Source organism: Acinetobacter sp. YH12096 (assembly GCF_013419215.1).
GTDB classification, from domain to species: domain Bacteria; phylum Pseudomonadota; class Gammaproteobacteria; order Pseudomonadales; family Moraxellaceae; genus Acinetobacter; species Acinetobacter amyesii.
On sequence record NZ_VPAM01000025.1, the window covers coordinates 1 to 57131 of the forward strand.

General features: G+C 41.6%; 56 protein-coding genes, 1 tRNA gene and 1 rRNA gene. 33 read left to right on the forward strand and 25 right to left on the reverse strand.

What is annotated here, in order from left to right; all coding sequences use genetic code 11:
• Positions 1 to 551: 551 nt before the first annotated feature.
• From FTU36_RS11340 to FTU36_RS11350, 3 genes are all read left to right on the forward strand, one after another.
• Positions 552 to 1364 carry an HNH endonuclease gene (locus tag FTU36_RS11340; protein WP_180117940.1) on the forward strand — a complete coding sequence of 271 codons (813 nt, stop codon included), beginning with the start codon at positions 552 to 554 and terminating at the stop codon, positions 1362 to 1364.
• 413 nt (positions 1365 to 1777) lie between these two features.
• Positions 1778 to 2425 carry a hypothetical protein gene (locus FTU36_RS11345; protein ID WP_180117942.1) on the forward strand — a complete coding sequence of 216 codons (648 nt, stop codon included), beginning with the start codon at positions 1778 to 1780 and terminating at the stop codon, positions 2423 to 2425.
• Between the two features lie 76 nt (positions 2426 to 2501).
• The gene (locus tag FTU36_RS11350; protein WP_180073952.1) at positions 2502 to 2771 is read left to right on the forward strand and encodes a hypothetical protein; all 270 of its coding nucleotides are present in this window, start codon (positions 2502 to 2504) and stop codon (positions 2769 to 2771) included.
• Positions 2772 to 3048: 277 nt separating this feature from the next.
• On the opposite strand, the gene FTU36_RS11355 is transcribed toward FTU36_RS11350, so the two are convergent.
• Both FTU36_RS11355 and FTU36_RS11360 read right to left on the reverse strand, forming a co-directional pair.
• Complete coding sequence (locus tag FTU36_RS11355) at positions 3049 to 4353, reverse strand: integrase arm-type DNA-binding domain-containing protein (protein ID WP_180105894.1); 1305 nt, start codon at positions 4351 to 4353, stop codon at positions 3049 to 3051.
• A gap of 192 nt (positions 4354 to 4545) precedes the next feature.
• Positions 4546 to 4632, reverse strand: a tRNA-Leu gene (locus tag FTU36_RS11360).
• 178 nt (positions 4633 to 4810) lie between these two features.
• On the opposite strand from FTU36_RS11360, the gene queA reads away from it, so the two are divergent.
• From queA to secF, 8 genes are all read left to right on the forward strand, one after another.
• Positions 4811 to 5851: a tRNA preQ1(34) S-adenosylmethionine ribosyltransferase-isomerase QueA gene (gene queA, locus FTU36_RS11365; RefSeq protein ID WP_078191326.1), complete on the forward strand. Its 1041-nt coding sequence runs from the start codon at positions 4811 to 4813 to the stop codon at positions 5849 to 5851.
• A gap of 21 nt (positions 5852 to 5872) precedes the next feature.
• Positions 5873 to 6901: a hypothetical protein gene (locus FTU36_RS11370; RefSeq protein ID WP_180117944.1), complete on the forward strand. Its 1029-nt coding sequence runs from the start codon at positions 5873 to 5875 to the stop codon at positions 6899 to 6901.
• Positions 6902 to 6955: 54 nt separating this feature from the next.
• Positions 6956 to 7522, forward strand: coding sequence for a LemA family protein (locus FTU36_RS11375; RefSeq protein WP_180110504.1), 567 nt, complete (start codon positions 6956 to 6958; stop codon positions 7520 to 7522).
• 81 nt (positions 7523 to 7603) lie between these two features.
• Complete coding sequence (locus FTU36_RS11380; protein ID WP_180117946.1) at positions 7604 to 8500, forward strand: DUF4303 domain-containing protein; 897 nt, start codon at positions 7604 to 7606, stop codon at positions 8498 to 8500.
• Positions 8501 to 8580: 80 nt separating this feature from the next.
• Entirely contained in the window at positions 8581 to 9711 is a 1131-nt protein-coding gene (tgt, locus tag FTU36_RS11385) for a tRNA guanosine(34) transglycosylase Tgt (RefSeq protein ID WP_078194179.1), read from the forward strand.
• Between the two features lie 106 nt (positions 9712 to 9817).
• Entirely contained in the window at positions 9818 to 10147 is a 330-nt protein-coding gene (gene yajC / locus FTU36_RS11390) for a preprotein translocase subunit YajC (RefSeq protein WP_078191271.1), read from the forward strand.
• Between the two features lie 54 nt (positions 10148 to 10201).
• Entirely contained in the window at positions 10202 to 12100 is a 1899-nt protein-coding gene (secD, locus tag FTU36_RS11395; protein WP_180022571.1) for a protein translocase subunit SecD, read from the forward strand.
• Between the two features lie 10 nt (positions 12101 to 12110).
• Complete coding sequence (secF, locus tag FTU36_RS11400) at positions 12111 to 13073, forward strand: protein translocase subunit SecF (protein WP_180004599.1); 963 nt, start codon at positions 12111 to 12113, stop codon at positions 13071 to 13073.
• Positions 13074 to 13135: 62 nt separating this feature from the next.
• Here secF and FTU36_RS11405 read toward each other — a convergent pair whose 3' ends face one another.
• From FTU36_RS11405 to cysM, 5 genes are all read right to left on the reverse strand, one after another.
• Entirely contained in the window at positions 13136 to 13786 is a 651-nt protein-coding gene (locus tag FTU36_RS11405; RefSeq protein WP_180117948.1) for a hypothetical protein, read from the reverse strand.
• A gap of 79 nt (positions 13787 to 13865) precedes the next feature.
• Entirely contained in the window at positions 13866 to 16172 is a 2307-nt protein-coding gene (locus FTU36_RS11410) for a bifunctional (p)ppGpp synthetase/guanosine-3',5'-bis(diphosphate) 3'-pyrophosphohydrolase (protein WP_180117951.1), read from the reverse strand.
• 24 nt (positions 16173 to 16196) lie between these two features.
• Positions 16197 to 17594, reverse strand: a complete 1398-nt coding sequence (gene rlmD, locus FTU36_RS11415; RefSeq protein WP_180117953.1) for a 23S rRNA (uracil(1939)-C(5))-methyltransferase RlmD — start codon at positions 17592 to 17594, stop codon at positions 16197 to 16199.
• A 6-nt stretch (positions 17595 to 17600) separates the two neighbouring features.
• A complete protein-coding gene (locus FTU36_RS11420) occupies positions 17601 to 18419 on the reverse strand; it encodes a 3'-5' exonuclease (RefSeq protein WP_180009011.1) in 819 nt (272 codons plus the stop codon).
• A 32-nt stretch (positions 18420 to 18451) separates the two neighbouring features.
• Positions 18452 to 19372, reverse strand: a complete 921-nt coding sequence (cysM, locus tag FTU36_RS11425) for a cysteine synthase CysM (protein ID WP_180055878.1) — start codon at positions 19370 to 19372, stop codon at positions 18452 to 18454.
• A gap of 153 nt (positions 19373 to 19525) precedes the next feature.
• Here cysM and FTU36_RS11430 point away from each other — a divergent pair, with 153 nt between their 5' ends.
• The 5 genes from FTU36_RS11430 to rsfS all read left to right on the forward strand — a co-directional run bounded on the left by FTU36_RS11430 (position 19526) and on the right by rsfS (position 25450).
• Positions 19526 to 22333: an ATP-binding protein gene (locus tag FTU36_RS11430; protein WP_180117955.1), complete on the forward strand. Its 2808-nt coding sequence runs from the start codon at positions 19526 to 19528 to the stop codon at positions 22331 to 22333.
• A 111-nt stretch (positions 22334 to 22444) separates the two neighbouring features.
• Positions 22445 to 23233 carry a crotonase/enoyl-CoA hydratase family protein gene (locus FTU36_RS11435; RefSeq protein ID WP_180004603.1) on the forward strand — a complete coding sequence of 263 codons (789 nt, stop codon included), beginning with the start codon at positions 22445 to 22447 and terminating at the stop codon, positions 23231 to 23233.
• 32 nt (positions 23234 to 23265) lie between these two features.
• On the forward strand, positions 23266 to 24135 hold the full coding sequence (locus FTU36_RS11440) for an NAD(P)-dependent oxidoreductase (protein WP_180117957.1): 870 nt from the start codon (positions 23266 to 23268) through the stop codon (positions 24133 to 24135).
• A gap of 42 nt (positions 24136 to 24177) precedes the next feature.
• Positions 24178 to 24975, forward strand: coding sequence for a hydroxypyruvate isomerase family protein (locus FTU36_RS11445; RefSeq protein WP_078191282.1), 798 nt, complete (start codon positions 24178 to 24180; stop codon positions 24973 to 24975).
• A 73-nt stretch (positions 24976 to 25048) separates the two neighbouring features.
• Positions 25049 to 25450 carry a ribosome silencing factor gene (gene rsfS / locus FTU36_RS11450; protein ID WP_078191283.1) on the forward strand — a complete coding sequence of 134 codons (402 nt, stop codon included), beginning with the start codon at positions 25049 to 25051 and terminating at the stop codon, positions 25448 to 25450.
• A 94-nt stretch (positions 25451 to 25544) separates the two neighbouring features.
• On the opposite strand, the gene FTU36_RS11455 is transcribed toward rsfS, so the two are convergent.
• The 5 genes from FTU36_RS11455 to FTU36_RS11475 form a co-directional block, all read right to left on the reverse strand.
• Positions 25545 to 26162, reverse strand: coding sequence for a hypothetical protein (locus FTU36_RS11455; RefSeq protein WP_180089752.1), 618 nt, complete (start codon positions 26160 to 26162; stop codon positions 25545 to 25547).
• Positions 26163 to 26175: 13 nt separating this feature from the next.
• Complete coding sequence (locus FTU36_RS11460; protein ID WP_180022576.1) at positions 26176 to 27507, reverse strand: ammonium transporter; 1332 nt, start codon at positions 27505 to 27507, stop codon at positions 26176 to 26178.
• A 346-nt stretch (positions 27508 to 27853) separates the two neighbouring features.
• Entirely contained in the window at positions 27854 to 29308 is a 1455-nt protein-coding gene (locus FTU36_RS11465; RefSeq protein WP_180010925.1) for an NAD(P)(+) transhydrogenase (Re/Si-specific) subunit beta, read from the reverse strand.
• 3 nt (positions 29309 to 29311) lie between these two features.
• Positions 29312 to 29632 (reverse strand): proton-translocating transhydrogenase family protein, encoded by a 321-nt coding sequence (locus FTU36_RS11470; protein WP_078191287.1) that lies wholly within the window; start codon positions 29630 to 29632, stop codon positions 29312 to 29314.
• 11 nt (positions 29633 to 29643) lie between these two features.
• Positions 29644 to 30771 carry a Re/Si-specific NAD(P)(+) transhydrogenase subunit alpha gene (locus FTU36_RS11475; protein WP_078191288.1) on the reverse strand — a complete coding sequence of 376 codons (1128 nt, stop codon included), beginning with the start codon at positions 30769 to 30771 and terminating at the stop codon, positions 29644 to 29646.
• A gap of 942 nt (positions 30772 to 31713) precedes the next feature.
• On the opposite strand from FTU36_RS11475, the gene FTU36_RS11480 reads away from it, so the two are divergent.
• Entirely contained in the window at positions 31714 to 32628 is a 915-nt protein-coding gene (locus FTU36_RS11480) for a DMT family transporter (RefSeq protein WP_180117959.1), read from the forward strand.
• A gap of 131 nt (positions 32629 to 32759) precedes the next feature.
• Here FTU36_RS11480 and soxR read toward each other — a convergent pair whose 3' ends face one another.
• Positions 32760 to 33275, reverse strand: coding sequence for a redox-sensitive transcriptional activator SoxR (gene soxR, locus FTU36_RS11485; protein WP_168378720.1), 516 nt, complete (start codon positions 33273 to 33275; stop codon positions 32760 to 32762).
• A 104-nt stretch (positions 33276 to 33379) separates the two neighbouring features.
• On the opposite strand from soxR, the gene FTU36_RS11490 reads away from it, so the two are divergent.
• Both FTU36_RS11490 and FTU36_RS11495 read left to right on the forward strand, forming a co-directional pair.
• Positions 33380 to 33793 (forward strand): Rid family hydrolase, encoded by a 414-nt coding sequence (locus FTU36_RS11490; RefSeq protein ID WP_257224842.1) that lies wholly within the window; start codon positions 33380 to 33382, stop codon positions 33791 to 33793.
• A 1-nt stretch (position 33794) separates the two neighbouring features.
• Positions 33795 to 34991, forward strand: coding sequence for an MFS transporter (locus FTU36_RS11495; protein WP_180117961.1), 1197 nt, complete (start codon positions 33795 to 33797; stop codon positions 34989 to 34991).
• 55 nt (positions 34992 to 35046) lie between these two features.
• Here FTU36_RS11495 and FTU36_RS11500 read toward each other — a convergent pair whose 3' ends face one another.
• The 3 genes from FTU36_RS11500 to FTU36_RS11510 form a co-directional block, all read right to left on the reverse strand.
• Positions 35047 to 35691 (reverse strand): HEPN domain-containing protein, encoded by a 645-nt coding sequence (locus FTU36_RS11500; RefSeq protein WP_180022580.1) that lies wholly within the window; start codon positions 35689 to 35691, stop codon positions 35047 to 35049.
• 97 nt (positions 35692 to 35788) lie between these two features.
• Positions 35789 to 36160, reverse strand: coding sequence for a hypothetical protein (locus FTU36_RS11505; protein ID WP_180117963.1), 372 nt, complete (start codon positions 36158 to 36160; stop codon positions 35789 to 35791).
• Positions 36161 to 36387: 227 nt separating this feature from the next.
• Positions 36388 to 37803, reverse strand: coding sequence for a methylenetetrahydrofolate reductase C-terminal domain-containing protein (locus tag FTU36_RS11510; protein ID WP_180117965.1), 1416 nt, complete (start codon positions 37801 to 37803; stop codon positions 36388 to 36390).
• Between the two features lie 284 nt (positions 37804 to 38087).
• On the opposite strand from FTU36_RS11510, the gene dusA reads away from it, so the two are divergent.
• The gene (gene dusA / locus FTU36_RS11515) at positions 38088 to 39119 is read left to right on the forward strand and encodes a tRNA dihydrouridine(20/20a) synthase DusA (RefSeq protein ID WP_180022582.1); all 1032 of its coding nucleotides are present in this window, start codon (positions 38088 to 38090) and stop codon (positions 39117 to 39119) included.
• Positions 39120 to 39238: 119 nt separating this feature from the next.
• Here the strand turns inward: dusA and FTU36_RS11520 are convergent, their stop codons facing one another.
• Both FTU36_RS11520 and coaBC read right to left on the reverse strand, forming a co-directional pair.
• Positions 39239 to 39757, reverse strand: a complete 519-nt coding sequence (locus tag FTU36_RS11520) for an Asp-tRNA(Asn)/Glu-tRNA(Gln) amidotransferase subunit GatC (protein WP_180022583.1) — start codon at positions 39755 to 39757, stop codon at positions 39239 to 39241.
• Positions 39758 to 40146: 389 nt separating this feature from the next.
• The gene (coaBC, locus tag FTU36_RS11525) at positions 40147 to 41418 is read right to left on the reverse strand and encodes a bifunctional phosphopantothenoylcysteine decarboxylase/phosphopantothenate--cysteine ligase CoaBC (RefSeq protein WP_180117967.1); all 1272 of its coding nucleotides are present in this window, start codon (positions 41416 to 41418) and stop codon (positions 40147 to 40149) included.
• A gap of 112 nt (positions 41419 to 41530) precedes the next feature.
• Between coaBC and radC the strand changes: the two genes are divergently transcribed.
• From radC to FTU36_RS11540, 3 genes are all read left to right on the forward strand, one after another.
• Complete coding sequence (radC, locus tag FTU36_RS11530) at positions 41531 to 42232, forward strand: DNA repair protein RadC (protein WP_180117969.1); 702 nt, start codon at positions 41531 to 41533, stop codon at positions 42230 to 42232.
• A 75-nt stretch (positions 42233 to 42307) separates the two neighbouring features.
• A complete protein-coding gene (locus FTU36_RS11535) occupies positions 42308 to 43219 on the forward strand; it encodes a bestrophin family protein (RefSeq protein WP_078191309.1) in 912 nt (303 codons plus the stop codon).
• Positions 43220 to 43296: 77 nt separating this feature from the next.
• Complete coding sequence (locus FTU36_RS11540; protein ID WP_111885438.1) at positions 43297 to 44346, forward strand: hypothetical protein; 1050 nt, start codon at positions 43297 to 43299, stop codon at positions 44344 to 44346.
• On the opposite strand, the gene FTU36_RS11545 is transcribed toward FTU36_RS11540, so the two are convergent.
• Entirely contained in the window at positions 44333 to 45190 is an 858-nt protein-coding gene (locus tag FTU36_RS11545) for a PHP domain-containing protein (protein ID WP_180117971.1), read from the reverse strand. The two genes, FTU36_RS11540 and FTU36_RS11545, sit on opposite strands and share 14 nt — an antisense overlap.
• A gap of 44 nt (positions 45191 to 45234) precedes the next feature.
• Between FTU36_RS11545 and FTU36_RS11550 the strand changes: the two genes are divergently transcribed.
• From FTU36_RS11550 to mnmC, 4 genes are read left to right on the forward strand one after another with little or no spacing between them, the layout of a single operon-like run.
• Positions 45235 to 45846 carry an inner membrane-spanning protein YciB gene (locus FTU36_RS11550; protein WP_078191311.1) on the forward strand — a complete coding sequence of 204 codons (612 nt, stop codon included), beginning with the start codon at positions 45235 to 45237 and terminating at the stop codon, positions 45844 to 45846.
• Between the two features lie 28 nt (positions 45847 to 45874).
• Positions 45875 to 46177: a YciI family protein gene (locus FTU36_RS11555; protein WP_078191312.1), complete on the forward strand. Its 303-nt coding sequence runs from the start codon at positions 45875 to 45877 to the stop codon at positions 46175 to 46177.
• Between the two features lie 5 nt (positions 46178 to 46182).
• Complete coding sequence (locus FTU36_RS11560) at positions 46183 to 46698, forward strand: hypothetical protein (protein ID WP_180024579.1); 516 nt, start codon at positions 46183 to 46185, stop codon at positions 46696 to 46698.
• 37 nt (positions 46699 to 46735) lie between these two features.
• Positions 46736 to 48682 carry an FAD-dependent 5-carboxymethylaminomethyl-2-thiouridine(34) oxidoreductase MnmC gene (gene mnmC / locus FTU36_RS11565; RefSeq protein WP_180117973.1) on the forward strand — a complete coding sequence of 649 codons (1947 nt, stop codon included), beginning with the start codon at positions 46736 to 46738 and terminating at the stop codon, positions 48680 to 48682.
• A gap of 44 nt (positions 48683 to 48726) precedes the next feature.
• Here mnmC and FTU36_RS11570 read toward each other — a convergent pair whose 3' ends face one another.
• Complete coding sequence (locus FTU36_RS11570) at positions 48727 to 49041, reverse strand: rhodanese-like domain-containing protein (RefSeq protein WP_078194202.1); 315 nt, start codon at positions 49039 to 49041, stop codon at positions 48727 to 48729.
• Between the two features lie 92 nt (positions 49042 to 49133).
• On the opposite strand from FTU36_RS11570, the gene FTU36_RS11575 reads away from it, so the two are divergent.
• From FTU36_RS11575 to FTU36_RS11585, 3 genes are all read left to right on the forward strand, one after another.
• The gene (locus FTU36_RS11575; RefSeq protein ID WP_078194203.1) at positions 49134 to 49622 is read left to right on the forward strand and encodes a YajQ family cyclic di-GMP-binding protein; all 489 of its coding nucleotides are present in this window, start codon (positions 49134 to 49136) and stop codon (positions 49620 to 49622) included.
• A 27-nt stretch (positions 49623 to 49649) separates the two neighbouring features.
• On the forward strand, positions 49650 to 50153 hold the full coding sequence (locus FTU36_RS11580; RefSeq protein WP_168378711.1) for a DUF4442 domain-containing protein: 504 nt from the start codon (positions 49650 to 49652) through the stop codon (positions 50151 to 50153).
• Positions 50154 to 50285: 132 nt separating this feature from the next.
• Positions 50286 to 50786: an ester cyclase gene (locus tag FTU36_RS11585; RefSeq protein ID WP_180110002.1), complete on the forward strand. Its 501-nt coding sequence runs from the start codon at positions 50286 to 50288 to the stop codon at positions 50784 to 50786.
• A 66-nt stretch (positions 50787 to 50852) separates the two neighbouring features.
• Here the strand turns inward: FTU36_RS11585 and FTU36_RS11590 are convergent, their stop codons facing one another.
• From FTU36_RS11590 to FTU36_RS11600, 3 genes are read right to left on the reverse strand one after another with little or no spacing between them, the layout of a single operon-like run.
• Positions 50853 to 51272 (reverse strand): acyl-CoA thioesterase, encoded by a 420-nt coding sequence (locus tag FTU36_RS11590; RefSeq protein WP_078191328.1) that lies wholly within the window; start codon positions 51270 to 51272, stop codon positions 50853 to 50855.
• A 21-nt stretch (positions 51273 to 51293) separates the two neighbouring features.
• On the reverse strand, positions 51294 to 51725 hold the full coding sequence (trxC, locus tag FTU36_RS11595; RefSeq protein WP_078191319.1) for a thioredoxin TrxC: 432 nt from the start codon (positions 51723 to 51725) through the stop codon (positions 51294 to 51296).
• A complete protein-coding gene (locus FTU36_RS11600) occupies positions 51726 to 52622 on the reverse strand; it encodes an alpha/beta hydrolase (protein WP_180117975.1) in 897 nt (298 codons plus the stop codon).
• A 124-nt stretch (positions 52623 to 52746) separates the two neighbouring features.
• Between FTU36_RS11600 and FTU36_RS11605 the strand changes: the two genes are divergently transcribed.
• On the forward strand, positions 52747 to 53082 hold the full coding sequence (locus FTU36_RS11605; RefSeq protein ID WP_180065608.1) for a TIGR01244 family sulfur transferase: 336 nt from the start codon (positions 52747 to 52749) through the stop codon (positions 53080 to 53082).
• Entirely contained in the window at positions 53075 to 53497 is a 423-nt protein-coding gene (locus FTU36_RS11610; protein ID WP_180105862.1) for a beta-lactamase hydrolase domain-containing protein, read from the forward strand. The genes FTU36_RS11605 and FTU36_RS11610 overlap by 8 nt, the downstream gene beginning before the upstream one ends.
• 159 nt (positions 53498 to 53656) lie before the next feature.
• Here FTU36_RS11610 and FTU36_RS11615 read toward each other — a convergent pair whose 3' ends face one another.
• Positions 53657 to 55333, reverse strand: a complete 1677-nt coding sequence (locus tag FTU36_RS11615) for a hypothetical protein (RefSeq protein WP_180117977.1) — start codon at positions 55331 to 55333, stop codon at positions 53657 to 53659.
• 160 nt (positions 55334 to 55493) lie between these two features.
• On the opposite strand from FTU36_RS11615, the gene FTU36_RS11620 reads away from it, so the two are divergent.
• Positions 55494 to 56867: a dihydrolipoyl dehydrogenase gene (locus FTU36_RS11620; protein ID WP_180117979.1), complete on the forward strand. Its 1374-nt coding sequence runs from the start codon at positions 55494 to 55496 to the stop codon at positions 56865 to 56867.
• A gap of 138 nt (positions 56868 to 57005) precedes the next feature.
• On the opposite strand, the gene rrf is transcribed toward FTU36_RS11620, so the two are convergent.
• Positions 57006 to 57120: ribosomal RNA gene (rrf, locus tag FTU36_RS11625) — 5S ribosomal RNA — on the reverse strand.
• Positions 57121 to 57131: the final 11 nt, after the last annotated feature.

Below are 57131 nucleotides of genomic sequence, written 5' to 3' on the forward strand. Positions count from 1 at the left end.
TCGCAAGAGATGCGATGGATGTCTGATGATTTGTAGTCATAAATTTAAGTCCCCACTTGTTTCTAAGTGGGGACTAAATTAAGGCTTATAGGATGAATTCAGAAGGTGTGTTCAGCGGACGCTTACAATTCATCTTGTGTTTTCTACCCTAAAGAATCCTTTTCTGAATAGAGGTATGGGGGGGTAGATGGGGGTATGGGGTGTTCAAATGTAAGAACCCTACCCTCGTAGTAATGTGAGCATTTTTCTCAAAACTTTTGTATTGAAAATTCTCTATAAAATACTTGCGTCGCCTACAAACGGGCTCTAATCTTAGCTTGACCTTTTCAGTCAGCATGCTGAGCTGTACGTTTCGAGCCAAAGCTTTCTCATTAGTAAGCTTAGGGTTACAGCACTAGCAGAGAGAAAGCGGGGGAATTTCTTCCCCCGCTTTTTTTTTAAGAATTGAATAAAGCATGAACATTCAAACAAAAAATTCCTTATTTCCCTAAAAAAGCCTACAAACAGCTTTCATACTTCTTCTCAGTCTTTTCAATACTGATAAACACATAATGTTAAATGCAGATTCAATACTTAATCACCTTTTAGTTAATTACTCCATGGAGCAATGGCCAACCCCCATAAACAAGGTTTATCGATTGCATCATCCTAAAATACATCCTTACCTCCACATTAATCGTAAAGTTCAAACCAAACAATTAGCGGTCTCCCTCAGATACGACACATTCAAAGAAGAGATCAAACAAATAGAGGGTGTCATATGTGGAACTGTTAGCCACCATGCTAATTACATTGCTTACTCTAAGCCTGAAAATATTGGAGAAAGTTCATACATTCCAACAAAACAACAAGAAACTCCTGCTGCACAACATTATGGTTTTGAAAATACAAAAGCATTAGATCGGTTTATGGAAGTATGTTTTGATCTCAAACCTACTATGAAAGTCATTTCAGAAGATTTTTCAGTGCCTCTTATACCTACTGAAAAAGATGCACTAATCAAGGCTCGTATTGGACAAAGCACTTACAGAAACGCTTTGTGTGATTATTGGAATGGTTGTGCTGTAACAGGTTGCACGCTTAACGACTTACTCATAGCTTCACATATCAAGCCATGGAGTGCCTCTAACAACAAGGAACGACTAGATCAATTTAATGGTTTGTTATTATCCCCCACATTAGATAAAGCATTTGATAAGGGACTGATCAGCTTCGATGCTGCAGGCTCAATCATGATTAGCCCTAAACTTAGCAAGGATACATTAGATCAACTAGGTATCTCACCCAATATGAAGCTAAGCAAGATTGATCCTCGCCATAATGCATATTTACAATGGCATCGAAATAATCTGTTTAACAGATAATGTAGATGTAATCCAAGTTTAGTACGACCAATCAATCACCCCAATAGCCCATTTACTCCCACATAAATAGACTAATCGGGTGATTGATAGATCATTCTGGTTTTACAAGGAAAACTCTCATTACTATTCTTATCAACTTTAATGAAAGTCGCATAAGGCACCGGAGGTGCCAAATACTAAACCCAACAACATAGACCAAACACTCATCCAACCTTCCCCCTCTTTTAAATAAGCCTCAGCCATATAATGTTTAAATCTCATTATTCTAAACAATTACAACACCTTAATAAATGCGTACGCAAGTACGTACTTACGCAAGTGCGTACGTACTAAATCATTGTTTTAAAAGAATATTTGGAAAATACATAAAAACTATGCCATAGTTTGATTCATACAAATTTCGAGTCCGAATTATGCCAACTCTACCGATACCAACGCAGCAATATGAGCTCCCATTAGCCTACCAACTAGCTCTAACACATTTATCCCAACACACTGGCAAACCGCCTAACAGTATTCTCATAGAAGCTATTGACGCACACCTCAACGAGCTTAACTCAGCATCAAAGCTGACAATGAATCCAATAGAACCAACAAAAAGAGAGGCAACACTTCTTCACTGCTTATCTCAAATTGATGTAATTCCAATAGGTAATAAATTTGGTCTTTTAGTCAAAGAAGCCTCTGGATACTTCAAAGAAAATAAGCAATATCTGAATCTAGCCCAGGCTCTGAGTCAGGCTAAGGAATACGAGAGAAACGGACATACAATATTAGACAACTGGATTCCTATCAGTGGCGACTATCCACCACTGATCCTCCATAAAGTAGGAGGTCTAGCACACCTTTGGTTTGGTCAAAACACTGCATGCAATCTCACCAATAACAAAGTTGTTAAACTAGAAGATTACACAATAAGCAAGGACTACCCAGCAGTGGAAATTTGCAAGTGTTGTTTGAATAACTATAAACGCACTTTCGCCCCTAAATTCCAACTAACGTTTGACAGCAATAATCACATAGAGTTTCCTAACCTTCAAAGCTTTGACCCATTATTCTGATTACTAAATTTGGTATGAGTCTCAATATACCTATAAAATATTGACTCCACTATTTATCAACAAGGAAGTTGATTAAATGATACAAAGTAACGAAGATGAAATAATACGAGCAACTATTGCTGCCTCTATGGAAATCATTGCAAGTAATACCCCATTAAGAGCAAAGCCTGCGAAATCTACATTTATTGTTTCACCTGAAGATCATCGAATGTTAGAGATCATTTGCAGACTTACAGGTAAAACCAAGCAAGAATATTTTGCTACTGCTCTTCAGAATGCATTAAAGGAAAAGTCATACTTAAATGATATTCCAATTGAGAAGATCAAAGCATTAGCAACAGTATAGTTTCATTTTCTTAGTGCATTAAAAAAGCCCCTTCTTAAAGGGGCTTTTTTAATGCTTGGTTCAATCATGAATGTAACACTGCAATGTTACCAATTGACCTTGGAGGTTTACGATGCGTGTTCTAGCAATCATCGTTATCATTATCCTAGTATTGATTTCGCAATCAGCTTACTAAGTTAATGGTCTGGGCGGCGGCAACCGCTCAGGCTCTCCTAAGTAAATGTAATTTAATAAAGGATAAACTTCAATACTCTATTGAATTATCCATAAACGTGGCTCATGCAATATTTCGCACAAATGGGATAACTTCAGGATTAGCATAGCTATAAGGTGAAACGAATCCTTTAACTGCAATATCCTGTAGATATCGGCTCCACCAATCCATCATCCTTTTTCGTTCCAACATATACTCAGCAACGTGTGTATATGCACCAACCACATCATTGCGTTCTTGATGGCTCATCTGCTTTTCAATCGCATCTCTTTGGAACAACCCACATTCACCCAATGCCGAACGAGCCATAGCTCTGAAGCCATGAAAGCAAACCTCTTTTTGTGTATCGTAGCCCATACGTCGTAAGGCAGTATTAAAGGTGTTTTCACAGATGAATGTCGTTTTCTTAAATGAGCTTGGAAAAACCAACTCCGAACTACTACTCAATTCCTTCACTTTAACCAATAAACTTAAAGCCTGTTCGGAAAGTGGCACAATATGAGGTTCTCTCATTTTAGCTCCCCTATCAGAATGCTTAACTCCATTGACATGGTTTCGCTTCGCAGGAATTATCCATTGCTTCTTCTTAAAATCGATTTCATCCCATCTTGCAAATCTTAGTTCGGATGAACGTATGAAGATATGTAAACTTAACTCCAAACAAAGCTTTGTCATTTCATCACCTGAGTCAGCTTTGATTCGTGCTAGTAGCTCAGGGAGACGAAGAAGAGGTAAAGCTGGTCTGTGATTTTTAGGTGCAGTAAGATCGAGGCTCTCCATTTCTCGTGCATGGTTTACTTCAATGTATCCATACTGAACAGCATAACTAAAGATAAGTACTAGATCAGCCCTTATTCTCTGAGCATTATCAGCACTGGTCTCATAGATTTTGTTTAAGGTAATACGAAGATCTTTTGGCTTAACATCTTCAATCTGAAAATTACCAATATGAGGAAATAGATGGTTCTCAAATTTTCTCAATCTCTTTTTCTTGGTTTCTTCATCTAAAGGCTTCTTAACAGCATACAAATCAAGCCAAGTTCTAGTGATGCTTTCTAGCGAGTAGTTTCTGCTTTGAGTGCTCTCTAGCTTTTCCAAGTACTCCTTCGGATCAATGCCTTCAGCTTGAAGAGTCAAATACTCTCGTCTTTTTTCACGAGCAAAAGCTAATTTACATTGAGGATAATTTCCAATCGTAACAACTACACGAGATCCCTGCTTATTCTTGTATTGGAAAATCCACGTCTTTGTCCCAGACTTCCTTATCCGAAGGTACAAACCATCACCATCGCATAATGTATAGTCTTTGGAATTGGGTTGAGAAGACTCAATTTGAGTCACAGTTAAAGGCTTAACTAACCGCGCCATACTTTTAGACATCCAGCTTTGTATTCTGGATGTTTATATGGATGTTTATTATTGAAGGCAAGAGCACAAAAAGGTACTAAAAAGGCACTATGTAAAAGCATGAAATATCACGCAAAGTGCACGTAAATCATTGATTTCCTTCAGGCAATAAAAAACCCCAAGTCTTAATAAGCTTGGGGTTTTTTAGAATTTTGGTCCCGAGGGTCGGACTCGAACCGACACATCATCTCTGATAGTGGATTTTGAATCCACCGCGTCTACCAATTTCACCACCTCGGGAAGGTGTTGAAACGTATAATAAACTGTTTCAAAAACTTGTCAACGCATGATGTTCTCATTTGATTAAAAATAAACCGTATAAGAATTTTTAGATGGATAATCCATCAATTTCAGCGTTAAAACCTAAAAAAGCTTATACTAAGCCAAATTTCATTATCCCCTTTTCAGATTTCTTAACATGCAACTTTCTGACTTTAACTTCAATCTCCCCGACGAACTCATTGCCCGCTATCCGCTTGAAACACGTAGTGCATCACGCCTGCTCCATCTCGACCTCAATGGCGAATATCACGACCATCATTTCACTGACATTTTAGACTTACTCAATGAAGGTGACTTATTGGTACTGAACGATACCAAAGTGATGAAAGCCCGCTTGAAAGGCAAACGCGCTACAGGCGGTGCAGTTGAAGTCTTGGTTGAACGTATTCTTGATCCAAAAACCGCACATTGCCACATTAAAGCCAGCAATACGCCTAAAGAAGGTGCGGAATTATTTATTGGTCCAGACGAAGTTAAAGTGACCGTTCAAGGCCGTCATGAAAACTTATTTGTTGTGGAATTTTCACAGCCTATTTTACAAGTTTTAGATTTATACGGCGCATTACCGATTCCGCCTTACTTTAACCGTGAAGCAGAAGCGATTGATACCGAACGTTACCAAACTGTTTTTAACGATCCGACCAAATTGGCTTCAGTTGCAGCACCAACAGCAAGCTTACATTTTGATGAAGCGCTACTCAAAAAATTGGCGGACAAAGGTGTAAATAAAACCTTTGTTACCTTGCATGTGGGTGCAGGTACATTCTTACCCGTACGTACCAATGACATTGAAAATCACATCATGCACAGTGAGTGGTGTGACGTATCAGAAGAATCTATGGCTTTAATCCGTGAGACAAAAGCACGTGGCAATAAAGTCATTGCTGTCGGTACTACAGCGACTCGTGCGACTGAAAGTGCCGCTCAAGCCAATGGCGGCGAACTCAAGGGCTGGACAGGTGATACGCAAATCTTTATCTACCCTGGTTATGAGTTCAAAGTGGTCGATCGTTTAATTACCAACTTCCATTTACCTGAGTCTACCCTGCTCATGTTAGTGTCAGCGTTGTCTAATCGAGACAATATTTTGAATGCCTATCACCATGCCGTCGACAGCCAATATCGCTTCTTTAGTTATGGCGATGCGATGTTAATTGATAACATTAACCACAAATAATCGAACGCTGAAATCATCCCTATGCCGATAGATTCTGTAAAGCACTCCATCCATATTCGTCGAAAAAAGAATGCTGTGGTTTTTCAGAATATCGCTCGGCTCTGGGATATAGGCCGAAACGCCAAAACACACCAAGAGCTCCTCGATGGACTGCATCCATGGAATGCTCCCATTACACTCAAATTTGAAAATTTACTGCCGCTGGCTTTAGCCGCACTGGGTATCGGATTCATGCTGTTTATTGTAATTCAGCCCGATCATGGCTGGGCACAGCTCTGCTTTGCTGCGGGATTGGTCATGGTGTTCTGGGCCTATATCAGCTATGAAAAAGATGACCCGCTCGAAGATGTTATTGCGTTTTTGGAAACCGAATGCATCGCAAAAAAATACCAACTGGCTTTTAACCGACAGCCTCAATACATTTCAATGCCGCTGAATAATCTGCAATTTATTGGCAATCTTAAACGTATGTTCCCCGTGTTTAAGCAAGGCAGCCTTTCGAATGATATTCAGACCTTCGCGAGCACCGTTTGGGAAGATGAAAATCAGCAACAGCATCAAGTCATGGTCTTTCAATATCACTATGTGAGTGAACTGAAGGTACGCGACAAAGACGGCGCTGAAGTCACGGTCAAAGAAATCCATAAAGACCTGTGGGGTGTATTCGTTTTTGATATTGGCATCCATGGGCTTGCCGTATCTGCAACAGGCAAAAACTTTGGCTATCCCTATAGTTTTCCTTGGCACAGCAGCGATATTCAAACCAATCAAAAATTAAAGTTTTATGGCGATAACCAAATGGAAATCACTAAATTACTCAGCCCGAGCTTTGTCCTCCGACTGGCGGATTTTTTTCAAAACCGTGAAGGTGATCTGCTATTTCATCCGAGCCACCGAATAATGTGCTATCTTGGCTCTACAGATTTATTTAAAGTCAGTAGTAAAGCAAAACGAATTCAGGATGTTTCGGCATTGCGTGGACATCTTAGAACCTTTAAATTAAACGCTTTAGAAAATTTGAAAAACGACTTAACGCAGTTTTTAAAATAGATTTCACTCAATAATGTTTTAAATTACGACCTTTTATCTTGAGGATAAAATTTTATGGGGCTTTTGATCTTTGTTTTAATCATCATTGCATTGGTGATTGGCGCAATCATGATTCGCAACAGTATTGTCCGACATCACAATGCAACCATTCGTGCATGGTCAGATGTAGCCAGCTATGAACGTCAAAAAATCAAAATTTTAGATGGATTACAGCCTTTGGTTGAGCAATATTCCAATTTTGAACAAGGGACTTTGGCAAAAGTCACTGAACTCCGTCAAAACATTATGAATTTGAACGTAAATAGTACCGATGTCAGCCAATTACAGCGTATCGAAGCCTTAAATCAAGATCTGATGCGCAGCCTGAATGTTGTGGTTGAAAACTATCCAGAGCTCAAAGCCAATGATATTTATCTGAAAATGATGAATGAAATTGAAGAACAAAACGAAAATGTCGGTGCGGCGATTACTATTTTTAACCGCAACGTTGAGTTGTTCAACAACCACATTCAAGTGTTTCCAAACAATATTATTAATACGCTATTGCTGAGTAAAAAAGCGGTTCGCCCTTTCCGCGATCAAGCTGTCAGCCAAAATTTTGATTATCGTCCGAACTTTTAAGTTCGGGCTTTAATGCACAAAAGTAAAAAAAATAATGATGAGGTGATCAAGCACCTCCAAAACTAGAAAGAAAAATAAAATATGCAAAATCAAATTAATGCACTAAAAAATGTGCTGATTCAGGCGTTTTTCAAACTCTATGAGCAGCACCAAGACGACCATATTTACGCATGTACGTTGGTGTTCAATCCCTATTTGTCCATGGACTATATCGCAGTCTCTACGCAGCGTAGTATTTTTGCCGAAGATGAAGATTCTGCTCAATATCTTGCAGCGCATGATCGATGGAATGTGTCGAAATGGCGCTATCGTAGCCTACCGGCTTTAAGTCAAGACTTGGCGCAGTTTAAACTGACATCTGTAAATGAAGTGGGCCATTTAAACCTTGATCCATCTTCTATAAAAAGTACGATAATGTCTGAATCGGCTAACCATCTTTCAATCTTGCTCAATGCCATACAACAAACAAAAATCGACTTGGTTCAGTCCTACGGCATAGAACTGGACAATATTCTGTTTTTTATCACGGTCCAGACACAGCCCGAAATAGAGATTTATTCAGCTCAAGTTTTAAATACTCCAAATACACAACTTGATGATTTTCTCAAATCCAAACAACCGCTCAAGCTCGACAGCTTACCCAAGCGTATGAAGCTATCTCAGTATGATAAAGACCTGTTGATTGATTTGGCTCAAATCGTTGAAATACAACCCTATAACTATTTACATGTAGCCAATGAAGTCTATCTTTTAAGCTTAGAAAAAAGCTATGCAAGCACGAACCCCTATATTCAAAAACTCATTGACAGCATCGTAGCCATGACATCGGACCCGAAAGGCACATTTGCGATGGAAAAAGAAGAAATTTTGCAGCGAATTAACCAGTTCTATTTTAATGCCAAGAGTTCAGATGAAACCTTGTCACAAGATGCAATCTATAAATTTACAGACTTAACACCCGACAAAGCTAGCGTTTAACCGCAGAATCAAGGAAAATAGAGCACTTTTAGCACTCTTACCATCAGCGAACTGTTTTTTCGCCTTGATCTGGACCTTGTATGAAGTTTGAAAAATTGGCGCAATCGGGCCGTGCTCGTCGCGGCCGTTTAACCCTTGAACATGGTGTTGTTGAAACACCTATGTTCATGCCTGTTGGTACTTACGGTACTGTAAAAGGCATGCTCCCACGTGACATTAAAGAAATTAAATCCCAAGTTATTTTGGGCAATACTTTCCATTTATATCTACGCCCAGGCCTAGATGTCATTCGTGAACATGGTGGTTTACACCAATTCATGAAATGGAATAACCCGATTTTGACAGATTCAGGCGGTTTCCAAGTCTTCAGCCTTGGCGCTATGCGCAAAATTAAAGAAGAGGGCGTGACTTTCCGCTCTCCGATTGATGGCTCTAAAGTCTTTTTATCTCCTGAAATTTCGATGGATATTCAGCACACGCTGAATTCAGACATCGTGATGATTTTTGATGAATGTACGCCTTATCCTGCGACACATGAAGAAGCGCAAAAATCACTGCAGCTTTCATTGCGTTGGGCGAAACGTTGTAAGACTCAACATCATGACGTGCTGAAAAACCGTAATGCACTATTTGGTATTATCCAAGGCGGCATGTATGAAGATTTACGTGATGAATCTTTAAATGGTCTCAAAGAAATTGATTTTGATGGTTATGCCATTGGTGGCTTGTCTGTTGGCGAACCTAAAGAAGAAATGATCAAAGTATTGGATTATCTTCCAGAGAAAATGCCTGCGGATAAACCACGTTACTTGATGGGTGTCGGTAAACCAGAAGATATCGTAGAAGCAGTTCGTCGCGGTGTCGATATGTTTGACTGTGTGATGCCAACTCGAAATGCACGTAATGGTCATTATTTTGTGACTGACGGTTTAGTGCGTATTCGCAATGCCAAATATCGTCATGATCAAAGTCCGCTTGACCCACATTGCGACTGCTATACCTGTACAAATTTCACCAAATCTTATCTCTTCCATCTTGAGAAATGCGGCGAAATGCTCGGTTCGATGCTCGGTACTATTCATAACTTACGTTATTACCTGCGTCTGACTGAAGCGATGCGTGATGCTCTCGATCATGGCACTTTTGATGAGTTTGTTGAAGACTTTTATCGTCGTCGCGGCATGGAAGTGCCACCTTGTCCTCAAGATTAATTCTTTCAGCATTTGCGCTGAAGAAAAAGACAAGGTAAATTGCTGAACAAGTCCAATTTATTTATCAAAGTATTGATAACCAGTTTTTTTAGTTTAGGAAAATGAAATGAGCCTTTTTATTTCTACTGCTCACGCGGCAGGTGAAGCTGCACAGCAACCGAGCATGATGGCAAACCTGTTGATGATTGCGGTATTTGTCGCAATCTTCTACTTCTTGATCTGGCGCCCTCAATCAAAACGTGCAAAAGAACATCGTGCACTAATTGAAAGCCTAGGTGTTGGTAGTGAAGTTGTTTTTGCGGGCGGTTTAATGGGTAAAATCACAAAAATCGAAGGTGATTTTGCAGTTGTTGAACTGAACCGTGGCGTAGAAGTAAAAGTACAACGCGCAAGTGTGATTTCAGTTCTGCCTGAAGGCACTCTAAATAACCTTTAATCAAAAAATAAGTCGTGCACCCGCACGGCTTTTTTCATTTTAAGAAGAAAACGAATGCGTTACCCAGCATGGAAATATCTACTGATTCTAGTGGTACTAGTCATCAGTACATTATATGCCCTGCCAAGTTTGTATCCTGATGAACCTGCTGTTCAAATTTCAGGTGCCAAAGCCGGTACCCAGATTGATCAAAGCATCGTACAAAAAGCAGAGCAGATTTTAAAATCTGAAAATATTGCCAGCCATGACAATAGCTTCACCAATAATGCCGCTTTATTACGTGTTGATTCGAGCGAACAACAATTAAAAGCAAAAGAAGCACTGCGTCGTGGGCTCGGTGAAAATTATGTCGTCGCACTGAACCTTGCGCCTACTACGCCAGAATGGCTACAAAAAATTGGTGCTAAACCAATGAAGCTAGGTCTGGATTTACGTGGTGGTGTACATTTCCTACTTGAAGTGGATATGGATAAAGCCATTTCACAACGTATGGAAACGTCTGCGGCTGACTTACGTCGCCAACTTCGCGACAATAAATTAAAATTCAATAGCTTATCTTTGAACAACAACACCATTACGATGCAATTTGCAAATAATGATGACCGTTCTGCAGCTATGGATTTCCTTCGTCGTAACGGCAATGAATATACTCAACAAGCGGTTGCAACAACTGATGGTTCGACTCTTCGTCTAAGCTACACAGATACACGTAAACAAGAAATTCAGTCTTATGCTGTCAACCAAAACTTAACGACTTTACGTAACCGTATTAACGAGTTAGGTGTAGCGGAAGCATTGGTGCAAACTCAAGGTAGCAACCGTATTGTGGTTGAATTACCGGGTGTACAAGATACTGCTGAAGCAAAACGTGTACTTGGTCGTACTGCAAACCTTGAGTTCCGCTTAGTTTCTGACTTAAATGATCAATATATCGATCCTTACACAGGACAAGCAAAAGGCTCATTACCGCCGGGTACAGAAGCTTTTGCTTATGAGTCTTTGGACAGCGGCCGTCAATTATTGCTTAACCGTAACCGTATCTTAACGGGTGAACGTGTACAAAACGCGTCATCAGGCTTTAGCCAAGATACAGGTGGTGCTGAAGTAAATATTACTTTGGACACTGCGGGCGGTAAGTTGATGTCTGAAGCTACTCGTAATGCTGTAGGCAAACGAATGGCTGTTTTGTTCATCGAGAACAAACAAAAAATTAGTTATGTTGCAGATCCTGCAACAGGTACACAAACTGAAGTTCGTACACCTTATACCGAATCTGTAGTCATCAATGCGGCAACGATTCAAGCTGTATTGGGTTCTCAGTTCCGTATTACCGGTCTAGATTCACCTCAAGAAGCATCTGAACTTGCATTGATGTTACGTGCAGGTGCTTTGGCAGCGCCAATGTACTTCGTTGAAGAACGTGTGATTGGTCCGAGTCTCGGTCAAGAAAACATTGACAAAGGCGTATTATCAACTCAAATCGGTTTCTTATTGGTTGCGATTTGGATGGTGGTCTTCTTCCGTGTGTTCGGCTTGATTGCCAACTTTGCACTCGTGGTTAACCTTGCCATGATTTTAACCATCATGTCTTGGATTGGCGCGTCCCTCACCCTTCCGGGTATTGCAGGTATCGTAATTACCATTGGTATGGCGGTCGATGCCAACGTACTGATCTGTGAGCGGATACGAGAGGAAATTAAATGGGGTGCCTCGCCGAAACAGGCGATTGTTGCGGGTTATGATCGTGCGTATAACACCATCTTTGACTCCAACTTAACCACATTCTTGGTTGCTTTCATTCTGTTCGCAATTGGTACAGGCCCAATTAAAGGCTTCGCGGTTACCCTAATGATTGGTATTGTCTGCTCAATGTTCACAGCAATTACTGTGACACGTGCAATCGTACAAATCATTTATGGTAAAAAACGTAACCTGAAGAAGTTGAGCATTTAGGAGATCGAAGATGACTGAAAATACTCAACCGAAACAATACGGCCGTCCGGACAACGAGCGCATTATTCCATTTATGAAGATTGCCAAACCGGCAGCCTTTATATCGATTATTTTAACGCTCGCAAGTATCTTTTTTATTTGCACCAAAGGTCTAAACCTCGGTTTGGACTTTACTGGCGGTGTGGCAGCAGAGTTGAACTATAGTCAACCAGTAAAATCTACCGATGTGAGCTCAGCGCTGACAAAAGCTGGTTTTAAAGATCCTGTAGTACAAACCTTAGGATCTGACCGCGACCTGATGGTTCGTATGCCAGTTCAAAAAGACATTGAAGCTGAAGACTTAACCAAAGCCATTACGACTGCTGCTCAATTGCCAGGCAATAAAGCAGAAGTACATAAAGTTGATGTGGTTGGTGGTCAAGTCGGTAATGAACTCTATGTGCGTTCTGCGGGCGCTGTAGGTCTTGCCCTACTGCTCATGCTGGTTTATGTCACTATTCGCTTTGAGTTCAAACTTGCAATGGGTGCTGTACTGTCTTTATTCCACGATATCGTGGTAACCATTGGTATCTTTGCCATGATGCAGTGGCCGTTTGACTTAACAGTTTTGGCTGCGCTACTCGCGATTATTGGTTTCTCGCTCAACGATAACATCGTTGTATCTGACCGTATTCGTGAAAACTTCCGTAAGATTCGCGGTGCTGAACCTCTTGAAGTTGTGAACAGTGCTTTGACTGAAACACTTCGCCGTACCATTCATACCTCAATGACACTATTACTGGTTGTTGTAGCGATGATGGTACTGGGCGGTGATGGTCTGAAATGGTTCTCTGTTGCAATGTTTGTTGGTGTATTTGTGGGTACATATTCATCAATCTACATTGGTACAGCCTTCGCGTTATGGCGTGGCCTGAACCGTCAAGACTTCATTGTACAAGTGAAGCCTGAATTTGAAGAAGAAGAGATTCCTTAAGCTTTTCGACTTATAGTTCAGATCAAAACCCATCTTCGGATGGGTTTTTTTATGCGACTACCTTAAATAAATGAGCTAGGCAAAATCGCAATAATAGAATCTAATTTTTCAATATCGGATTGCAGGAATTCCACCTGTCGTTTTTGGTCTAGACTTGCAAATTGCCACGTATCATCTGTTTGCTGTATCACGTTTAAAATTAAATTTAAGCCATTTCGCAAATATACACAGGCTAGATCCGATCTCTCTACCCCTCGCCGTTCATCACAGACCACAAGCCAACTCTCTTGTAATACAGGGGCATAATACGATGCTGTGATGCGAATCAAATACAGGTCTTGAGTGTTTTTAAATAATGCTGAATATTGAGATGAATCATTTGAAATCGGTTTTAAAGAAAATGCCTGTGTCTCAACCACCTGCATTTCAAAAAGGACCAAACTTGCTTGCTCCTCAGTGCACTTGTCTTGTTCTATAAACTGAACCTCATTATCTAAACTTCCCTTAATGAGTCCCAATTGTGACTCTAATTCACGTGCAAATTTCTCTCCAATCTGCCGATGACTATTTAATAATTGGGAAATTAAAGGAACCGCTAAGCCAAAATGTTCACACACAGCTTTACCATTTTTAAAGGGGCCTGTTGCAACCCAATGGTCAATGGCTTGTGTTAGATTCTGTCGACGCTTTTCAAAAAGCTCTGAAGGCAGCATAAGCATTCAATTTTATAATTTCTCTCCCCCAATATAATAAAAAACCCGCACGCAGCGGGTTTTTTATACAGCTTTATTTTTAGCTACCTTGTACCAATCGACGTGCGCTGATAATGCCCGGTTGTTGTTCTAGACGTGCCAACAGTTTCGACAACTGCGCCAAGCCCTTTACTTCAATCAACAGTTTCATATTGGCAATACCATCACTTTCGGAAATCGTATTCACCTGACGAATATTGATTTGGTCTGAGAAAATCACCTGAGTCAAATCTTTAAGCAAACCACGACGGTCATAAGCTTCCACCACGATTTGCACACTTTGACCACGAGTTGGCTGCATTTCCCAATCCGCTTCAACCGCACGTTCAGGCTCTTGCCCAATCATACGGATATAATCCGGACATCCGACCTTATGGATACTTACGCCACGATTCAGGGTGATATAACCAGCAATCGATTCACCATGCACAGGCTGACAACACTGAGCAATGTGTAGTTCTACATTGTCCAAACCATCAATCAAAATACCATGCGCCGAAAGCGTATGACTTGCACGTGGGTTCAAGGTTGGTTTTAACACCAGTTCAGGCTCATCCTGATCGAGGTGCATATGACGGTTAACCTGATTGATTAAAGCATGCAAGCTAATGTCACCACTCACCAAGCCAATCAAGATATCTTCACCCAATTTCACATTAAAATGATTGCAGTAATCATTCAAATCGATACTTTTCGGGTGAATCGCCAAACGTGACAATTCTTTATTCAGAATCTCACGTCCCACTTCCAAGTTTTTACTACGGTCTTGCTGACGGAACCAATGACGCAACTTATCACGTGCACGAGCCGTCTTGATATAACCCAGCGAGTTCACCAACCAATCTCGGTTCGGTTCACGATCTTTCTTGGTTAAAATCTCAACCTGTTCCCCAGTTTTAAGGGTATAGGTTAAAGGTACATAACGTTGGTTCACCCGTGCTGCATAGCACTTGTTGCCCACTTCAGTATGCACATGATAGGCAAAGTCGAGCACAGTCGAACCGCGTGGTAATTCTTTGATATCACCGTCACGACTAAACACATAGATTTTCTCAAAATCTTCAAACTCTTGGATTTGTTCGAAGTTTTCAGAATCTTCATCTTCTTTATGTGCGCTAGCATCATTTCGTTCTTGATAATGTTCAAGCACTGCACGCAAAGAATGTAAGCGATGATTAAATGAATAATCTGTGGTTTTAGAACCTTCTTTATAGTTAAAGTGTGAACATACCCCGAGTTCAGCTTCTTCATGCATATTATGCGTACGAATTTGCACTTCTAAAGATTTGTTCTCTGCAATCACGGCCGTATGCAGTGAGCGATAACCATTGGCTTTCGGGTTGGTAATATAATCATCGAACTGATGCGGAATATGACGCCAAATCTGATGGACGATCCCCAGTGTGTGATAACACTCAGGTACATTATCCACCAGAACACGAACCGCTCGAATGTCATAAAGCTGATCAAAGCTCAGGTTCTTACTCTTCATTTTTCGATAAATCGAATAAATGTGTTTCACCCGACCATTAATCTCGGCCTCAATGCCATGATCTAATAGTTCTTTACGCAACTTTTCTGTAACGAACTGAATATATTGTTCACGCTCTAAACGTTTTTCATTCAGTAAAGAGGCAATTTCTTTATAGCGTTCAGGTGCTAGATAACGGAAAGCGAGATCTTCAAGCTCCCACTTAAGCTGTGCAATTCCTAAACGGTGCGCGAGCGGCGAGTAAATGGTTAAAATTTCTCGTGCGACACGCTCTTGACGCTCTTTGGTTGAATGCGCTAACTCACGTAATGCATAGGTACGTTCAGAAAGTTTGATTAATACAACGCGAACATCTTCGGTCACCGAAATCAGCATTTTATAAATGCCGGTCAAATGTTCACGCTGGTTATTATTAAAATGATCTTCTAGACGTTTATTTTGCTCAATCAGGTCAGACAACTTACCCATGGCAAGCGTGCCTTTCACCAAAGCATGCACTTGATCGCCAAATTTGCTTTGGACTTCTTCTAAACTGGTTACGCCTTCACGAACACTTCGATACAGCATGGCTGCTGATAACGTATCTTCATCCGCATACAGATGAGCAAGAATATCCGCCATTTCAATACCGGTATAGAAGGTATTCGAGCGATGGTTGACCGTTGTTTCAAGTTCATTCTGTAAGGTCAGATGGGCAACTTCTTCGAGTTGCTTTAGAGGAGCCCCGTCAAACATGCCACTCACACGCTCTAGCCATTCAGCTAGATCATGCTGTGCTTGCTCGGCATGTTCTACAGTCGTTTCCTGTGACAACTCATTGAGACGTCCAGGTAATTGTTCACGTACTGTGACCATACCCTACTCCTAGTTTTCTACGCTTCATAACTTTTGATCGTTTATCTGATTTTCTTTTTCGAACAAAGCAATCGATTCGACATGCCCTGTATGGGTAAACATGTCCATGACACCCGCTTTTTTCAAACGGTAGCCTTGTTGTACCAGCATTCCAGCATCGCGTGCTAGTGTTGCAGGATTACATGACACATAAACGATTCTTTTTGCACCAAATTTGGGCACATAACGCATTATTTCTTCTGCACCAGATCGTGGTGGGTCTATCAATAATGCATCAAATCCTTGTTTTGCCCAAGAATGATGCGAAAAATCTTTTGTTAAATCTTGTGAATAAAATTTCAGTTGCGAAAGGCCATTGTTTTGTGCATTTTCTGCACCACGCTGAACCATTTCTTCACTCCCTTCAACTGCAATGACTTGACCCGTTGAACCCACACATTGAGCAAGTGGTAAAGAAAAGTTTCCTAAGCCACAAAACAGATCTAGAACTCGCTCACCTTGTTGTAACTGAAGCAATTCACATGCCAGTTTCACCATTTGCGGATTAATCGTGGAATTCACTTGCGTGAAGTCCTGAGGATTAAAGCCAAATTTCACAGCAAAGTCACTTAGACCATAGTGCAGACGCATCGGTGCATCGGGATGATCCACGCGATGTAAGCTGTCTGGCCCTTCAGGTTGTAAGTACAGTTGCCACTCTTTATGTAACGCAAATTTTACTAATTGGTTGACATCTTCCGCGCAAAGTTCCGCCGTATGACGAATCAGGAGAGCAATTTCTTGATCTCCCATGGCCAGTTCCATATGCCCAATATCTGCTTTACCTTGCAAACCTTGTAACAGTTGTTTGAGTGTGGTGATTGAGCCAAACTCACGATCCAACACCATACAACGGTCAATCGAAGTCAGTTTATTTGACTGGCTTTCACGAAAGCCGACCACGAGCTTATCTTTTGCAGGTAAGTAACGCACACCGATACGCGCTTTACGACGGTAATCTTCACGCAATGAACGTAAAGGAGCTAACCATTGATCAGGTTGTATCCCAGCAAAATGTTGCAAATGTGATTGTAAAACATCTTGTTTTAAACGAATTTGCTCGTCGGGATGAATATGCTGCATGCTACACCCACCACAGACCCCATAATGTGGGCAGGCCGGTTTAACCCGTAGAGCAGACTCTTCACTCAGTAATTCCAGACTGTCTGCTTCTTCGAGACGCTTAACGACATTAGTAATACGCGCACGCACCGTTTCACCCGGCAAGGCATAACGGATAAAGACTTTCTTACCGTGTTTTTCTGCAGGATGATCTGGATGCGTCCCAAAGTGCGCTATGCCTCGCCCCTCATGTGAAAGCGATTCAACCTGAAATGTATAAATGGGTTGTTGGGCTTTTTGGGGTTTGGCTTTGTGTTTCATGCGTACCTAATGTGTGGAAGATGGGAAATCAGATTGGGTGAATTCGGTACGTTGCGAGGTTTGCTGCCATACCAATAAAAAGTCAGCGTGTTGCGGCTGAGTTTGTAAATATTGAATCGTACTTTGAATCAAGTGCTGATGATCATTTAACAATAACTGTCCTTTCAGCAACAGCCAGCGTAAATAAATCAACCATGTATTGAGCACATCACCTTCACAGTAGCTGGTCAGTTCCATCCACTGTTGTTCACGCACATATTCAGGCACATGGTAGCCACCATCACCACGTTTACCGGGGAAACCAAGTAAATGTGCTGCATCGTCGAGCTTTTGAAAATGACGACCATGGAACATGGCCATGACATCCATCAAATCTACATGACGATGATGATAACGATTCTGGTAGTTATTATAGCGCTTTTGCGTATCAATCTCGCCCTGATCGAACAAACTTGGTGCAGATAGTCCGTGATACATGGCACGGAACAAAATCACAGGCAAATCAAACTGTGAACCGTTCCAACTGACCAAGGTCGGATGACGCTTTTCAAAAATAGAAACGAATTTTTTTAAAATTTCAGCTTCGCTATTGTCTTCACGGCTAAATGAAAACAACTTCATGCCCTTTTCATCAATCCATAGTCCAGAGATACAGACAATTTCATGCAAGGCCAAACGCTGAAAATCCGTGCCCGCCTCTTGGCGACGCAGTTTAGTCAGCGCAGCATCTAGATCCACCTCAGGCAGATCCAGTCCATACAAATGCGCACCTGACTTCAAATCTGTCAGTGTTTCGATATCAAAAATTAAAACAGGTAAACGCATAAGTACTCACCAGTGCCGATCGGCCACTGTAATTATTCAGGATCAACAACAGAGAATAGACCAGTAGACAAGTATCGGTCACCACGGTCACATACGATGCAAACAATCACGGCATCCGGATTTTCTTCAGCCAATTTAACTGAAGCCCATACCGCACCACCCGATGAGGTACCTGCACTGATACCTTCTGTACGTGCTAAACGACGAGCTGTTTTTTCCGCTTCAATTTGCGGAATATCCATAATGCGATCAACACGTGAAGGGTCAAAAATCGTAGGAAGATATTCTTGTGGCCAACGGCGAATACCGGCAATGTTTGAACCTTCAGACGGTTGTAAACCAACAATTTGAATATCCGGATTTTGTTCTTTTAAATATTTCGAAATCCCCATAATGGTCCCGGTGGTTCCCATTGAGCTGACGAAATGTGTAATTTTACCACCTGTTTGTTTCCAAATTTCAGGCCCAGTAGTAAGGTAATGTGCTTCCACATTGTCTGGGTTACCAAACTGGTTTAGGACTAAACCTTTGCCGTCTTTTTCCATTTGAAGGGCAAGATCACGTGCTTCTTCCATGTTTTCTGATTCGATCAGTTCAGCACCGTAGGCACGCATGGCATCTTTACGCTCTTGGCTAGAACTTGCGGGCATGATCAAAGTCATTTTATAGCCACGCATTGCTGCAACCATGGCTAAAGCAATCCCCGTATTTCCGCTCGTCGCTTCAATCAACGTATCACCCAGTTTAATCTGACCACGCTTTTCCGCTTGCATAATCATGTTATATGCAGGGCGATCTTTGACCGAACCCGCTGGGTTATTGCCTTCTAACTTGGCTAATACTGTTGCTTGAGTATGACTTGCCAGACGCTGTAAACGCACTAACGGCGTGTTGCCGACGTAATGGTCTAATAAAAAATCGTCTGCTTGAAAATCAGGGGTTGTATTACTCATTATTCACACCTATATCGAGGTGCGCCTATTGTATGAAAAAATGCCTTTGCCTGCACCCATTTGCCTCGCTTTTTCGCGAAAGTGATTAAAGCGCAATCAGTTTTAAATAATCCATGCTAATATTCGGGGCATAAGGAATAAACTGCTTAAACCATGTCAAATATCAACAAAAAGCTTTTTAAACGCCTACACTTAAATCATGCCTATGGTCAGTTGATTGCACTTATTTTTGTGCCGATCACCATTTTGGCCTGTGTCGGTGCGATGTTGGTAATAACAGAAACCTCCAATGCAGCCAAAGCACAACAAAGACAAATGGCTGTTGCGATTCTGACGCGCTATCAACCGACATCAGAATCGGCTATAGAGTTGCTCAACCATTATCCGTGGCAGTTTGATCAAGCTCGTAATGCCATGCAAAGCATGTTGAACGAAAAACATTTGATTCGTGCTGCGATTATAGATTTCAAAGGCAATAACCGCCTGAGCATTGGCTTTCAAGATCAAGCTATTTGGCCTGCTTTTGACAGTAAAGCATCTTTTATTGGACCAATTCCACATCAGGGTAACCATGTTTATGCCCTGAAAATTTCAGATTCAACCCAGACGCCGGCATGGTTAAGCATTGAACTGGATAATCAACCGCTGCAAATTGCCCGCTATCGCGTGTTAATCGTGTTGATTGCAACAGGTTTATTGACGCTCTTATTACTTTTGCTGTGTTTGAATTTCTATTCACGTCGTTGGATTGCACCAATGTACGAAATTCGTATGCAGTTACAACGTTTAAATGCCGACACCCTAGATCAGCACATGATCATTAACAGTACTGGAGAACTCCGGTTATTACAGCGTGATATTGCCAATGTGGTTAAACGCTTACATTTCAGTTTCTTAGAGCTACGTGAACATACCGAACAAACGGAAGATGACTTAAGACGCACGCTTGATACTTTAGAAGTGCAAAATATTACCTACCGTCAAGCTCGTGACCAAGCGATCCATGCCAATCAGTCGAAGTCGGTGTTCTTAGCCAATATTTCCCATGAACTGCGCACGCCACTTAACAGTATTGATGGCTTTATTCATCTTTTACTGCGCCAAGGCAACCTCAGTAATGAGCAAAATTTATATCTACAAACGATTCGTAAATCTTCAGCGCATTTATTGGCTTTAATTAATGACGTGCTTGATTTCTCCAAAATTGATGCCGGCAAACTAGAACTCGAAACTGCACAATTCGACTTAGAAGAAGCCGTCTTTGATGTGATGGATATGTTGTCGCCATTGGCAGCGCAAAAGCATATTGATATGACCTTCTACTATGCGGACAATGTGCCGAAATTTGTGGTTGGTGATGCCCTGCGCTTCAAGCAAATTTTGACCAACTTAATTTCAAATGCGATTAAGTTCACTCCAGATGGTGAAATTATTGTCCGTGTCCGTATGGAGCATGATGACATCGGTCAATGCCTGCTGCACTTTAGTGTCCAAGACAGTGGTATCGGCCTAAGCGGTACCGACCGTAAGAAACTGTTTGAATCCTTCTCGCAAGGTGATGCATCTGTTACCCGTCAATTTGGCGGTACAGGTTTAGGTCTTGCCATCTCCAAACAATTGGTCAGCCTGATGCATGGACAAATTGGTTTTGAAGATAACCAAGAACGTGCCCCAACAGAAAAAGGCTCAACCTTCTGGTTTACTGCGCGCTTTGTGGTCGATGATGAAATTGAAATTGTGCATCCACAATTTAGCAATCTCCAAGTCGTTTCCTACTTGGCACATCCAGCAACTGCCAATGTCCTACGTCATTATTTAGAAAATTATGATGTTGAACATATTGAAACGCAGTCAATCCTAGATTTATTTAGTCGCCTCAATCAGTTGCAAACCAATGAAAACACTTGGTTGATCGTCGACCATAGCGGCGACTCCGAAGCCTTACTGAAAGAAATTCGTCATCGTTATAGCGGTAACTTAGCGGTTTATGGCTACCAAATGATGCTTGATCCAAACATGTTGAACGAGTACCGTGCTCGCCCATTGCATCAACCACTCAGCCGTACAGCGCTGATTCAGTTGTTGAGTAATGAGCCGTGGTTTGATCAAGAGCAACATGAAGAATTTAATGGTCAAGGTCTGCATATTTTGGCAGTCGACGACCATTTACCCAACCTGATTGTACTTGAGGCCCTGCTCTCTGAGTTAAATGTGAAAACCACCAAGGCTTTGAGTGGACAAGAAGCCATTGAAATCATTCAAGCTCGCCAAGAGCAAGGTTTGGCGGCTTTTGACCTCATCTTTATGGATATTCAAATGCCTGTGATGTCAGGTGTAGACACCACGCGTGCCATTCGATCACTTGAGTCAACCTTTGAAAATCATAAGCGCCTTCCTATCATCGCTTTGACAGCACATGCGCTCTCGGATGAAAAACAAAAACTCCTACAAAGCGGTATGGATGACTATGTCACCAAGCCCATTCAAATGGATCAAATTATTCAAATCTTGACCCAATGGACTACCGATAACTTTAAGAAAGTACCGGTTTTAGAGCGCAGTTCAGTGATTGAAGCCCTAGAGCCGAGTATTTTAGATTGGCAACAAAGCTTGCAGTTGGCCGCGAATAAAGAAGACCTTGCAGTCGATTTACTAAAAATGCTCGTCGATAGCTTTGAGCAAGAAATCCATGAAATGGCACAGCTCATCGAAGATGAAGATTTTCCACAATTAGAGCATGTGTTACATCGGCTTTATGGTGCAACCCGCTATGTGGGCGCTCCGACCCTCCAAGAGGTTTCAGGTCAATTTGAGCAATTTGTATCGACCTTACGTAAGGAACGCCGTAAAGCAGATGAAGCTTTTGTTCAAGAAACCCTGAACCGTTTTGATGAGTTAAAAAATGTCATGGCGCAAGTTGAACACGCGGCTCAACAAATCTTAGCCAAACAAAATAATTAAGCACAGTCCGACTAAAGTCAGTGCCGTCCAGCTTCTGTTGTGACTGCACTGTCATGTATCCTATCAGGGTGCATGCTATGCTCGGGCGCAGAAACAACAAGAGTAATTACCATGGCTTTATTACGTGTAGAAAAAAATAATGGCATTGCAACGGTTTACTTAAACCGTCCAGAAAAACGTAATGCAATGAGCTTTGCATTGCTCAAAGAATTGGTCAGCACCGCTGAAAAATTAAAAAAAGATCGTAGCTTACGCTGTGTCATTTTAACCGGTGAAGCCAATGTATTTAGTGCTGGCATTGATTTGGCTGACCTAAATGATCCGAAAAATCGTGCCTATGCTGCATGGGAACTGTTAAAACCCGGTCAAAGTTTATTTCAAAAAGCCTTTCTGATTTGGCAGCAACTTCCTGTGCCGGTGATTGCCGCACTTGAAGGCTTTTGCTTTGGTGCAGGCATGCAACTTGCCTTGGCTGCCGATATCCGTATTGCCCACCCGAAAACGCAAATGTCGATTATGGAAAGTCGTTGGGGCTTAGTCCCTGATATGGGCTTAACCCGCTCACTCAAAGGTGTGATTGGACTGGATTTAGCCAAAGAATTAACCCTTACAGCACGTATTTTTGACGCAGAATATGCCAAGGATATTGGCTTAGTGACGCATTTAAATGTACAGCCTTTGCTTCAGGCACAGCAGTTAGCCGAAGAATTATCGCAACGTTCACCAGATGCCTTGGCAGCGGCAAAACAAGTGCTAGATGCTATGGAACATAGTCCAAAACGCTCTTTACGCTTAGAAAAAATCTGGCAATTTAAATTACTGCTCGGCAAAAACAGCCAATTGGCACGTAAAAAAGACAAGAACCCAGAGGTTCAGTTTTTACCACGCCAATATAAGTAAAATAGTCACACAGGATAGATTGAGTACAGCACATGGCGTTTGATCGTAATACAAAAATTGCATTTCTAGGTATGGGGCTGATGGGTAGCCGTATGGCCACGCGTCTCATTCAGGCAGGATTTGAAGTTGCGGTATGGAACAGAACTGCCGCTGCGTGTGATGAGTTGATTGCGATTGGCGCGACAGCGCTTCAATTGGACAAGATTGCCCATTATCCTGTGGTTTTATCTTGTCTCGCAGATGATGCTGCTGTTGCCGCGGTGTATGCAAGCATCGAAACCCATTTAGCGGCAGGACAAATTATTGTCGACTTCTCGAGTCTTTCTGTGAATCAATCCCATCAATTGGCTCAAGCTGCAAAGTTGAAACAAGTCACTTGGATTGACTCTCCTGTTTCGGGGGGCACAACAGGTGCTGAACAAGGCACTTTGGTCATCTTTGCCGGTGGTGATGCTCAAACGATTCAAGATTTGAGTCTGATTTACAATGTTTTATCTCAACGTGTTACCCGCATGGGCGACTCAGGTACAGGTCAAGCCACCAAAATTTGTAATCAGCTGATCGTTGCTGCCAATAGTACGTTAATCGCCGAAGCCGTTGCATTGGCCGAGAAATCAGGTGTAGACACCACGTTATTAGCACCAGCGCTTGCCGGTGGTTTTGCAGACTCAAAACCTTTTCAGATTTTAACTCCACGTATGGCCTCGCATCAGTTCGAACCCGTGCAATGGAAAGTTCAAACTTTATCTAAAGACCTGAATAATGCAGTCCAACTGGCCGCCGAGTTTGAGTTAAGCATCCCTGTTGCCAGCCTTGCTTTATCGCAACTCAAAGCCCATCAGGACAATGGTTTTGCAGAAAAAGATTTAGCCACCATCATTCAACATGTCGAACAAAACTAACGACTTTCACTTTAGAAGTAAATTGCTTCAAGGACGATATACATGACTCAGCTCGCGGTTAATTTATCCATGATTTTTACCGAAGTGCCGTTGTTAGAGCGTTTTGCTTTGGCTCGTGAACATGGTTTTAAGCATGTAGAAATTCAGTTTCCGTATGAGCTGAGTATTGAGCAAATCCAAACCCAGCTCACTATCAATGATTTAAGCCTGTGTTTAATTAATGTCCCTGCGGGTGATTTGATGCAAGGCGGCGATGGTCTTGCGGGAGTTCCGGGGCGTGAAAATCAATTTCATCAGGCCTTAGAGCAATGTATTCGCTATGCCACTGCGTTAAATGTACCGAGTGTCAATATTTTAGCCGGCAAACAGCCACAAGATGCAGACTTACTCCCATGTTTAAATACCTTGTCGAGCAACCTTAAACTGGCATGCCACATGTTGTCCGAACATCATATTCAACCGGTATTTGAAATGATTAATGGCACTGATATGCCGCGCTTTTTGGTGCAAAATATTGCCCAAGCTCAGGAAATGCTTGAAGCTGTACAACACTCTACTTTGAAGATGCAATATGACTGCTACCACATGGCGATGATGGGTGAAGATATTCTCAGTACTTTGGCAGAAAATATTCAGGATATCGGTCACATACAGTTTGCTGACTGTCCGGGGCGACATGAACCTGACTCAGCGCAGATTCCATTTGCAGAGATTTTTAAATGGTTAGATCAAAGCCAATATACAGGTTACATCGCGGCTGAATACCGACCACGAAGCAACTCATCACATTCTTTTGCGTGGAAAGACAAATACTTCCCTCATTTAGCTAATGGTCAATGACGTGTTGATTTGAAATTCAGCAACAAAACCGCTATATTAGACCATGTAAAATTGTCAGGAAATCATACCCTCTATGAATTTAGAACCATCGCCCAGCGCTTCTAATTCTCTCGATCTCGCAAAATCAACGCAAATCAAAGACGTACAAGCTTGCTTAGCTGTTGTACGTGAAGCACTTGAAGATGTAAAAGCCAAAGATATTATTGAACTTGATATCAGCACTATCAGCAACGTAGCAGATGCGATTGTTATTGCGAGCGGTACTTCAACTCGTCACATTAAGTCTCTTGCAGACAACGTGGCAGAAGAAGCACGTAAAGCTGGATTCCGCCCTATCGGTGTTGAAGGCGAACGTGATGCAGAATGGATCCTGATTGATCTCGGTTTTGTAGTGGTACATGTGATGTTACCTACAGCACGTAAATTCTATGATTTAGAAAGCTTATGGCGTACAGCTCCAGAAACTGTAGCTTAAGCTTCCAGAAAAAAGCGACCTAATTAGGTCGCTTTTTTTATCCCTTGATTTTATACACCAAGGACTATCAGCTTCATGGTGTTTCCCCCCGGCACTAAACCAGTTGATGTAAATCCACCTCAGGATAATTGGCTTTAATTTTCAGCTTGGTTTGTGCATAAACTTGGTCTGCACGCATCGGGCCATAAAAGTCACAATACACTTCATAAATGCTCGTTAAAACTTTGGCATAACTGGTCAAGGGCAAAAACTCGACAAAACTCGCCGTATTTATTTGTGCATTTGCCGCAATTGCCAGCCCGATTTCTTCTAATTGCTCAATCACATCTTGGGTGAAATCAGCCTGATCTGTAGATTTCACCGTCAGCATGACTGACTCGATAAAGCCTAAAAAAGCTTCGCTAATGGTCTCTGCAATGAGCTCGTCTTCTTGCACCTGCTCCTGTGGTTTTTCAGCACGTAACAGTTCCTGCTTTTCTAAGGTAGATAACTCATACAAAACTTGCTTCAGCATATCTTTACGATAAAAGCGAAGCTCCTCTGTGGTACAGATATCATTTAAGAAGCGATTTAAGACAAATGACGGTTTCATGCTGTACTGCTGTTCCCAGTGCCGTAGCGCACTGTCGAGTAAAGTCCCATGAATAAATTGTTGTAAGCCTTTTTCTAAAGCTTCGCGGCGTTGTGCTAAATTCAACAGTTCGGTGCTCATTGCTTTACTCCTATTAATGACGTTTGGTCATATCATCCGTTTCAAAAGTCACATCTTTTTGAAACTCGGGATAAGACAATTCAGCATGCTCGGTATAGTCCAAACCACGTTGTTCATGTTGCTTACTCACCCGTAAGCCACCCAACAATTTATCTAAGACCTTAAATACAATGAACGCAACGCCAAAGCCCCATAAAAAGGCTGCAATCACTCCAAGCCCTTGTATCGCGATGACATCGCCATTAAACATATTATTTTCAAGGAAGATCCCTGCAGCCAATGTTCCCCATGCGCCACAGAATCCATGCACGGTCACCGCATCAACCACATCATCCAGTTTCATTTTTTCCATGAGCATTGGTAGGAAGGTCACCATCACACCTGCACATAAACCGGTGATGACCGCATACAGTGGAGACATCGTTGCACAGCCTGCCGTAATGGCAACCAAGCCACCCAGTGAGGCATTGATCGTACTGCGGATCAAAATGGCTTTAGATCGGATGAGACAGAGCAACATATATGCAACCACGGCAGCACACGCCGCAAGATGCGTATTTAAAGCAATACGTCCTACGCTGACATTGGCATTAATGGTCGAGCCTGCATTAAAACCAAACCATGCTAACCATAAAATAAAACCGCCTAATGCTACCAAAGGTAAGTTATGCCCTGGTAAATAATGGCTTTGCCCATTGCGTCCAAATCGACCCAAACGTGGTCCCAATACAATGATGCCAGCCAAGGCAACCCAGCCGCCCATTGAATGCACCACGGTCGAACCTGCAAAATCGATAAACCCGAGTGCTTTTAACCAACCGTCTCCGCCAAATAAACTGCCCCATGCCCAACTACCAAAGACAGGATAAATCAGACCTGAGACAACGGCCGCACTCACCACATAAGCGACAAAATGAATCCGCTCTGCCATTGCACCACTGGCAATGGTGGTTGCCGTTGCAGCAAACATCATTTGGAAAAATAGAAGGTTCCAGTGCCAATCATCCAGTTGATCGGGTGCAAAATGACTGAAGCCAAACCAGCCCGTGGTATTGACCCCAAACATCAGACCAAAACCCACCAACCAAAACACCAGACCACCCAAGCAGGCATCCATGTAGTTTTTCATGAGTACATTCACGGTATTTTTACTGCGAACTGAACCACTTTCGATCATGGCAAATCCGGCTTGCATAAAGAACACCAAGATACCGCCCAGTACCACCCAAATACTGTCGAGCGAGATACGAATTTCTTGAATATTACTGGCGATTTGCGGGTCAACTGCCCATGCAGTCGATGTCAGGACACTCAGAAACAGTGCCATCAAGTATGTTTTTTTCATGATTATTCCCCCAAGAATAACCATGCTGTGCAAAAAGAATACCAAATTTCAGACAATTAATTATTTTTCAATGCATTGCGTCACAAAACCAGTTCGCGACAATATTTTGAATCACTGAGATCGAATTTAATGGAACAAAACAGCTCATCGATCTGTACCTTGGTTTCAAAACACGCATCAATTTGATTCAAGCACCTGATGCGCTAAATATTTGTGCACTTTTAGTGTGAAGCATTCATTAATCAAAAGCCAAGAAAATAAAAGCGAAGAAAACAAAAAACCACCCGAAGGTGGTTTAAATCTTCCTCAATCCCGCTTTATCACAGCGGGACTTTGGCAATATGGATTAATGACCACCGCCATTAATGGCTTTTGTCATATCTTCCACAACTTTCTTCGCATCACCGAAGATCATCATCGTTTTATCGTTATAGAACAAGTCATTGTCTAGACCTGCGTAGCCTGTAGCCATAGAGCGTTTGATCACCATAATGGTACGTGCTTTATGCGCTTCAAGGATTGGCATACCGTAAATTGGAGAACTTGGATCGTCTTTTGCCGCTGGGTTCACAACGTCATTCGCACCAATCACGAGTACTACATCTGTTGCAGGGAAGTCAGAGTTGATCTCGTCCATTTCAAGAATGTCTTCATATGCAACGTCAGCTTCAGCTAAAAGTACGTTCATGTGGCCCGGCATACGACCTGCCACAGGGTGAATCGCAAAACGAACTTTTACACCTTGCTCTTTTAAGATTTCACACAATTCTTTCACGGCATTTTGTGCACGACCTTGCGCCATACCATAACCCGGTACGATCACAACGCTATCCGCATTTGACATCAAGAAGCCAGCATCGTCTGCAGAACCTGAACGGTGATTACGCTGTGCTTTTTCACCATTATCCGCCGCCGCTACTGCTGTACCACCCATTGCACCACCAAACAAGACGTTGATGATTGAACGGTTCATGGCTTTACACATGATGTAAGACAGAATCGCACCCGATGAACCAACCAGTGAACCTGCAACAATCAGCATGTTGTTTTCAAGCGTGAAACCAATCCCTGCTGCAGCCCAACCTGAGAACGAGTTCAGTAGCGATACCACCACTGGCATATCACCACCGCCTACTGGCGCAATCCATACCCAACCAAATGCAAGTGCAAGAACAGTCATTGCCCAGAAAGCATTCATGTTGCCTGTAGTGAAGAAGTAGATACCACACGCCAACATCGCAAGGAAAATTAAGGCTTGAACAGGTTTTACCCATCCACCTGAAATGGTTTTTGCCCATTTCTTCGCAGCCAATTTACCGTAAGCAAATACCGATGCTGTGAAGGTAATCGCACCAACGAAACAGCCTACAAACAATTCAAATAAATGAACTTTGCTCATATGAGCATGTTCTACACCCGCAGCTGTTAATACCGCTTCATTTCCTGCGAATGCCGCAGTCAATTGGTTGTTATGTAGAATTGCAGCGATCGCAATCAGTACCGCAGCCAAACCGACCAATGAGTGCATCAGTGCCACAGTTTCAGGCATTTGCGTCATCGGAACTGTTTTTGCACGTGCAATACCTACGACTGCACCCAACACCATTGCACCCACAATCATCCAAATCACGGGATGATCTGCAACAAAGAATGTAGTAATTACAGCAATTGCCATTGCGATCATGCCGTAACGGTTACCCTGAATCGCAGTTTTCGGACCAGACAAACCACGCAACGTTAAGATAAAAAGAACGGCACCAATCAGGTAGAACCAATCCGCATATTCTTTAATGAATTCCATGGATTAACCCTCTTTTTTCTTTTGCTTAGGTTTGAACATTTCAAGCATACGTGCAGTCACCGCAAAGCCACCAAAAATATTGATACTTGCAAGGAAAACGGCAATCGCACCTAAAATACTTACCACGTTAATGCTTTGGAACTGTACGCTTGCATCCACAATACCTGGGATACCAACGGTTTGAATCATCGCACCAACGATAATGATCGATGACAAAGCATTGGTTACAGCCATTAATGGTGTGTGTAGTGCAGGTGTTACCCCCCAAACCACGTAGTAACCAACAAAGATTGCCAAGACAAAAATAGTAATCGTTTCAACCATGATGATTCTCCTTAACCACGTTTCAGCAGCACTTGGCCGCCATGAGTGACAAGTAGTGCTTTTTGAATTTCTTCTTCAGGGTTAATCGCGAAGTTCTTTTCGCTATCAAACATGGTTTCAATGAAATTCAAAACGTTACGTGCGTAAAGTGCCGACGCTTCAGTCGAAACTGTTGAAGGAATATTTGGAATACCAAGAATTTTCACGCCATTGGCAGTCACGACATTTTCGCCGCAGACAGAACCTTCAACGTTACCGCCAGTTTCAACCGCCATATCTAGAATGATTGAGCCCGGTTTCATTTTGGCAACAGTTTCTGCTTTGATTAAACGTGGTGCGTCACGACCCGGCAATAATGCAGTCGTAATCACGATGTCAGCATTCGATACGGCTTTATCAACAATAATCGCTTGGTCACGAATGTAGTCTTCACCCGGCATCCAGCCATAACCATTTTTCGCAGCATCAGCTGCTTTTTGTTGCTCTTCTGGTGACATTGGTACGTCTAACCATTTACCACCCAAAGATTCAACTTGGTCACGTGCTGTAGGACGTAAGTCAGTTGCTTCAACTACGGCACCTAAACGTTTCGCTGTTGCAATGGCTTGTAAGCCTGCAACACCTACGCCCATGATCACAACACGTGCAGGTTTTACTGTACCTGCTGCTGTCATCAACATTGGGAACATCCGTTGATATTCTGCCGCAGCCAAAAGCACAGATTTATAACCTGAAAGGTTGGCTTGAGATGAAAGTACGTCCATGTTTTGCGCACGAGATAAGGTCCGTGGCAAAAGTTCCAATGCAAATGCAGACACGTTTTGTGACGCAAATTGGTCAAGTTCGGTGTTGCGGTAAGGGTCAAACATCCCCACAACGGTGGTACCCGCTGTGAGTTTTTGAATTTCGTCACCTTTAGGTGCACGAACTTTCAAAATCATTTGACTACCGGTATAGGCATCATCCGTAATTTTGGCACCAACTTGTTCATAGGCGCTATCGATGTAAGCAGCGTTTACCCCTGCTCCACGTTCAATAACGACGCTATGACCAGCGCTGATCAACTTCTTTACTGTTTCAGGCGTCGCAGCGACGCGATTTTCACCGACAACAGTTTCGGCTGGAATTCCGATCTGCATGAGCGTTCCTCAAGCTAATTTTTCTTAAGTAAACATCGCAATCCGCGATGTCTCCCCTCAGGATGTGTTTTTGTACAATTTTTGGATTCTAATTGAACTTTTTTAAAATACTACCCAATATTTATTTAATAAATGCCCATATTTTGAACTCATGATTCATGAAAAGAATGATGCGATATTTCATTTATTCAGTTTTATTTGTCGATTTATTACTCATTTTTATTCTACTTATAACTTTTTAATATTACTTAAGACTCAAAACATAAATAATTTAGTCGGTTTTAGCGCGTATTGTTTCAGCGCGTTGATCATTGTGACATTTTCATTCGACAACTAATGATTCGAACTTGTCGTTACAAATCGACTTAAGTCAGGTAAAGCCAGTCGTTCATTCAAACTGCATCAGCTCGTTGACTCATTTGACAGTTTTGACGTGCTGACTGGTATTGAAAACTGACTTTTTTCTACCACAGTCTAGTCAAATCGGTCAGCTTGAATATTCGATGAATTTTTGCGCACGTTTCGGGTTTATCGAAGTCTTGCCCTCCCCACCTGATGCTTCGCCTTAAGTCTTAGAATTGACTTTTTTAGCTAAAAAAATAATTTTTTGAATATTTAGCATCATGATATCGCTACTGACTTTCTATCCCTAAAAAACACTATTGCACCATTTGTGTGCAATTTTCACCTTAAATGTTTCAGCCTGATATATTTGATCTGCCGAGTCATGTTGAGATTTAAAAAATTTAAAAACAAATTGGTCATTTCTTCCGCTGTTTTTCATGTTTGATCTAGCAATGCCTTATGCATAAAGGAATAAGTACTATTCTTTTTTTGCATTTTTACTCGCACGATGCATTTTTTATAATCAAAATGACAGTTCGAATTCATTAGATCTGTGCTGTCGAATTTATTCAGTCGTCATGAGGCACACCTTAACTTATGTCAAGAAACCTTAGTCCGCACTTCATCGGTGCAATTTTTGCGCTGATTGCTGCCTTCTTGTTTAGTACCAAAGCGATTTTTATTAAGCAAACCTATGCACTTTCTCCTCTTGTCGATGCCACAGTCCTCATGGCTTTACGCATGATGAGTGCATTGCCGTTTTTCTTAATCATTGCATGGCTAAGTCGACGTTCCTATCAAACGATTCAACGAAAAGATTGGGTACTTTTGCTCATTTCCGGTTTAATCGGCTATTACTTTTCAAGCTGGCTCGACTTCCGTGGCTTGATGTATATCAGTGCTTCGCTTGAACGGATTATTCTTTTTCTATATCCCACATTAACCGTACTGGCTTCCGCTGTTTTATTCAAAAAGCCCCTGAGTTTTAAAACTATTCTTGCCCTGATTTTAAGTTATGGCGGGACAGTTTTAGTGATGCTACAAGAACAAAGTGCCACACCACATGATCAGTATTTTTGGCTCGGATGTAGTTTGGTTTTTGCCAGTGCCGTGTTATTTGCGATTTATTTATTACTCACGCCAGGCCTCATGCAAAAGTTTGGTTCTTTACACTTTACCGGTCTAGCCCTGAGCATTGCCTGCGTTGGGACGATTATTCATTTTCTATTTGCAACACCGCAGCCCATTGCCTTGCTTCAACAACTTCCGAGTCAAGTCTGGCTATATGGTTTAGCGCTCGGAATATTAGTAACCGTGCTTCCAACCATTTTGATGATGCAAAGTATCATCCGACTGGGAGCTGCACAATCGGCCATGATTGCCTCTATCGGGCCCATTTTAACGATTTTACTGGCCGTCGCGTTATTGAATGAACATTTAAACCTATGGCAATGGGTCGGTTGCGGTCTGAATATGCTGGGTGTCTTGATGATCACGCTATCTAAAAAATAAATTGGCCAGCTAATTTATTTAAATCACCCAACCTTGAATATATTTAACAATACTAGTGACTGCAAATCAATTTAAGCATCCATACTTAGAGAGCTGCTGTTAGGTTTTTTTTAGCTTTGATTATTTTTAATCTAAATATCATCCTCAATGCAGTCTGACGTAATATTTTTTAAGCTCATTAGCATCTGCTGAAAATGCGCCCCAGCAGAATCATGTCCCAACTGGTCATTTGGATTGCGTAGTGGACATTGCTTAAGTGAAAGACAACCACAGCCGATACATTGATCCAACTGTAGGCGAAGCTGCAATAAATGCATAATCTGCTGATCCAGCTGCTGTTGCCAGCACTGCGACATCTTTTGCCAATCAGCTTTAGATGCTGCCTTATGCTTTGGCAATACCTCAAAAGCAGCATGCACATGCTGTAAGCTGATGCCCACTTGCTGCGCTATTTTAATAATCGCCACACGGCGGAGCATCAAGCGCGGATAGCGACGCTGATTGCCTGAACTCCGTGTACTCCAAATCAAGTCTTTATCTTCATAAAAGCGTAGTGCACTGACATTCACACCACTTCTAGCAGCTAACTCCCCAATATTCAGCCAAGGTTTTCCACTTTCTACTTCCTGTATTTGATCATCCTGCATTTTATTCTTGACCTCAAGTTAACTTGAACTTTGATACTAGCAAAATTCTCATCCCATGAAGTAAAAATATGCCAATCAATTACACTCACCCTCCAGCATCGCTCATGCAATTTTTAAACCCAAAGACGCTTTATAATCCTCAGCCATATGGGTATAGTCACGTGGCAGTCATTCAGCAGCCATGTAAAATAGTGCATATTTCTGGTCAAGGCGGAGAAAATATACACGGCCAATTATCGATGCTTTTTGAATTGCAGCTGCAGCAAGCCTTTTTTAACCTTCAGCTTGCATTGCAAGCAGCACAAGCTCAGCTTCATGAAATTGCCGCACTGAGAATTTTAATCACTGATTACAATCCACAAAAACATCAACAGCTAATTCAATGTATGCAGCAGTATTGGGAAAATCAGGTATATCCTGCATGCACTTTAATTCCAGTTCCTTGTCTAGCCTTAGCTGATATGCAAATTGAAATTGAAGCAACAGCATATTGCTATGAAAGCAATGGAAAGAATTAATATGAAGTCACCTATTGATATCAGCCAAAATAAAGTACTACTCATTCTCATGGCAATAGCCTGCGGTCTGTGTGCAGGGGCAAACTATTATTGCCAGCCTTTAATCAATTCGATTCAGCAATCTTTTCATGTGCCTCAATCTCAGGTCGCACTTACAGTCACCTTTGCGCAAATTTCTTATGCTTTGGGTCTACTGTTTATTGTGCCGATTGGCGATATTGTGAATAAAGCCAAATTTATTCCATTACTCATGCTTGGTGCGACTGTCGGTTTAGCCCTCTGTGCTTTTTCGACCAATCTATACATGCTTTGGGCAGGAACCATTATCACGGGGCTATTTTCAGTGGCTGCTCAGGTTCTTATCCCTTTGGTCACGGTTGCGATTCGACCTGAAAAAATTGGGGCAGTTGTTGGCTTTTTAATGAGTGGGTTATTGGTCGGCATTCTGTTATCAACCAGTCTCTCTGGCTTATTGTCCTATCTGTTTCATTGGAAATCGATTTATATCCTCAGTGCTCTCTTGATGTTGGTGTTAGCCGTCTTACTCAAAAAGCGTTTGCCTGTGGTCAGCATCACACGGATGCCCTACAGCCAAGTTTTCCAATCCATGGGCGCATTACTCAAACATGAGCCACGATTAATTTTCCGTTCTCTGATTGGGGGCTGTGTCTTTGCCGCGATGAGTATGCTGTTTTCCACCATCGCCATGTTACTGACTGAGCCACCTTTTCATTTGGCAGATGTTTGGGTCGGTATTGTAACGTTAGTTGGTGTGTTTGGTGCCCTATCAACACAATGGATTGGGCGTTGGGCGGATTTGGGTTTCAACCGAAAATTAACCTGGCTCGGTTGTAGCATCTTAGCCCTCAGTTGGGGACTGCTGTATATGGGTGGAAGCTCCCTCGCCTTTTATATTTTGGGCTATGGTCTAATCAACCTCGGTTTGGCAATGGTGCATAGCTGTAATCAAAATATTATTTTCCAACTCAACCCGATTGCACGATCTCGAATTAATTCAATTTACATGACTTTTTATTTTGTCGGTGGTGCATGTGGCTCAGCTTTGGGCGTATTTGCATGGCATCATGGCGGCTGGACCACCACCTGCATGACAGGGATTGCCTTAGTCATTGTTGCTGGATTTTTTGTCTTGATCGATCAACTCTATACTGCGCGTCAACTAAAATATCCACAATGAAATGTATGGATCATTACTCTAAAGCCACATTACTGTGGCTTTAGTTTTTTTAAAATTAACTAACCTGCACTACGGGATAAAAGGGTTTGCCTAAATCCAAGGTTTCTGCATTTTCCAAAAGAATCACCATAAATACTGGTAAGAGTGCCAACAGTATTGTGCAGCCATCTTGAAGTTGTTTCCGATTGACCGAACTTTTATAGGTCGCGCCGCCATGAACCATTTGATTGCGTAGCGTATACATGCGATTGAACAGCACCATTAAAATATCAACGGAATCTTTTTCTTTAAGCGCGTGCAGTACTTTTTGTTTTTCATGCGCCAAGCCCTCTTTGCATGCGTCATGGCTAATTTTTTGATTTTGATAATCCCAAAATCCCTGATAAACATAGGGATTATCCAAAAACAACCGTATCGGCTGACTAAAACGTTCCCATAAAATATTGTAGATTTTATGCTCTGCATCCTTTTGGCAGATCACATATAAAAACTGCCTTAAGCTTTGCTTGTCCTGCGCAATCTGTAAGTCTTGCGCATATATTGCGTTGAAGGACACCCACAAACTTATAAATTGCAAATCGAGATCATCTTGAAGATCAATTGACTTTTTCAGCCAACTTAAACCTCGATGAATGCGTAAATTAAATTGGTCGGTATGTTCCGACTTTTTACTTTTAAATATTTCTTCAAGTAGCATCATGCCTGCTAAATTCCAATGGATAATTCGTTTATTTTTCTACCATTTGAACTTAGCGCAATTGTTTACCGGCATGCAATCAAAATATCTCTGTATTCAACTATTTGGTCTCATCTTGTGTGAGATAGGTATAACGTTCTAAAAGACCATTTTCATCAAAAATCAATTCATAAGACATTTTCTTTCCATTAAAAACGGATTCGGCAGGTGTTCCGAAAAGCTCCCATAAACCCACAGTCGCCACATCTGCCGCACCATGCCAAAACGCACGCCCCACTTTACTGGCAGTCGAATAACCTTGAGTAAAAGTATAAATTTCATGGCGTTTGCCATTTTTATATTCAGAGGTGATCGGTGCGCCAAATTCAGCAATCACCAAGTTACGAGACAGCCCTTGTTGAATCATTTCGGTATTTTTCTTGCTTGGCTGCTTGCTTACCATGACAACTGAACAGCCTGTTGTGCCTGACAATGTGAAAACTAAAGCTAATCCTAAGCAGGTTTTTTTTCATCATGTGGTATTCCCCCAAATTCTTCAAATTTCTATTTTTAATTTTTGATTTTCATCTGCTGTTGATCTTAATTGTTTCTTTCATCTTTTTCATTTTTTTATACGACTATTCGTCTGATTTTAGAATGATTAGCGCTTGAAAGAGTCACCTTTATGAAGGTTTTAGACTGAATAATACTTTCAGTAAATTATTGTTCTGCTTGTGGCGTTGTCGGTGGAACAAACCAGTTTTTCCAAGAACTACTGTGCCGAGTTTCAATTGCAACGGTAGGGATGAGCTCTTGCTTCAGCATTTTTTCTTGACCGACGGCTTTCGCCAACCGCGCTTTGACCGAGTGTATACACTCACGGTCTTCAAACTCACAGCGGTCAAGGTTGGAGCCACCACAGGGTCCATTGGCTAATCCTTTGGGACAAGTTTCAGGACAAATATATAAGGTTTCACCTAAACGACATTGTCCGCAATTTTCACAGCCCACGATGCCATGTTTACTGATAAATTCTGTTTTCAGCAAGGCCGCATCAACTTTCGGTTTTTGCCATAATTTGGCCGCAAAAATATAAGATCCCGCTCCTTTGGCCAGTTTTGAACTAAAAAATAACTCATGCATGATATGCATACTTTTATATTTCAAAACTTGTTCAACTGGAGCCTTATGGTTATTTGCGCCCGTTGGTTGGAAGTTCACCTCAACACTAGAACGCCAAAGCATTTTCCATTTTGCTAAACACTGTTCAAACGTTAATGTGGCAAATTGCAAAATTGCTTTTTGCAACTTCTCTTGTTCTTCCGCTTTATGACAGGCCGATAAATGAACCCCTGCATAGCCCAATTGCTGACACATTAAAATTTGTAAGGCACAGCGAGCATAGACATTTTGTTCAGCTTGTATGGCATCAGTTTGCTGTTCTTGTTGCAAAAAATTTAATACATCTGCTGAAAGCACGATGCCTGCGACTTTTTGCTTGGCCATATAGCGGGCACGGGCAAATGTCAGCGGCATGACACAAGCCAATACAGGCACACGTGGATAATATTGCTGCATATAGCGTTGGTAACTGCTCAACACATCCATGTCAAAGCCCAACTGTGTAATCACATAGTCAGCGCCAGCTTGAATTTTTTTATTCAGTTTAAAATACTGCGCATCCTTTTCTGCTTCTGCATATTTAAAAGGATTAAACGCCACCCCTAAATAAAACCCGTCAAAGTCTTTGGCTGCCATGACTTGATTGACCGACTCTAAATAACGACTCCGTAAACTCGGATCATTTGCCCCATCCTGATGCTGCTTGAGTTTATCACCACTGAGCAAAAGTAAATTCTCTACCCCGTGCTGCTGAGCATCTTTCAGAAAAGTTTGAAAATCTGAGATATCTCGACCTTTCCCCGAATAATGCAGAATTTTTTCAATGTTTTGAGGGTAGTCTTGCATTGCTTCTAAAGGAGCAATATCCGTGTCACTTTGTACTCGGTCAGCCAATGTCATGCACACAGGAAAGCCTGCAAATGTCGTTGGGACCAGATGCGTTTTTTGCGTCGTTAGATATTCAAACGAGATACAAAACTGGCGTTGCAATAGATATTGGGAAAATAAAGACATAAAGGCAGGCAGTTAAATCTGCTGAGAAACCATACAATAAAGTTTATAAAATTATAGATTAATCATATAAAAATTTAAATTACTTAAGCCACACTTCCGACTTTTTCTAGCCTGACCTTGAATATGTCACGCTAGCAAGACCATGCCCCAAACCACAATTTATGCTAATATTGCGCGCGTCTTGAAATGCGGTTTTTTTCATCGTATTTCAGACAGCTTTTGGTATTTCTTCACCATTTTCCATTTCGTTCTTCCATCTTGTTCTTTTAAGGCGTGTTTTTTTAATGACTGATCTCCAACCCATTGAAAATAAACTTCAACCACGAATTAGTGTTGCGCCGATGATGGATTGGACGACTCGTGACTATCGTTTCTTTGCACGCTTGTTTAACCCTAATGTGATTCTCTACACCGAGATGGTCACCACAGGTGCGATATTATTTGGCGGTGCGAATCGTCATTTGGACTATAACAACGAAGAACACCCGATTGTGTTACAGCTTGGTGGTTCAAATCCCAAAGATTTAGCGACCTGTACCAAGATGGCACAGGACTGGGGCTATGATGAAGTAAACCTCAATGTCGGCTGTCCGAGTGACCGCGTTCAGAACAATAAAATTGGCGCATGCTTGATGGCAGAGCCTGATTTGGTTGCAGAATGTATTACTGAAATGCGAAATGCTGTTGATATTCCAGTGACCGTGAAACACCGCATCGGGATTGATGACATGCAGTCTTATGAAGAAATGCTGCATTTTGTTGATACGGTTGCAAAGACTGGCTGTGACAATTTTATCGTGCATGCGCGTATTGCCCTGCTGCAAGGGTTGTCGCCAAAAGAAAACCGTGATGTGCCACCTTTACGTTATGAAGATGTTTATCGTCTGAAACAAGAACGTCCAAATTTATTGATCGAAATTAATGGCGGGGTGAAAACCTTTGCTGAAACGCAGCAACATTTACAACATGTTGATGGCGTGATGATTGGCCGTGAGGCTTATCACAACCCGTATTTATTGGCTGAGATCGGTCAGCTTTGGGATCTCGAATTACCCAACCGTTTCGATATTATCGATCAGATGCTACCGTATATTGCTAAACGCATGGAAGAAGGTGCGCCGCTTTCTATCATTACCCGTCATATTTTAGGTTTATTCCAAAATCTACCAGGTGCTCGAAAATGGCGTCAGGCTTTAAGTGGTGGCAATGCCAAAACCTTTGCAGATGTGGAAAATGCCATCCAAAATATTAAAGATGCAATGCAACGTACAGAAGACTATTTACGTGATCATCCTAAAGTCGTTTTAGAAGATTAATCCTATAAAAGTAAAAGCCCGCTATTTTGCGGGCTTTTTTATTTTCACGCCTCACAAAATACGTGTTTGGCAACATCGTCACAACTCAGCAAAATCATCAAAGCAATCACAATCATCGCTCAATGACTATTGATCGTAATGTTCCCTTTGGGAAAAGGCTCATCATCATCGGTCCATTGATAATCGGATGGATCTTCTTCCTCACGTAAACCCACATAGCTCTCAGGCGCCGATGTAACAGGTTCAACCTCCTCGGTTGGTTGTTCCAATTCCTCAACCAAATGATTCAACTCTTGATCTAACTGCGCCTGATACTTTGCAATTTCAGCTTCGTCAATGAAGGCAAATTGTTCTTCATCTATTTTCCATGCATAGCCTTGCAGGTCTTTGTAGATCTCGACCAAAACAGTATAAGGCTGACCATCGTATTGCAGCGTCGCCTGAGCCTTAAAACTTAATCCCTTACGTTCTAATACTTTTATATTTTGAATCCGTAAATGGTACTGCCGATAATCTGGATTCTGATCAAACTCGTGCTGCATCTGCTGCTCAATCTGCCGAGATAATTCATCTGTCGAGACAAAATAGCTACAACCAGCCAAACTCAACAGTAAAAAAATGGTGAGCCATCGAAACATATTGCATCCCCCATGATGCATTTATTCTTGATGAAAAAGTCAGACCGATCACAGATTGCGATCCAAACATTCCTCATTGTTTGCTTCATAATAGCCAATAAAACACACAGTACAAGCCAAATTATCAAGATTTCTCAATTTTATATTTAATTTTGATATCAATCACTTAAATTGCATTTTTGCTGTTTTAAAACACTGACAGCCTTGGTCTGTTGCTGACATATTTTTGTTGAAAATGACCATTTTGGTAGTAGTTTCCTAACCTTCATATTTTCAACATGAAAACGATTCCATTGTGAATTTTCAATATAAATCCTGAAATAAAACATCGTAAAGGCGCCATAAAAAATCCCCGAATATTGCGGGGATTTTTAAGGAATCAACTGAAATTATTCATCGTCCATTTCAGGCTCATGATGTAGCGCATCATGTATGGCTTCCACCAATTGCTGTGCAATTTCTTGTTTTGACGCCTTCTCTAAATCACGCTTTTCCATTTGATATTGATCGGCGAAGAACACGGTCATGGCATTTTCATCTGAAGCAAAGCCAATGTCTTTACGTGAGACATCATTGCACGCAATCATATCGAGTTTTTTCGCCACAAGTTTGCCTGCAGCATACTCTTCGACATTGCGTGTCTCGGCGGCAAATCCCACCATAAATGGACGTTTTGACTGCTGCGCAATCGTTGCAACGATATCTGGATTTTTAATTAAAGCCACATTGAGTTCATCGCCAGCTTTTTTGATTTTATGCTCTGCAACTTCTGCCACGCGATAATCCGCAACAGCCGCTGTTGCGATAAAAATATCACAGCCTTCATCTAACATTTGCAGACTAGTCTCTAACATTTTAATTGCAGACTGCACATTAATCCGTCGTACACCATTTGGTGTATCTAAACTGACGGGTCCTGCGATCAGCGTTACTTTAGCCCCAGCTGCATAACAAGCCGCTGCCAGTGCGAAACCCATTTTACCTGTGCTGTGGTTGGAAATATAACGTACAGGATCTATCGACTCACGTGTAGGACCGGCTGTAATCGCCACATGTTTGCCTGCAAGCATGCCAAATTTTTCAGCAATGGCTCGCTGTGCTTGATGAAAATAGGCCGTTACTTGATCCGCCAAATCTTCAGGCTCAGGCATACGTCCTAAGCCCACATCTCCACACGCTTGAGAACCGGCATCGGGCATGATCACATGTACGCCATCTTCAACCAGTGTATTTAAATTACGCTGTGTCGCTTTGGCTGCCCACATTTGCTGATTCATCGCAGGGGCAACCCAGACGGGTGCTTTAGTCGCAAGATAAAGTGTCGAAAGAAGGTCATCTGCTAAACCCGCCGCAAATTTTGCCAGCATGTCGCAACTTGCAGGAGCAACCAATACCAAATCAGCCCAACGTGCCAATTCAATATGTCCCATGCCCGCTTCTGCTTCTGGATTGAGTAATTCGGTATGCACAGGGTTACCTGAAAGCGCCTGAAACGTTAGCGGGGTCACAAAGGCTTGCGCACCTTGAGTCATCACCACGCGCACATCAAATCCAGCATCTTTTAACCGACGGACAAGAATGGCACTTTTATAGGCTGCGATACCACCAGTGACACCTAAAAGAATATTTTTTGTGGGCATTACACTTAAATCAAAGCTCACGAACAGGCTACCTATCTGTTGCAGTGGCGCTCACAATAGCATTAAATATGCACTGACCCAACAATCTGCTGTGAAAAAGCCGATTGACTGATAATAAAAAAGTCTAAGAATAATGAATAATTCAATTAAAAATTGGCCTGAACAAGAGCGCCCACGTGAGCGGCTGATTCAACAAGGCGCACAAAGTTTATCCGATGCTGAGCTACTGGCTATTTTCCTACGCTCTGGTTCCCAGCAGCACTCTGCTGTCGAACTCGCACGACTCCTGATCCAACATTTTGGTCAGTTGCAAGCGCTAATGAATGCGTCACTTGAGGATTTGCGCCAGTTTCATGGCATCGGAAACAGTAAATATGCGCAGCTCATGGCGGTAAAAGAACTCGGTAAACGCTATGTGAGTCAACATTTTCAAAATGAAGCCTTAGAATTGCAACATTCTGAACAATTACAAAATTTTCTTCGCTTTGAATTTTTAGCGGAACGTCAAGAAGTCTTTGGCGTGCTCTGTCTAGATGCGCATTTAAGAAAAATAAACTTTAAAAAACTTTTTTATGGCAGCCTCAATACCTGTGAAATTTCCATCAATCAACTGCTGCGTTATGTCATTTCTGAACATGCCAGCAGTATTGTCATTGCACATAATCATCCTTTCGGTCGTGCAGAACCTTCTGCTGCCGATCTTGAATTGACTCGACTCATTCAGCAGGCTTGTCAGCTGGTGGAAATTCGACTGATCGATCATTGCATTATCTCAACAGAAGGGAGTTTTTCCTTTGCTGAACATGGCTTGCTCCAAGCACACTCATCTGCATGAAACAGTTATTGACAAGTGCTTGAGCAAACCCGAAGATCATCATAATTTTTTAAAACTAGAAATTATCATTCGAACATGATCGTCCGTGACCAACCGAGTATTTTTAAACTGCTATTTTCTTGGCGAGGAACGATTTTACCTAAGGTTTTACCGCCGCTCGGGATCGTTATGTTGCTGTCTGCCATTGTGGGCGGCTTATCCTATGTCGATATCTTCCATTTTACCGAATTTCCTTTGGTCGGCTTTACCCTGATCGGTGTTGTGCTGTCGATTTTCTTGGGCTTTAAAAACTCAGCCTGCTATGACCGTTGGTGGGAAGCTCGGCGTTTATGGGGCATTTTGATTGCCAACGCGCGACATTTTGACCGTGACTGCCGTTTACTCAGTCAAGGCCGTCGTGAACGTGTGATTCAACATGTGATCGTCTTTGCCAACGTTTTACGTGACCGACTCCGCCATCAAACCGCCAATCCCACTGAACTGGTTGAAACCAGCGGCATGAGTGCGAATGCCATCACCCAGTTATACCAACAGGCCAATGCACCGCAGTACACGTTGAGTTTGATTCAATGGGAGCTAATGCAAGCGCTCAAAGATGGTGAGATTTCAGATATTATTTATACCCAGATGAATCAGCATGTGATGGAACTCAGCACCGTACAAACCGGCTGTGACCGTATTGCCACCACGCCATTACCGTTTGCGTATTCAGTCTTGCTGAATCGAACCGTTTATTTTTTCTGTTTTGTCTTACCCTTTAGCTTGGGTTCTACTTTAGGCCTTGCGACCCCCCTTTTGGTCGGGATTTTGGCCTATACCTTTTTAGGCTTAGATGCGCTGAGTTCTGAGATTGAAGAGCCCTTTGGTACACAAAGTAATGACCTTCCATTGGACTCGATGGTGCGTACTATTGAAATTGAACTTCTTGGAACTTTAGGAAAACCCACCCCACCACCGATTCAAGCTAAAGATCATAATTTATTATAATTGGTATGCGTTTCGCCTGAATGCACGGATCGCATTCAGATCCATGATCCATACAACACCCATAATAAGGAAAAATCATGAAAATAAAAAAACGGATTTTCACTTATAAGCCACAACCGATTCTGCATCCTTGCAAAGCGCTTGCTGTGATTTTCATGTTCGTTGTGTTGCTGTTTAGCATCGCATTACTCCTAGCATGGCAAGGCATATTATTCACATCATGGCAAAGCAATTGGCAATTCTTATTCCTGATGAGTGCTCTATTTGTCATCAGTATATTTCGTGACAAATCGCAAAGAATCAAATTTCCATTTTGGATTCAACAGCATTTGATTGATCCCAAATTGGCTTTGGATTTAAAAGAACACGCCTTACGCAGTTCAGATGCTGTGATTGTGGATTATCGAGAGGTCCGTGAACATTGGTGGCAAGGCAAACAGCAACAATTGCTCTTAAAGCTCAATGAACTTGAAGAGGCGAAATGGTTTAGCGTCGATCTCCATCAAGTCTTTGCGAGTACTTTGTTTTTAAACATTCATGTGCAATTGAATTCTGCCCTCATTGGGCAACAGATTTGGGTGCATTATTTGGCACGTACGCGCACCATCGTGCAGTTATATGCGCATGATCAGCTTGATGATTTTCATCAAATGAAAAACTACTTTGCCATGCCCTATACGGGGAATATCTATTTTGAGCAGATTCCAACACGGCTTACGTTGGATTTACCTTATTTATCGGAAATTCATGCCGTTCGTGAAGAAGATCAACCCGGTTATCTCCTCAAACTGAAAACCAGTTATGGGCAGAGCTATCGTATCAGTTCACAGGCACGGCATTTTGATAAACTCGAATTGGCACTCTCAAGCGCCATTGATTTTATTCCTTATCGCAATTTTAAACATCAACCTACCATGCAATCTGCCTTGCTGACCAAGAGGCATCCTCAACGCGTGACAAGTCTACTGTTGTGCATAATCGCCATCAGTGTTTTTATCATCGCGTTTTTGTTCAAGGCATGGTTCTGGGCATGCGTTGCCGTGGGCTGCCTCTATCTGCTTTACCGTAACATTCAGCATTATCGAACTTCACCGTTTATCGAAGATCCTGATGTCAATGTGACTTAAAACTGTCCCAGATTCCAACTTGCCCTTCTTTCACTCGAGGGATGTTGCCGAGTTTAATCCATGGCATATTGTCACCATGAAAATCACTCCCAACAGAAACTTTTAAGTTAAAGGCAGCAATCATACGATCCACCATTTGACGAGTCGATAATGGCTCAATTGCCGGTGGTAATTCCACTGCATCACCGCCCGCTTCAGCAAAGATTTCAATCAAATAACGAATATTGGTCGCAGATAAATCATAACGCGTTGGATGCGCCAACACTGCAAAGCCACCACTGGCATGAATCAGCTCAATGGTTTCAGCAAGACTCGGACCTTCAAATTTTACAAAAGCTTTTTTACCTTCTTTAATATATTTATCAAAAGCTTGTTGTGGACGTGAAACTACCCCCTTTTCCACCAAAGTTTTGGCAATATGCGTACGTGTAACCCGATCTGGTATATGGTCAACCTTGGCAATCACATCGCTATAAATATCTTGACCAATTAACGGTATCAGTAAGTCACAAATCTGCCGAGCACGTTCCGCTCGAATACGCTTTTGATCCATCAATAAGGCTTGTAAGGGCGCAGGATTTTGCATATTTAAAGCGACGATATGCACACCATAACTTTTTTTGGTCGCAGGTCTCGACCACTGGCTAGAAATCTCCACACCAGAGATTAATTGCAGCTTTAATTCATGCGCAACCTGCTCTGCAGCCAACAAACCGTCCATCGTATCGTGATCAGTCAAAGCCAGCGTATGAATTCCAATAGCACTTGCAGCCTGCACCAGAGCCTCTGGTGACAAAGTACCATCAGAAATATTACTGTGTGTATGTAAATCTACGCCTTGCATCTCTATACTATGTCATTTATTTGATCAGATTTAGATACTCTAACATGAAAGCACTTTTAGACTTTGTGCCACTCATTATTTTCTTTTATTTATATAAAACTGTAGATCCAAAAGATACGCAGCACCCATTATTACAATTGATTGGTTCTGCTGGGGGTGTCGATAACAATAACATTCTTGTGGCAACATCAGGTCTCATCATTTCCATGCTTGTGGTTTATGGTGCATTGTTTGTCATGCAAAAATTCCGTCTAGATAAACAACAATGGATTGTGTTGTTCATGACCGTGATATTTGGTGGTATTACCCTGATGCTAAGCGATGATTTTTATATTCGTTTAAAAGCCGTTTTACTGAACTTAGTTTTCGCAGGGGCGTTTTTACTTTCTCCACTATTTAGTAAAGATAAGAAACCACTCATCGAACGTTTATTTGGTCCAGTCTTAAATTTAACCGCTGTCGGTTGGAAACGATTGAACTATGCATGGGCTGCAATGTTCGTGGTGATGTCATGTTTACACACCTTTTTCGCTTATTTGTTTGCAGACGGAAAATATTGGGGTGAATTCACTGCTTTTGGTGACATGATCGTGATGTTTTCCTTTATCATTATTCAGTTTATTGTATTACGTAAATACTTTAAGACCTCAGAATAATCCATTCGGTCAAAAATCAGGAAAAGTCATGCCATTATTCGTCGTAAGCTGTACAGATAATGAAGGTACAGTGGAAAAGCGCCTTGCGGTTCGTCCTCAACATCTTGAACGTCTACAAAAACTTGATGATGAAGGTCGTCTGATTGTTGCAGGTGCGATGCCTAAAGATCCGGCTAACCCGCAAGCTGGTTTTTATGGCAGTACGATCATTGTCGATTTTGATAGTCGTGAAGCCCTAGACCAATGGTTGGCAGATGAACCTTTCCTCAAAGAAGGGGTTTATGGCCAAATTGATGTCAAACCATTTAACAAAGCATTTCCTAAAGGATAAGGTTCATGCGCGTCGTTGTTTCTAGTTTACTGGGCTTATCTTTAATTTGTTCAACTGCATGGGCTGAAGAATCGGCTCCTGCACCTGCTGTAGCCCCTGCTGCTCAAGCAACGACTGCAACACCTCCTCCAAATCCTGTGCCGCATACCATTCCTGCCAATAAACCGGGCATCATTAAAGTGGCGGCAACCGTCAATCCCAATGGTCAACCTCAAGATGCAAATCCATTGACCATTGAGCAATTGGCAAAAAATAAAGCGCTGCAAGATGCCAAAGTCAAAGCGATGGTCAAAGACCAATCTGTACGCTTACAACAGTTAGAAAAAGCTAACCTTGAAGCCTTGGCGCAAAACCAAGAATTACAACTTAAAAATGATAGCTTGGGCGTACAAGTACAAGTGCTACAAAGTGAACGTAGCGCGCAGATGTTTTTATACGGCGGGACCACACTTGGTGTTGGCGTGATTTTAGGTTTCTTATTGGCCAGTTACGTCTATACCAAACGTCGTCGTCAATGGTAATTCGTTTTTCTACTTCAATTTAAAGGTTGCTTGAGTTTTGTCAGGTGCAATTCAGACTGCCGATCTCGATTGGCAAATGATCGATGGCATTGATATTCCAGTGTCTAAACAGTTTGGTGATGTGTATTTTTCGAAGGATAACGGCCTACTCGAAACACGTCATGTGTTTTTAAAAGGGAATGACCTCGACACTCGCCTTGCGGCACTGACTGATTTTGAATATTTCAGTGTCGGCGAAACAGGTTTTGGTACAGGCTTAAATATTTTGGCCTTGTGGCAATTATGGCAACAGGTTCGTCCAGATAATCACAGTCATCTGCATGCCATTTCTGTAGAAAAATTCCCTTTATCTAAAGCAGACCTCATTCGTGCATTAAATGCATGGCCTGAATTACAACCTTTGGCACAGCAACTGATTGCGCAATATCCTGAACCCATTGCGGGATGTCATCGACTCAATTTTCCAGAAGAACGTTTTTCAATTGATCTTTGGTTAGGCGATGCACATGACGTTTTTCCCGTCATGGCAAAAACTGCTACGGTCAATGCATGGTTCTTGGACGGTTTTGCACCCGCCTGTAATCCTGACATGTGGGAAGAAAACGTACTCAAAAATATCGTGCGTCTATCAGACATTGGGACGACCTTCTCCTCATTTAGTGTGGCAGGTGTACTGAAACGCGGCTTACGTGAGCATGGTATTACCATTACACGACCACGTGGCTTTGCTCATAAGCGTGAAATGCTCAAAGCCTTTTGGCTCGCACCTGAAAAGTTAGATGATCAATCCAATGCTGCTGACATACCCACTTTAGACGAAAAAAAAAATCCTGAAATCACTGTAGGTCATAAGCCCCGTCAAATCGCGATTATTGGCGCTGGCATAGCTGGTTTGAGCTGTGCTTGGGCATTTGCTCAACGCGGGCATCAAGTGCGTATCTACGAGAAATCAGCACCACTCAACGGTGGGTCGGGTAATCCTCTTGCCCTACTCAACCCTAAACTCTGTCCAATTGAACAAAGTGCTGAACATTTGATGACCTTGAGCTGGTTATATGCACTCAAGCATTATCAAAACTTCAAGGCATTTCGTCCCTTACAGATTCACCAATCTATTTTAAAAAATAAAGCAGAACACCTAGATTTAGCTCAAGCTTATCCTTCAGAGGTATTAGCTGCTGAAGAAGGCACGCTAAATCAATTAGCCTCAACATATCCAACCCTGCTCCTCAAACAAGCAGGCGCAGTCAGTCCACATCAGCTTCGTGACCAAATCTTGGCACATCCACACATTGAATTGTTACAAGCAGATATTCAACGCATTGAGCAACAACAAAATGGCGTTGCGCTATTTACACAGGATCAGCAGCTTCCATCTGCCGAGCATGTCATTCTCTGTGCGGCACGTGACAGTATGCAGCTACAAACAGATTATCCAGAGCTGCGTGCCATTCGTGGACAAGTCAGTTGGTTGAACAACCCCGCTCAACAAATGGATATGCATACCGCCTATAGTTATGGGGGCTATTGTATGCAACTGGATGCCGAACAGATGATTATGGGCGCGTCATTTTATCCCGGCCGTGATGACACCGACGTTCTCACAGAAGATCATGTGCATAACTATGAACTTATCCACAGTGTATTCCCCGACTTTGCCAAAACCTTAGCACCGATTGAGCAATGGCAAGGACGTGCCGCAATTCGCGCACAGACAAAAGACTTTTTCCCGGTAATTGGTGCAGTCCATGAAGATCAGCACATTTATAGCTGTAGTGGACTCGGTTCTAAAGGTTTCCTGTATGCCCCGCTCTGTAGTGAAATCATTGCCGCGTTGGTCTTAAAAGAAGCCTGCCCTATTCCAACACAACTACTCGATAAAATTCATGCAGGACGCTTTATACGACGCGCTAAAGTGAAACAAAAAACCAAGAAGCCTTATTTTCAAGGTCAAGTACCCTCAGCACCACCTCAAGAAAAATAACCTGCAATAAAAAAGCGCCTTTCGGCGCTTTTTTTGATTCGATCTCATTTCCCTTGTTCCAAAGGAAGACCGGCATCACGAGCAGCACGCGTGCCGCCCATTAAGATTACATATTCACGTGAGCTGTCAAAACCCTCTAGTAACTCTGCTGCACGTGGAGCTTTACTTCCACCACCACATAAAATGTAAATGGGTTGATCCGTTGACACCTGAGTCAGTGCATCTGATGACAATGCGTTGATCGGTCGGTTAACCGCACCTTTCACATGTGCTTCAGCATAAGCACTTGCATCGCGAACATCCCAGATAATCGAGTCTTCTGGGAACTCAAATGTTGTAATTTCTTGTTTACGGATCATTGCACACTCCTTTTGATGTAAACAACACTTGGCAAATGAAGAAAACATCCCTAGCATCTCAGATATTCTTTCCCTTTGTAAAGGTCTAATCTATGCCTTCTTTTGATATTGTTTCGGAATTAGAAGTTTTTGAAGTAAATCATGCAGTTCAAAACACGCAAAAAGAAATTGCGACGCGTTTTGACTTCCGTGGTCAAGACGTTTCAATTGAGTTAAATGAGAAAAATAAGGAAATCAAAATCTCAACAGAAAGCGATTTCCAATGTGAGCAAGTGTATACCATGCTCGAAAATCATTTCTTCAAACGTAAAGTTGACATTCAAGCACTCGATCCACAAAAAATGACCGCTTCTGGTAAAAACGTCATTCAAGTGATCAAACTAAAAGACGGTCTTGACTCTGATACTGCAAAAAAAATCAATAAAGCCATTAAAGAAAGCGGCATTAAAGTGCAATCTTCTATTCAAGGCGACAAAATTCGTGTGACTGACAAGAAGCGTGACACTTTGCAACAAGTGATGGCGTTCTTAAAAGAGCAACAGTTTGGTGTGCCGCTTCAATTTAACAACTTTAAAGATTAAGGCAGTACAACTGCCATTGAGGTCAATATGGCACGTCCAAATCGTCTAAATAAACTGGTCAAAGCAAGCTCTAAATTACCCAAAGGTATTCAAAGTCGTTTGCTCAGTCGAGCTTTTGGTCGTGTCGTACCCATGGTTGGAACAGCTAAAATCCAGTATAAACATGTCAGCCCTGAGCGTGTTGAGGTGAGCATCGCCAATCATAAGGCGATGCAAAACCATATCGGGCAAGTACATGCCTGTGCCATGGCGCTGATCGCAGAAACAGCCACAGGTTTTGTCACAGCAATGAACGTCCCTGATAGCGCCATTGTCCTGATTAAAAGCTTCAAAGTTGATTTTAAGCGTCCAACCCAAGGTGGGATGACAGCCATCGCAACGCTTACACCCGAACAGCAACGACAAATGCAAAGTACAGAAAAAGGTGAAACCTTAGTACAGGTCTTAGTCACCGATGAATCTGGTGAAGCACCGATTCAATGTGAAATGCTTTGGGCGTGGGTGGCAAAATCCGCTCTGAAAAATAAATAAATGTAAATAAAACTTACTTTTAGGTAAGTATAAGTTTTACCAAATTTCAGCAAAATCAAGACTGTTTTTTACTATTTATACGCCGTAATTCCGCTCAATATGCTTGCACGACACAAATATATTGAGCACTTTATGAAAAAAATCATTCCCCTCTCACTCATCAGCCTGGCGGTGTTTTTAACTGCATGTCAAAGTACTATTCCTGCAACGCCAACAACTCCAAATCAAACGGCTGAAAGCAATATTCAAACCAGCCAAGCAGCGGAAAATAAGAAAATCGTTATTGATTTTTATGAAGGTGTCTTTCTTAAACATCAGGTTAACACATATGCTGACCGATATATTGGCAATCAATATATTCAACATAATCCGCATGTTCCTGATGGCAAAGCGCCTTTTGTTGATTATTTTACCGAGTATTTTAAACAAAATCCTGATGCAAAAAACCAGATCAAACGTGCCGCTGCCGAAGGTGATTTGGTCTATTTACATGTGCACTCTACGCAGAATAATCAAGACCGTGGAGAAGCCATTATTGATATCTTCCGTGTTGAAAATGGCAAGATCGTCGAACATTGGGATGTGCAACAAAGCATTCCTGAAACCAGTGCCAACTCAAACACGATGTTCTAATTTCTCAGTCACTATTCATAAAAAAGCCACTCGATTGAGCGGCTTTTTTTTTGCGTCTAACTTTAATTAAGCTTGATCTGCAGCAAATTTAGCTTTTGCATCCGCAGGAATTTGACGCTTAGCACCTTTCACATCCACAGCGACAAATGTAAACACACCTTCGGTTACGCGAATTGGATCACGTGAACTGTCGTGACTATCCCAAACTTCAATCTGCATTTGGATAGAGGTATTACCCACTTTTAAAATTTTGGTATATACACTGATGACATCCCCGACTTTCACTGGAACGAGGAAGGTCATTTGGTTAATTGAAATCGTTGCACAGCGTCCTTGACTGAAACGCTCTGCGTGAATTGCACCGGCCAAGTCCATTTGTGACACGATCCAACCACCGAAAACATCACCACTCCAGTTGGTGTCTGCAGGCATCGCGATGGTTTGTAGGGAAAGCGTTCCTTCAGGTTTTACATGAGTTTCTGACACTTTAGCTCCTGGCGCTGACATTTATTGAGGTAAATTTAACTGCTGGTTGAGCCATTGTTGCAACTCACCAGCACGCATTGCACCGCTTATTCTAGCAATTTCGTTGGTTTTATTCATCAAAACCAGTGTAGGAATACTACGAACATTAAATGCACCGCTCAATCGAGGGTTTGCTTCGGTATCAATTTTGGCAAAAACCACCTTCGGATTTGATTTTGCAACTTGTGCAAAGTGTGGCGCCATCATCTTACATGGTCCACACCACTCAGCCCATAAATCGATCAGCACAGGTAAATCACTATTGCTAATAAAATTTGCAAAGTTCTTTTCATTCAACTCGATGGGCGCCAATGGAATCAATGCTTGGTGACATTGACCACATGCAGGTCCAACTTCGAGTTTTTCTTCAGGTACACGGTTTTTTGCACCACATTCAGGACACACAACGATCATTTAGCTGACTCCAACATGTTGATGTAAAAATTCTAATTGGGTTGCCATGGCTTTTTCAAACCATTGCCCATGATAAATATCAAAATGTTGCATTTCCCACTCATAATATTGCACATACGGTGCAATATTGGTCGCAGTTTCTCGGCTTGATTCGATGGGAATCAAACTATCTTCTTTGGCTGCAATAAAAAGTACTGGTATGCTAATTTTACGGACATCCAATATTGGGCGATAACGGATTAACTTAAAAAAGGCCCGAGCCGGAATTTCGCCACTCCAATAAAAATCAGGATTTACAATCGATAAATAGCCCGCATAACTATCTTCAGACTGTAAAAAACACAATCGATGTGGATCGACTACAGGCAAAGTCGTTGGACTCATCCCAACTTTTGAGCCCATATAGTCCTGACTTGATAATTTTAATGCTTTGGGTAATTGCTGTAAGGGATATAATTTTGCACTTTCAGCGCCGTCGACAAATGGGACTTGTACCATCACCGCTTTAATATTTTTAAGCTCTGCCGCCAAACTGAGTACATAACCACCACTCAGCGATGTTCCCCATAATACAATGCGTCTCGAATCAATCGATTTACGCTGCTGTAAATGATCAATCATGGTCCGCCAATCTTCAAGTTGAGCTTTAAGATTCAACAACTCTCTCGGACGCCCTGTACTGCCACCCCAATAGCGATAATCAAACAACACGACAGCATAACCCGCTTGTACAAAGCGCTTGGCATATTGCACTAATTTAAATTGGCGTAATGCAGCCAAACCATGCGCCATGAGAATGACTGCAGGTTTTTCAACAGATTTTGGACGATAAAAGTCAGCAGCTATAACATCTTGTCCGCTTTTGACATACAGTGGTTCGACTGTATAGGCGTGCATACGCGCTCCATTGCGTTATTTTATGGTTGTAATCGCTTATAAAAATTTAAGAACATTCTGCTCAAGTTTGTGCTTAATGCTATCATAAAGCATAAATCTATGAATTAAATTATGGAGTGACTCAATGAGCGAAAATGTTGGTTTTGCAGGTCAAATCGGCCCAGAACATGTAGCGCAAGTGGTTGAAAAAGGCTTTAAATCGATTATCAATAACCGCCCTGACATGGAAGGTGGTCCTGAGCAACCAACCAGTGCTCTAATTGAAGAAGCAGCTCGTAGCGCTGGTTTAGACTATGTTCATCAACCTGTTGTTGCAGGTCAAATTTCTGAGCTAGATGTCCGTAACTTTGCTAATCATTTTAATGAATTGCCAAAGCCAGTTCTAATGTTCTGCCGTACAGGTAACCGTTCAAACAACCTGTATCAACTAGCAAAACAGATGGATCTTTTGGATGACTAAACCCATCCTCAAATATGTATTTTGCTGTATTCTGATCTGTAGCAGTATCCCGCTGAGTCACGCTCAAAACGATGTTCAGACTTTAAATACCAAAGTCAGTGTTGCAGGTCAGATGAATGCTGCCAAATTTTCACAGTTGATGCGGCAAGGTTTTAAATCTGTGATTGTGAACCGCCCTGATCAAGAGATGGGTAATGCAGTCAAGGTGAGTGAATTACGCAATATCGCGGAAAAATCCCAGATCAGTGTGATTTATCAACCTGTCAACAGCGGTAAAATTTCTCAAACAGACATTCTTGAATTCGCTAAATATTATAATGAGCTTCCAAAACCCATTCTGATGATTTGCCGTAGTGGCGCTCGTTCTAGTGCGTTATTTCATCAGGCAAAATCTCAAGGTTTGTTGCATGAATAAAGTTTTATTGGTGGTGATGTGTGTCTTGCTTCTGAGTGCTTGTAGTTCTATGCAAGTACGCCCGACGGTGGGTGTGAGTGTGGGGACTTCTCTTTAATTTTTAAATTGAAATCCCCCATAAAAAACAGCGCCGAAGCGCTGTTTTTTTCAGTTTCAAGATTAAAGTATATGTGACCAAGGCTTGAAAGTAGGACAAGGTGATACTAAATTATTTTGGTTATAAGGGCTCATATCAAATGGTTCCCCTTCTTTAGAATCAAAATCTGTCTTTAAGATACCTAATGGATAATCATATGACATATTATAAGAAACATTCGTATCTTTAGGTTTTACATTAAAGCGTACAACCTGCCAACCTGCATATGATTTAAAATATGTGATATTAAACTTAAACTCGCCATCTGCATTAGTTGTTGCTGTATAGTTATTACCAATATTCGTTAATTTATCACCACTTAGCTTAGTGGCAATTGAATTATCATCTTTTTGAGCAGAACATGAATATTGAACCCTTGACGGTAACTTATAAGCATCTAATCTTGCTTTCTTCTGTGTTAATTCGCTAAGTTCCGTGTTTGCAATTTGGATACGACCAGGTAAAAGGTCTAATTCATTTTGCTCAGTTAATGTAAAATTCTCAGCATCGTTTAGTTTCTTGTATTCGAGAGCTGACTTTCTAGAGTTTAAACCGCTAATTTCTGTATTTTTAGTAGAAATATTTGTTGTTAATTGTGCCTTATCTGCTGCTAGCTCAGCTTCAAACTCTTCAGCCAAAGCAAAGTGACCAGATTCTTTTTTAACAACTTGCATATTAATCGTAAATGCAGTGTCCTTAATTGGATTACCATCTGAATCTACGACTCGTACAGACATCTGTTCTTGATAATCTAATTGCCCAATAGCAGCAAGCTTATTCGTTCGACCAAAGGTAATATTAGGTTTGACTTGGCTACCTTCTGAATCAGTTACAGTAATTGGGTATGCTTGAGTAAACACTACATCATTTACATCCGTTACTGTTGCTTCAACTGTTATATGATTGTCAAGTAAAAAATTACGTTGCTGGTCCGTCAAATTAGAAGGAATTGCGATTTCAAACTGTGCGATACCCAAATTATTTGTTGTAACTTTGTCATTAGTTAAAATTACAAAGTTGTTTTTAGCGTCTAGAACTTTTAAATTTACTTCCTGGTTCGGTATTACTGCACCATTCAAATTAATAACTTGAGCTTCAATAATGACATTATCACCTTTTACATTAGCTATTTTTTTATTCGAATTAAGGCGTAAATTATATTGAGGTAAAGCTTCCTCAGTATCATTATTTGCTAATTTAAGATTAATACTATGTATTAACTGATTTTTATCAGCAGTGGTATAAATTGCAGATATATTTACGCCATTAGAAATAAGGTCATTAATAACTGTATTACTTAAAGGCTTTTTCAAACTCAAATTATAAGTAGCATATCCATTGGCATCAGTGCTTTTTACAGCTATCTCTTTATTTGTTAAACCATTATTTCTAGCAGCTTGATCTAAGAATAAAGTAACTTCTTTTCCTGATATGCCTCCACCGTTATTATCTGTAAGACGGACAGTTACTTCAAAATCACCACCATTTGGATTTAACGTAGACTCTGCTGAAGAAATTTCTATGATAGGTTGTTCTTCAACTATTTCCTCATCTGGTTCGATTACAGGTTTTTCAGGATCATCAGTTCCAGGTTTTGGACCCGTATTATAATAACCATCACTGCCACCGCCGCCACAACCAGCCAATAAAACTGCTAAAGCCACAGCCGAAAATTTCAAACTAATTTCTTTCTTTTTCATTGAGTTATTCCCCAAATCCCTCTAAAACTATGAGTTAATCAAACATATAATTAATATTGTCAGATATGTAACCATAGTTACTGCTTTATGTAAATAAAAGCATGATAAATGTTTTGCTTGTGTTAGCCTAAATTTATTTATTACATGCAGTAGCTCACAAATGTACGACCTCATTATTATTGGTGCAGGCACCGCAGGCATTAGCGCCTATAAAGAAGCGATTAAATACACCCAAAACCTACTCATCATCAATCACGGTCCATGGGACACCACCTGTGCCCGTGTTGGTTGTATGCCTAGCAAAGTCCTCATCTCTAGTGCCAATCGCATGCACGACATTCAACATGCACAAGAAGTTGCACTCACGGTAGATGCAAAAATTGATACATCCCAAATCATGACGCACGTACGTCAATTACGTGATCGTTTTACCCGTGCCACACAAAAAGATGTAGATCGTTGGGAAGCATCCCATAAGATTTCAGGCTTTGCGACTTTCATAGATGCCCATACAATTCAAGTGAATGGACAGCAATATCAGGCAAAAGCTTTTATTGTTGCAGTCGGTTCTACTCCTGCTTATGACCAAGCCTGGAAAGAAAACTTAGGCGAACGCTTAATCACATCAGATCAAATTTTTGAATTAGAACAACTCCCTAAATCAGTCGCAGTTATTGGAAGTGGCGTCATCGCTTTGGAATTAGCTCAGGCTTTAACACGGCTTAATGTAAACACCACTGTTTTTGCACGTAGTCGAAAAATTGGCTCACTGAGTAGCCCTATATTGCAAAAGCTCGCACAGGAAGAGTTAAGTAAAGAATTAAAGCTAAAGTTTGAAATTTTACCTGAACATTACTCTCTTGAAGGCGATCTAGTTCATTTAACCTATACTGAAGAAAACGTACAAAAGTCGCTACAAGTTAACTATGTTTTAGCTGCAACTGGCAGACGTACATTATTAAATACCTTAGGTTTAGAACGTATAAGTGCAGAATTTAAAGATATTAAAAATTTACCGATCAATCCGCATACAAAGCAACTAGCTGATTATCCTATTTTTATTGTCGGTGATGCACATACCAATACCCCTATCCAACACGAAGCAGCTCATGAAGGTAAATTTACAGTACAAAACTGTTTAAACTTTCCACAAATTAAATCCATCAAGACGCTAACCCCTTTAGGCATCTTATTTTCTACACCACAAATGGCAACTATTGGTCAAAGCTATAAGCAACTACAAGATAAAAACACAGAATTCGTCATTGGTTTCGTTTCTTACGAAAAACAAGGTCGTGCGATTGTTGCTGCTAAAAATAAAGGGGCTGCCGAAGTATATGTGGATACAATTAACCATACACTATTAGGAGCTGAGCTATTCTGTGCAGAAGCTGAACATTTAGCACATTTACTAGCTTGGATGATTTCAGAAGAACTAAGCATACATGAAATTTTGGATAAACCTTTCTATCATCCAACTTTAGAAGAAGGGTTAAGAACAGCATTAAAGCATGCACGACGTCAGTTAAGATAATTTTATCGTTCTATGTAAACTTATAGCGTTGGATATCCAACGCTTAATTTCCGTATCCCCCTCTATCTTTTTCCTTTCCCCTTTCCCTCACGCATAAAAAAACACCCCCTGACGTATCAGGGGGTGTTTCGAATAAAGAGCTGGCGATGACTTACTCTCACATGGGTAACCCCACACTACCATCAGCGCTAAGAGGTTTCACTTCTGAGTTCGGGAAGGGATCAGGTGGTTCACTCTTGCTATTGTCGCCAGCACAACTGTTAT

Excerpts from the sequence above, each read along its gene's own strand:
- FTU36_RS11340 (WP_180117940.1), top strand. The coding sequence starts at position 552 with ATGTTAAATGCAGATTCAATACTTAATCACCTTTTAGTTAATTACTCC.
- FTU36_RS11345 (WP_180117942.1), top strand. The coding sequence starts at position 1,778 with ATGCCAACTCTACCGATACCAACGCAGCAATATGAGCTCCCATTAGCC.
- FTU36_RS11350 (WP_180073952.1), top strand. The coding sequence starts at position 2,502 with ATGATACAAAGTAACGAAGATGAAATAATACGAGCAACTATTGCTGCC.
- FTU36_RS11355 (WP_180105894.1), bottom strand. The coding sequence starts at position 4,353 with ATGGCGCGGTTAGTTAAGCCTTTAACTGTGACTCAAATTGAGTCTTCT.
- queA (WP_078191326.1), top strand. The coding sequence starts at position 4,811 with ATGCAACTTTCTGACTTTAACTTCAATCTCCCCGACGAACTCATTGCC.
- FTU36_RS11370 (WP_180117944.1), top strand. The coding sequence starts at position 5,873 with ATGCCGATAGATTCTGTAAAGCACTCCATCCATATTCGTCGAAAAAAG.
- FTU36_RS11375 (WP_180110504.1), top strand. The coding sequence starts at position 6,956 with ATGGGGCTTTTGATCTTTGTTTTAATCATCATTGCATTGGTGATTGGC.
- FTU36_RS11380 (WP_180117946.1), top strand. The coding sequence starts at position 7,604 with ATGCAAAATCAAATTAATGCACTAAAAAATGTGCTGATTCAGGCGTTT.
- tgt (WP_078194179.1), top strand. The coding sequence starts at position 8,581 with ATGAAGTTTGAAAAATTGGCGCAATCGGGCCGTGCTCGTCGCGGCCGT.
- yajC (WP_078191271.1), top strand. The coding sequence starts at position 9,818 with ATGAGCCTTTTTATTTCTACTGCTCACGCGGCAGGTGAAGCTGCACAG.
- secD (WP_180022571.1), top strand. The coding sequence starts at position 10,202 with ATGCGTTACCCAGCATGGAAATATCTACTGATTCTAGTGGTACTAGTC.
- secF (WP_180004599.1), top strand. The coding sequence starts at position 12,111 with ATGACTGAAAATACTCAACCGAAACAATACGGCCGTCCGGACAACGAG.
- FTU36_RS11405 (WP_180117948.1), bottom strand. The coding sequence starts at position 13,786 with ATGCTGCCTTCAGAGCTTTTTGAAAAGCGTCGACAGAATCTAACACAA.
- FTU36_RS11410 (WP_180117951.1), bottom strand. The coding sequence starts at position 16,172 with ATGGTCACAGTACGTGAACAATTACCTGGACGTCTCAATGAGTTGTCA.
- rlmD (WP_180117953.1), bottom strand. The coding sequence starts at position 17,594 with ATGAAACACAAAGCCAAACCCCAAAAAGCCCAACAACCCATTTATACA.
- FTU36_RS11420 (WP_180009011.1), bottom strand. The coding sequence starts at position 18,419 with ATGCGTTTACCTGTTTTAATTTTTGATATCGAAACACTGACAGATTTG.
- cysM (WP_180055878.1), bottom strand. The coding sequence starts at position 19,372 with ATGAGTAATACAACCCCTGATTTTCAAGCAGACGATTTTTTATTAGAC.
- FTU36_RS11430 (WP_180117955.1), top strand. The coding sequence starts at position 19,526 with ATGTCAAATATCAACAAAAAGCTTTTTAAACGCCTACACTTAAATCAT.
- FTU36_RS11435 (WP_180004603.1), top strand. The coding sequence starts at position 22,445 with ATGGCTTTATTACGTGTAGAAAAAAATAATGGCATTGCAACGGTTTAC.
- FTU36_RS11440 (WP_180117957.1), top strand. The coding sequence starts at position 23,266 with ATGGCGTTTGATCGTAATACAAAAATTGCATTTCTAGGTATGGGGCTG.
- FTU36_RS11445 (WP_078191282.1), top strand. The coding sequence starts at position 24,178 with ATGACTCAGCTCGCGGTTAATTTATCCATGATTTTTACCGAAGTGCCG.
- rsfS (WP_078191283.1), top strand. The coding sequence starts at position 25,049 with ATGAATTTAGAACCATCGCCCAGCGCTTCTAATTCTCTCGATCTCGCA.
- FTU36_RS11455 (WP_180089752.1), bottom strand. The coding sequence starts at position 26,162 with ATGAGCACCGAACTGTTGAATTTAGCACAACGCCGCGAAGCTTTAGAA.
- FTU36_RS11460 (WP_180022576.1), bottom strand. The coding sequence starts at position 27,507 with ATGAAAAAAACATACTTGATGGCACTGTTTCTGAGTGTCCTGACATCG.
- FTU36_RS11465 (WP_180010925.1), bottom strand. The coding sequence starts at position 29,308 with ATGGAATTCATTAAAGAATATGCGGATTGGTTCTACCTGATTGGTGCC.
- FTU36_RS11470 (WP_078191287.1), bottom strand. The coding sequence starts at position 29,632 with ATGGTTGAAACGATTACTATTTTTGTCTTGGCAATCTTTGTTGGTTAC.
- FTU36_RS11475 (WP_078191288.1), bottom strand. The coding sequence starts at position 30,771 with ATGCAGATCGGAATTCCAGCCGAAACTGTTGTCGGTGAAAATCGCGTC.
- FTU36_RS11480 (WP_180117959.1), top strand. The coding sequence starts at position 31,714 with ATGTCAAGAAACCTTAGTCCGCACTTCATCGGTGCAATTTTTGCGCTG.
- soxR (WP_168378720.1), bottom strand. The coding sequence starts at position 33,275 with ATGCAGGATGATCAAATACAGGAAGTAGAAAGTGGAAAACCTTGGCTG.
- FTU36_RS11490 (WP_257224842.1), top strand. The coding sequence starts at position 33,380 with ATGCAATTTTTAAACCCAAAGACGCTTTATAATCCTCAGCCATATGGG.
- FTU36_RS11495 (WP_180117961.1), top strand. The coding sequence starts at position 33,795 with ATGAAGTCACCTATTGATATCAGCCAAAATAAAGTACTACTCATTCTC.
- FTU36_RS11500 (WP_180022580.1), bottom strand. The coding sequence starts at position 35,691 with ATGATGCTACTTGAAGAAATATTTAAAAGTAAAAAGTCGGAACATACC.
- FTU36_RS11510 (WP_180117965.1), bottom strand. The coding sequence starts at position 37,803 with ATGTCTTTATTTTCCCAATATCTATTGCAACGCCAGTTTTGTATCTCG.
- dusA (WP_180022582.1), top strand. The coding sequence starts at position 38,088 with ATGACTGATCTCCAACCCATTGAAAATAAACTTCAACCACGAATTAGT.
- FTU36_RS11520 (WP_180022583.1), bottom strand. The coding sequence starts at position 39,757 with ATGTTTCGATGGCTCACCATTTTTTTACTGTTGAGTTTGGCTGGTTGT.
- radC (WP_180117969.1), top strand. The coding sequence starts at position 41,531 with ATGAATAATTCAATTAAAAATTGGCCTGAACAAGAGCGCCCACGTGAG.
- FTU36_RS11535 (WP_078191309.1), top strand. The coding sequence starts at position 42,308 with ATGATCGTCCGTGACCAACCGAGTATTTTTAAACTGCTATTTTCTTGG.
- FTU36_RS11540 (WP_111885438.1), top strand. The coding sequence starts at position 43,297 with ATGAAAATAAAAAAACGGATTTTCACTTATAAGCCACAACCGATTCTG.
- FTU36_RS11545 (WP_180117971.1), bottom strand. The coding sequence starts at position 45,190 with ATGCAAGGCGTAGATTTACATACACACAGTAATATTTCTGATGGTACT.
- FTU36_RS11550 (WP_078191311.1), top strand. The coding sequence starts at position 45,235 with ATGAAAGCACTTTTAGACTTTGTGCCACTCATTATTTTCTTTTATTTA.
- FTU36_RS11555 (WP_078191312.1), top strand. The coding sequence starts at position 45,875 with ATGCCATTATTCGTCGTAAGCTGTACAGATAATGAAGGTACAGTGGAA.
- FTU36_RS11560 (WP_180024579.1), top strand. The coding sequence starts at position 46,183 with ATGCGCGTCGTTGTTTCTAGTTTACTGGGCTTATCTTTAATTTGTTCA.
- FTU36_RS11570 (WP_078194202.1), bottom strand. The coding sequence starts at position 49,041 with ATGATCCGTAAACAAGAAATTACAACATTTGAGTTCCCAGAAGACTCG.
- FTU36_RS11575 (WP_078194203.1), top strand. The coding sequence starts at position 49,134 with ATGCCTTCTTTTGATATTGTTTCGGAATTAGAAGTTTTTGAAGTAAAT.
- FTU36_RS11580 (WP_168378711.1), top strand. The coding sequence starts at position 49,650 with ATGGCACGTCCAAATCGTCTAAATAAACTGGTCAAAGCAAGCTCTAAA.
- FTU36_RS11585 (WP_180110002.1), top strand. The coding sequence starts at position 50,286 with ATGAAAAAAATCATTCCCCTCTCACTCATCAGCCTGGCGGTGTTTTTA.
- trxC (WP_078191319.1), bottom strand. The coding sequence starts at position 51,725 with ATGATCGTTGTGTGTCCTGAATGTGGTGCAAAAAACCGTGTACCTGAA.
- FTU36_RS11600 (WP_180117975.1), bottom strand. The coding sequence starts at position 52,622 with ATGCACGCCTATACAGTCGAACCACTGTATGTCAAAAGCGGACAAGAT.
- FTU36_RS11605 (WP_180065608.1), top strand. The coding sequence starts at position 52,747 with ATGAGCGAAAATGTTGGTTTTGCAGGTCAAATCGGCCCAGAACATGTA.
- FTU36_RS11610 (WP_180105862.1), top strand. The coding sequence starts at position 53,075 with ATGACTAAACCCATCCTCAAATATGTATTTTGCTGTATTCTGATCTGT.
- FTU36_RS11615 (WP_180117977.1), bottom strand. The coding sequence starts at position 55,333 with ATGAAAAAGAAAGAAATTAGTTTGAAATTTTCGGCTGTGGCTTTAGCA.
- FTU36_RS11620 (WP_180117979.1), top strand. The coding sequence starts at position 55,494 with ATGTACGACCTCATTATTATTGGTGCAGGCACCGCAGGCATTAGCGCC.